We start from the raw sequence: 57,671 nt of genomic DNA on the forward strand, positions 1-57,671 counted from the left end.
TTCCAGAGAATGGCGGCGCATCCTTCCGGTGAAATCACAGAGTAGTAGGCGTGTTCCATAATGAGAATGCGGTTCCCGATGCCGATGCCGAGCGCGCCGCCGGATCCGCCTTCACCGATGATGACGCAGATGATCGGAACTTTGAGGTTAAAGCATTCCCGCAGGTTTACCGCGATGGCTTCGGCAATGTGGCGTTCCTCGGATTCCAGACCGGCGTAGGCGCCTTTGGTATCAATCAGGGTAACGATCGGTATGTTGAATTTGTCGGCAAGTTTCATCAGGCGCAGCGCTTTGCGGTATCCTTCCGGATGAGCGCAACCGAAATTGGTTTCCACGTTGGATTTTGTATCGCGTCCTTTCTGGGAACCGATAATCATGATTTTCTGCCCGTCAAGTTTGGCGAAGCCGCCGACGATGGCTCGGTCGTCGCGGTGAATACGGTCACCATGGATTTCTACGAAGTCGGTGCACATGGCGTTGATATAATCCATGGTATAGGGCCGGTTCGGGTGACGGGCCACCTGGACTTTCTGCCATGCCGTAAGATTGGCGTAGATGTCGGTACGGGTCTGCTCGATCTTTTCCTTCATGTTCTGGATTTCGTGGGAAACATCGATGTCCTGTTCCTGACTGAACGCCTCAAGCTCGGCGAGTTTGGTTTCCAGAACCTGTATCGGGCTCTCAAAGGGCAGACTGAACGGTGCACTCATATTTTCTCCTAAGAAATTAGTCGCTGATTATAACGGTTGTTTTGCGCGGAACAATGTCGAACAGTTCTTCAACATCTTCGTTGAGCATGCGGACACAGCCGGCGCTGGACTGTTTGCCGATGCTGTCGCGCTCCCAGGTTCCGTGGATCCCGAAGCCGGTAATTTCCGGGTGTTCGTCCGATACGATCTTCATCCAGCGGGTACCCAGCACATTCTCGGGATCGCCGTATTCAATCTGCTTGCCGTCTGTAAAGCGGGTCCACGGCGGCTCGGTGATTTTGTCCACAATTTTGAATTCGATGGCCGGTGTTTTTCCGAATTTACCGGTTCCGACGGGATAGCGTTTGAACAGTTTGTCGCCCGCCATGAGATCCAGGGTGTTCCGGCTTTTCGAAACGCGGATGCTGAAGTTTCCGTTATATACCACCAATGCGGCACCGGCCCGGATTGTATCGGTCTTCATGCCGTTCATATCTTTGATGAGAGCTACAGTGATGTTGTATTTCTTGGCGATTTTCTGAAGATAATCACCCGGTTGAATGGAATAGCGCTCTTTCCCGGGCATCGGGATTGATGATTTCAGAAGCCTGATATTCACATCGCCAAGCAACTCTATGGCTTTATCGTTAGGAGAACGGGCAACAATGTCATCGAGCTGGCTTTTGGCTTCCAGCAATTGACCGGCTTCGAGTGCCGCCTCCGCATCGGAAATAGCTGAAAGGATGGCCGGGGATGCTTCAACGGAATGGATCGGTTCCGGAATTCCCGGAACCAGCGGTTCCGGCGTGCTCATCATGGCTGGAACAGCCGGTTCCGGCGTGCCGGCGGTTTCGGGATCATCGGTTTTCTTGTCTTTCTGCCAGATCATGTATGCCGCCACCAGTGCAACCTGGATCAGGATGATGACCACAAAAACGGTCTTCCATCGACCGCCGCCGCGGTTGTTATATGTGCCTGCATAAATAGGTTTTGCCATAGTAGAAGTCCCTCAGATTCGTAAAAGATTCTCATTAATGCATATTCAGCTTTTCCCGTGCAATCATATTACGGATTACAGTTGGAAATACGTACATTGAACCTATATTTTTAAAACCTGCAACCATGAAAATACTGTTGATTACACCGCCGCTGCTTCAGCCCAATACGCCCTATGCCGCCACGCCGTTGCTTACGGCCTGGCTTAAAGCGCAGGGGCACGATGCTTTTCAGTCTGACCTTTCGTTGAAACTTTTGTTGAAATTATTTTCCCGCGAAGGGCTGTCTGCAGTTTTTGAAGCGCTGGAGTTTCTGCCGGAGGCCGCCGAGCCCTATCTGAAAACGGTTGAGCCGGTCATAGCTTATCTGCAGAACCGGAATCCGTGCGCGGCAGAACAGATTCTGAAACGGGGCTGGCTGCCTGAAGGCGCGCATCTGGCCCGGGCCTATGAAATGGAGGAGCAGCTCGGATGGAATTTCCGTGGACTGGATTCCATGGATCGTGCGCGCTATCTGGCCGGTCTGTATCTTGACGATATTGCCGATGCTGCCGCTGGGCTGGATCCGAATTTCGGGTTTTCCCGTTACGGAGAAAAACTGGCCGCCAGTGTTCCGGATTTTGGGAAAATACGGAATGAACTTGAGAGAGGCCGTTCCTTGTTTTTTCAGTGGGTGGAAGAACTGACGGATGAGGAAATGATTCGTCATCGTCCCGGAATGGTTGTGCTGACCGTTCCGTTTCCGGGGTGTCTGCTTGGAGCACTGATTATCGCGCGTCGTATAAAGCATACCTGTGCAGGGGTGCACATTGTGCTGGGCGGAGGGTATGTGAATACTGAACTTCGTCGTCTTGCCGATCCGTCGATTTTCGAGTACGTGGACAGTATTACGCTCGACAGTGGTTTTCTACCGCTTAAACAGCTGGCCGGGGGCGGGGATCCGGTACGGACCTTTAAGCGGGTGGATGGCCGGGTTGTGTTTATGTCTGCGGAAAAGACCGAGGTGCCGCATGGGGATCTTCCACCGCCTGATTTTCGGGGGCTGGAGCTTGATGACTATTTCGGGGTGTTCGAGACACTCAATCCGGTGACCCGGCTCTGGTCGGAAGATCGGTGGAATAAACTGGTGCTGGCGCACGGGTGCTGTTGGAGTCGCTGTGCATTCTGTGATACCTCCATTGATTATATCTGTCGTTATGATCCGGCAGATCCGGGAGTGATCTGCGACTGGATCGTTCATGTGATGAATGAAACCGGTTTCAGCGGTTTTCACTTTGTGGATGAAGCGTTGCCGCCGGATCTGCTCGACGGCCTGTGTGATGAAATTCAGCGGCGCAGACTCGAAATTGAGTGGTGGGGGAATATCCGGTATGAAAAACGATTTTCTACAGCGTTGATTCGTAAAATGGCCGATGCGGGTTGTATTGCGGTTACCGGGGGGCTGGAAACAGCATGTGACCGGACGTTGAAGCTGATGCAGAAAGGCATTGTGATGAAGCATGCTATGCGTGTGCTTACCGATCTGGCTGAGGCCGGGGTTCTGACTCATGCCTACCTGATGTATGGTTTCCCGACGCAGACTGAGGCCGAGATTTTCCAGGCATTGGAAGCTGTGCGCGATCTTTTCGACCGTGGTGTGCTGCATTCGGCGTATTGGCATCGGTTTGCCCTGACGGCCCATAGCCGGATTGCGAAAAATCCGGAGCAATATAATGTCACCGTTCCGGAAATTCCGCCGGCTTTTTTTGCGCAGAACGAGATTCCGTTCTACACGGCATTTGATCATGACCCTGATGTCGTCGGGAAGGTGCTGAAGCGTGCGACATATAATTATATGCTCGGTCTGGGGCTGGATTTGCCGGTAGATGCGTGGCGAAGGGAGAGTGAAAAAATAATATTTTAGAATTCTATTATGATATCTTTTTGTTACTTTCTTTCCGGGTGTTAATATGATATTGAAAAACAAAGGTATATCATGGTTGGTTGCGGTCCTGCTGTTATCGGTTTCAGTGCCGGCGCAGGATGCGGCAAAAGAGGGTGAAGTGTTGGCCGCTTCGGAAAATGGAAAAAAAGTAACGGCGGTTTATGGAGTTACGGCAGATGATTATCTCATCAGACAGAAGGCCGTCCGGGGGAAACTCGTGCAGAATACCGAGGTTACCGCTCCCGGCAGCCGCTGGAGCTTCCCGACGCTTTTTATTTTATAGGCGGTCCCGTTTTATTTCTTATTCTGTTGCGTGTGGTGGTTGCTTTTATCATCTCTTTTGAAGAGATGCGCAGGGAGGAGGAGAATCAGGCGGCCAGTGAACATTTCAATCCTGATTAATCCGGCTTGCGCAAACCCGGTGAAGTTTGGATACTCCGCCGGAATATGCTCAGGACGTTAAAAATTAAAAATCTGGCTCTTGTCGACGATGTACAGGTCGGCTTTTCGGAAGGGCTCAATGTCATTACCGGTGAAACCGGGGCGGGAAAATCGCTTATGATCGGTGCATTGCGCCTCCTACTTGGAGAACGTGCGGATAAATCGATGATCCGGACCGGCGAAACCTCCTGTTCGGTACATGCGGAATTCGGGCTGGAGGACTGCAGAGCTGTTAATACGATCTTAGAGGATATCGGGCTGGAACCTTGTGATGGCGGTCTGTTGATCATCCGCCGGGTCATTACCGGTACATCGAATAAAACAACTGTTAACGACGAATCGGTTACATTGAATGCGTTAAAACGGCTGGGTGAAGTGCTGGTGGATATGCACGGGCCGTATGATCATCAGTCACTGCTGGATCAGCATGTTCAGTTGCAAATTCTTGATGCATTCGGGCAGATCGATCATAGCGAATATCTGGAGCACTATCGGAAATACCGTGAAGTACAGAAGCGGCTCGATGCGCTTAATTCCGATAATGAGGAGGATCTGCAGCGACAGATTGAGTTTCTTGAATACCGGGTGAATGAAATTGAATCCGCCAATCTGAATCCTGAAGAGGAAGCGGAAGTTGAAGAGGAGCACAGTAAAATCGCCAATGCCCAGCATGTGATTGAGCTGGCCAACGGGACCGTTCAGGCGCTGACTGAAGGTGAGGGCTGTGCGTTTGACGGCCTGGTATCCGCGCAGCAGGCGCTGAATCAGCTGGTGAAACTGATGCCTGAGGCGCAGGAGTGGCACGATGAGCTCGAAAGCGCCGTCACTTCAGTTCAGGAGGTGGTGCGTTCTATTGAGCAGTCTGCCGGAGATATTGATGCCGGTGCTGAGCGTATGGAGTGGCTGGATGACCGCCTGACCACTTATCAGACGCTGAAGCGTAAGTACGGAAGCACCGTAGAGGAGGTTCTTGAAAATGGGGCGCAGTGGGCCGAGCAGCTTCGAGAGCTTCGGGGGCGCGATAAAAAACGGGAGGAACTGGAAAATCAGCTGACGCTTATTTTTCAGGATCTGGACCAGGCCGGAGCAAAGCTGAGGGCGGCACGTGAAAATGTGGCCGACCATCTTTCCGAATGTATCACCCGGGAACTGGTTGATATCGGTTTTGAGCATGGCTTTTTTGATGTGCAGATTTCTCCTTGTGAGCCGACCCCGACCGGCATGGACGTTATTGATTTCGGGTTTGCTCCGAATGCCGGCGAAGATATGCGGCCATTGCGTATGATTGCCTCTTCCGGCGAAATTTCCCGGGTCATGCTGGCCACCAAAGCGGTGCTTGCGAAACAGGACCGGATTCCTGTACTGGTTTTTGATGAAATCGATGCGAATATCGGTGGTGAAATCGGTGGAGCGGTAGGTCGTAAATTGGCAGAAGTCGCTCGGCACCATCAGTTGCTTTGCATAACCCATCTGCCGCAGGTTGCCGCCTGTGGAGACCGCCATCTGGCAGTCTCGAAAAAAGTTGAGGACGGACGAACCTTTACTGAAGTGGAGCTGCTCGATGATGAAACCCGTCCCGAAGAGCTTGCCCGCATGCTCGGGGGCAAAGATTCCACGAATGTCACGCTCCAGCATGCCAGAGAAATGCTGGAACAAACCTCTTTTCTCTAAGAAAAGCCGCTTAATATCCTGAAATCCCATGCCGATTACTGTAGTCGTTCCGGATAGGCCGAGCTGAGGCGGCATATTGAGGTCTTTTTCGGCGGTGTTTGTTTTACAAGCCGTTGCGCAGGCGAACTAAAAGACTCGGTTTCCTGCGGTGCATATAATCGAGTTGCAGAGGCAGTGACTGGAAGGGAATGGTTTTAAGACCCTGTTCCGGTTCGCGGCATTTTGGGATCTCTATTTGTCGGAAACTGCGCGAGGTGTGGCGGTCGCCGAAATAAGCTTCCAGGCAGTTGCTGAGTGTGTTGTAAGGCGGATTATGGTGTTTCAATGCTTTCATGGGTTCTCCTTCTTAAATCAGGTGTTGTATTTCCGGACAACAGCTTTGACGATACCGCCGATGGTGAGGGTGCGTTCGGGGCGCATGCGGGAGAAGTCGGGGTTGGCCGGATCGAGATAGACGCCGTGTTCGTCTTTTCCGAAATATTTAAGTGTCCACTCGCCGTCGATCTGGGCGACGACGATATCGTTCTGTTTCGGCACGCCGCCTTTCTCTACCAGCACCAGATCGCCGGGCTGAATGCCGGCATCAATCATGGATTCGCCACTGACGGTGAGCAGGTAGGTGGCCTCGGGGCGGCGGACAAGATACTGATCGAGATTGATGGTGTCGACGAGCTCTTCTTCGGCGGGTGAGGGAAATCCGGCCTGCACGGTGCCAAGCAGTTTGGTGGAGCCGATGATTTTGGTGGTCAGCAAAATGCGGTTATCGCTGCCGCGATCGAGATATCCGAGTTTTAACAGCTTATTAACAGGTCCGTAGACGGCATTTTTGGATTTGTAGCCGAAAAGCTCCGCCATTTCGGCGTAACTTGGCGCCCGGCCCTCGGCATCGTAAAAGGCGCGTAATTGTTCGATTTTTTCGGCTAAATTGATTTTTCTGGGCATGATGTTTACTTCGAGGTTTGTGCAGCTTTTTTTCCGCTTACCGTGATTGTGTATATAACTGAACGATCGTACATAATCAAGGGTGTTAATAACTGAAAATGATAAAATGGCGGGTTTTCTTAGGGCGTGTTAACACAACGGAAGCATGTCCACAGTCAGGGCGAAGTGGATGAACGCACAGAACATTACGTCGAGTTTCTCGAAGCGGGAGAAGATTCGACGGAATCCTTTTAAGCGGCGGAACAGGCGCTCCACTTCATTGCGCCGCTTGTACATTTCCTTGTCGTATTCCCAAGGTTCAAGTCGATTGGCCTTGGGCGGCACAACGGGAGTGAGGTCAAGATCGAACACCAGCTGCCGGGTTTCATCTCCTTCGTAGGCCTTATCCATCAATACATTGCAAATGCCTTCAGGGCGATCCTCGCCCCAGCTGGCCAGTAGTTTACGACCTTCCGGACCATCACCGGCTTGTCCCGGGGAAAGGGAGAAATCCAGTGCGATCCGGGCGTTGGCGGCGATCAAATGGATCTTGGTAGTCCAGCCACCACGGGACTTTCCTATGGATTGTTTGCCGTTTTTTTTAATGCGCCGGTTCCGTCGGGATGCACCTTGATCGAGGTGCTGTCGATGGACACCGCTTCAAGGTTGATCTTCACGAGCTGCTGTTTCTGCAGTTCATCGAACACGTTTGCGAGAACGCCTTTTTTTGCCCAGCGGTTCATGCGGGTGTAAATGGTGTGCCAGTTTCCAAAGCGAGAGGGGAGTCCGCGCCACTTGCAGCCGTGCTCGGCCACATAGAGAATGGCGTTTAAAACCTCGATATTGGAAAGAGTTACGTTGCCTCGCTGCACCGGCAACACATGGGCGATTTTGTCGTACTGGGCTTCGGTTATTTTCATATAAAGATAGTACCAGACTTGTTTTATATTGCAAGCATAAGTGTTAACAGGCCCTAGGAAAAAGACTGCTTTTTTCTGTGAGCAAACAACTTGTTCACAGTTAGCAGAAGATGTGGCTTATTGTTCGGGGTGATGATGCGCACTGATACCGGGCCGTATGATTTCATTTTTTCAGTGCGGGACAAAATGATGCGATGGTGTGGGAGAGGATTGCGGACGGTTTGTGCTGGAGGATGGTCGGTCACGTGGCGCGGAAGGGGGTTCTACTTTTTCTTCCGGGGATTGCGGCGGGCGTTTTTCCGGGGGGCTTGGTCGGCATGCAGCTGTTTCTGCTGACCGGGCGTGAGGCGCCAGGTGGTCTGTTCGCGGATTCTGCTGACATGTTTTTTCTTATCCGGCGTGTGTTTGGATTTTACGTTTCCGGAAAAATTTTTCACCTGTTCGGAATGAAATGGATGATCTTCGACCACCTTGAGTTCTTCGTTCAGGTGAGCCTGGATGTCGCGCAGATATCCTTTTTCGGTCGGGTCGCAGAAGCTGATGGCGTTGCCTGAAGCGCCGGCGCGGGCGGTGCGGCCGATGCGATGGATGAAGGTTTCGGGTTCGTTGGGCAGGTCAAAGTTGATGATGTGGGAGATGTTTTCAATATCGATGCCCCGTGCGGCGAGGTCGGTGGCGATCAGTATGGGTGTTTCGCCGGTTTTGAAGGCCTCGAGCAGCTGCTGCCGGTGGTGCTGCGGTTTGTCGCCGTGGAGGACATCGACAGGAAGATCCTGCTTTCTCATCGATTCGGTCAGGCGGTCGGCCCCGCGTCGGGTGCGGCAGAAGATGAGGATGCGTTCGTATTTCAGTCGGTGGAGCATCCAGCTGAGCAGGATATTTTTGTTGTTTTTTTCTACATAATAGAGTGATTTCTGAATGTTTTCGGCAACGGCGGAAACAGGATCGGCCGAAACATTCATGGGCTTATGCAGGATTCCGGTAGCAAGCGAGAGGGCGTCGGGCGGCATGGTGGCTGAGAAAAAGAGGGCCTGCCGGGTTTGCGGGAGCATAGGGGCGATTTTGCGGATGTCCGGTGCAAAGCCCATATCAAGCATGCGATCGGCTTCATCGACTACAAACACTTCAACCTGGTCAAGTTTGAGGGCTTTCCGTTCAATCAGGTCGAGCATGCGCCCGGGAGTGGCAATGAGGATATCGACGCCTTTACGCAGGGTGAGAATCTGTTCTTCGTATTCGGTTCCGCCATGGATCAGCAATGAGGTAAGTTCGGTATGAGCGGCGAATTTCCGGATATTTTCCAGTAGTTGGATGGCGAGTTCGCGGGTGGGGGATAGAATGAGGGCGCGGACGCGGATTTCGCGGGCGGCAGTCCAGCTGTCTTCCAGCCGCTGAATCAGCGGCAGGGCAAAGGCGGCTGTTTTACCGGTTCCGGTACGGGCGCAGCCGATGATATCTCTGCCGGTTCCTATGGCCGGAATCGCCTGTTGCTGGATGGGGGTCGGTTCTGTGAAGCCGGCGTCCTCGACGGCTTTCAGGATTTTATCATTCTGGATGAGGTCGGAAAATTGCATAGGGGGAAAGTAACGGGCGGCGATGGGATAGGCAAAATGATTTGGAGGCAGAATGATTGGGATGAATGGAAACTTGACGCGAAGCGAGGCTGGAGCATGCGACAGCAATGACCGAAGGGAATGGCAATCCTGAAACTTGAAACTTGAAACCAGGAGGGAAAAGCAGACAAACTCCGGAATTATAAATCAGGAAGCGATTATGAAAATTTTAGTGGCGCGGATTCCGGAAGAGGGATCGAATTATGAAGGCGATGAACCGGGGGCTATTCTGCATGCGGAGGAGGAGCAGTTTCTGCGGAATCCCGGGGATGTGCACTATAAGCTGTATGCCCAGCGGGTGTCGGAAGAACTGGTGATACGCGGTGAGTTAAATGTGGATGTGGAACTGCAGTGTGCAAGATGTGCGGAATTTTTCTCGACAAGAGTGGGGGTTTCCGATTTTCTACGCGCTTGTCCCGCCCCGGAAGGCACCGATTCGGTGGATATTACGGAGGATTTACGGGAGGAAATTCTGTTGCATGTGCCGGGGTTTCCGGTGTGCAGCGAGGCGTGCAAAGGTGTTTGTGCGCAGTGCGGCACTGATTTGAACAAAAGTTCGTGTGCGTGCGAAAAAGATGAAGGTCCGAGTGCCTGGTCGGCACTGGATGAATTGAATTTATAGAGAGTTGCGGAAGTGGCTCGGTTAATGGTGATCGGCCGGGGATTGATGGAGTTTTTTCCGGAGAAACATTCGGGCTGATAACTATAATGATTAACTGATAACGTTGCGCAGAGCGCAGATGTAAGGAGGATTGCGATGGCAGTTCCAAAAAGAAAAACTTCGAAGAGTAAAACAGCAAGCCGCAAGGCGCAGAATATGAAAAAGCCGATTGCACGTGCATCTTCCTGTTCGCAGTGCGGTGCTCCGGCAATGCCGCATCGCGCGTGTCCGAGCTGCGGGTATTATAACGGACGTCAGGTTCTCACGGTCGTTACTGAAGACTAGAGATCATGCGTATCTCCGTAGATGCGATGGGGGGCGATTTTGCACCCCGCGAAATTGTCGCCGGCTCAATCCAGGCTGCTGAAAAACTTCAGGGCCTGGAAAAAATTTATCTGGTAGGCGATCAATCCGCTATCCAGGCCGAGCTGAACAAGCACAAAGGTCCGATTCCCTCCTGCATTGAAATTTTCCATTGCACGGAAGTGGTGGGCATGGGTGAGTCTCCTGCGACGGCGATCCGTCGCAAGAAGGATTCCTCGATTGCGCGTGCGGTGGAACTGGTAAAGGACGGGCGGGCCGATGCTGTTTTTTCGGCCGGAAACACGGGAGCCGCTGTTGCGGCGGCCACGTTGAAGCTCCGTACCCTTAAAGGGGTTTCGCGTCCGGCGATTGCTACCGTGATGCCGACGCCGGATAAGCCGTTTGTGCTGCTTGATGCCGGAGCCAACCCGGACAGTACGCCGGAAATGATTCAGCAGTATGCGGTGATGGGCAGCATTTATTCCCGGGAGATTCTCGGGGTTGAAAATCCGTCCGTGGGTCTGCTGAGTATTGGTGAAGAAGATGCCAAGGGCAACGAGACCACCAAGAAAACATTCCGCCTGTTGCAGGAAACGGATATGAATTTTACCGGTAATGTCGAAAGCCGGGATCTCTACGACGGCAAGGTCAGTGTGGCTGTCTGTGACGGGTTTGTGGGGAATGTGGTACTGAAAACCAGTGAGGCTGTTGCTAAAATGATCGGCAACTGGCTTAAGGAGATGTTCAAGCAGAACATTTTCCGCATTCTGGGCTACATTCTTGCACGCGGCGTCTTTAATGAGATGAAAGCGCATGCGGATCCGGCGAGTTATGGTGGGGCTCCGTTGCTGGGTGCTAACGGGATTGTGATTATCGGCCACGGTTCCTCAAATGCTTTTGCAACATTCAATGGAATTCGGGTGGCCACTGAAGCGGTGGATCATCATGTAAACCATTTGATTGAAGATGAGCTAAAGCGTATAAATCCCGAAACCTAGTATTTTCACGGAACGACTACATGGACGCTAAGCGCAAAGTTTCAATCATCGGGACAGGATCCTATGTGCCCGAAAAGGTGCTGACTAATCGGGATCTCGAACAAATCGTCGAAACTTCCGACGAATGGATCTATTCCCGCACCGGCATGCGCGAGCGCCATATTGCGGCTGACGATCAGGCGGCCTCGGATCTGGGGGCGGCTGCGGCGGAAAGGGCGCTTGCTGATGCCGGGATTTCCGCCGATGAGATTGACCTGATTATTGTTGCTACGCTTTCGCCTGATATGTTTTTTCCGAGCACCGCCTGTTTTGTTCAGGAGAAAATCGGGGCGAAAAATGCATTCTGCTATGACCTCGGTGCGGCCTGTTCCGGGTTTCTTTATGCGCTCGACAGCGCCAAAAATCAGATCGCGGCCGGTTCGGTTGAGACTGCGCTGGTGATCGGTTCAGAAAAAATGAGTACGTTTGTGGACTGGGAGGACCGTTCCACCTGTATTCTTTTCGGCGACGGTGCCGGCGCGGCGGTGTTGCGGGCCGGAGGAGAAGGGCGGGGCGTGATGAATTCGGTGATGGGATCCGATGGATCGCTGGCGGATCTGCTGTGGACGCCGGGCGGCGGGAGCCGTAATCCGATTTCGCATGAAATGATCGATCGGAAGGACCATTATCTGAAGATGCAGGGCCGCGAAGTGTTCAAGCATGCGGTAAAACGCATGAGCGAGACGGTTGTGCAGGTTCTGGAGCGGAACGAAATTTCGATTGATGAAGTGAAATGCATCATTCCGCATCAGGCGAATATCCGTATCATCGATGCCATTTCAAAGCGGCTCGGGGTGGCCGACCGCATGTATGCGAATGTTGAAAAATATGCGAATACCTCCTCTGCCGCATTGGCTATTGCACTGGATGAAGCGGTGAAGGATGGAACAATTTCCAAGGGCGACCTGGTGGTGCTGACGGTATTCGGCGGCGGATTTACCTGGGGCGCGAATGTACTGGAATGGGGGAAATAATGAAGAGAGCTATCGTCTTTCCCGGACAGGGATCGCAGACTGTTGGAATGGGGCAGGATCTGGCGGAGGCTATTCCGGAATGTAAAGCGCTATTTGATCAGGCCGATGAAATTCTCGGATACGATCTGGCAGGAATCTGTTTTAAAGGACCGCAGGAGGAATTGAATAAATCCAACCATGCGCAGCTCGGTATTTTTGTAGCCAGCGCGGCGGCGTTCAAGGCGCTGGAGCTTAAATTTCCGGATTTCGAATACGATGTGCTTGCGGGTCACAGCCTCGGAGAATGGACGGCGCTCTATGTTTCCGGTGCGGTCAGTTTTGAAGATACAATTAAAGTGTTGAAAGCGCGCGGTGAATTTATGCAGGCCGCCTGCGAGGAAAACCCCGGCGCCATGCTGGCGGTGATGAATCTTGATGGGGGTAAGCTGCTCGAAATTGCCGGCGAAGCCGGTTGCCATGTAGCCAATTTTAATTCGCTTTCGCAGACCGTACTTTCCGGTACGGCGGAGTCGATTGATAAAGCGGAGGCCCTCTGCAAGGAAGCCGGCGCGAAACGTGCGGTGCGTCTTCCGGTGGCGGGTGCATTCCATTCTCCGCTGATGCAGCCTGCCGCGGATAAAATGAATGAATTTCTTTCCGGTATTCAGCTGGGAATTCCTGCGAAGCCGGTACTTTCCAATGTGACTGCGGATGTTCATGTTCCGGCGGAGCTTCAGCAGAATATGGTTAAGCAGATCACCTCCTCGGTGCAGTGGGTGGCTTCCGTGCAGAAGTTGGTTGCCGATGGGGTTGAGGAACTTGTTGAAGTCGGTCCGGGTAAGGTTCTTGCCGGTCTTATAAAGCGTATTGACAAGGGTGCGGCAGTTCGTAACATCGGTCGGCTCACTGATTTTGAATAACAGATAGGGGATGCTCATGTTTGATTTGAACGGAAAAGTTGCAGTGGTTACCGGTTCCGCCCGCGGGCTGGGACAGGCGATTGCACTGAAAATGGCGGAGGCCGGTGCCGATGTTGCTGTGTGCGATCTGAATGCGGAATGGTGCGAAGAGACCGTTGAAAAAGTAAAAGCCATGGGGCGTGAAGCCACGGGTTATGGTGTGAATGTGGCGGATGCGGACAGTGTGACGGCCGGCATTAAATCCATTGAAAAAGATTTCGGTAAAATCGATATTCTTGTGAACAACGCCGGAATCACCAAAGACGGTCTGCTGATGCGTATGAGCGAAGAAGACTGGGATGCGGTTCTTGATGTTAACCTCAAGGGCGTGTTCCTCTGCACCAAAGCGGCCATGCGCGGCATGATGAAACAGCGTTCCGGAACGATTGTGAATATTGCGTCGGTAATCGGTCTGATGGGCAATGCCGGTCAGGCAAACTATGCGGCGTCAAAAGGCGGTGTGATTTCCTTCAGTAAAACGGTGGCCAAAGAACTGGCATCCCGCGGCGTGCGCTGCAATGCGATTGCTCCCGGTTTCATCCGTTCTGCAATGACCGATAAACTGGATGAAGAGATTCAGAATAAAATGAAAGAGCTGATTCCGCTGGGCCGTTTCGGTGATCCGGAAGATGTGGCTAATGTGGCCCTGTTTTTGGCAAGCGATGCCTCCGCATATGTTACGGGACAAGTCCTCTCGACATGCGGCGGCATGGTGATGTAACGTTTAAAAGTGTAAACCTAGGAAAAGGAGACAATTAAAATGGCACTTGAAGATAAAGTAAAAGATATCATTGTTGAGCAGCTCGGCGTGAATGCCGATCAGGTTACCGAAGGTGCTTCGTTCATTGAAGATCTCGGCGCAGACTCTCTGGATACGGTTGAGCTGGTTATGGCTTTCGAAGAAGAATTCGGTGCTGAAATTCCGGACGAAGATGCTGAAAAGCTCACTTCCGTCGGCGGCGTAATCAGCTATCTGAAAGAAAAAGGTTTCGAATAAACCGACACATTGATTATTTCAATGGCCGGAACCGCTCTGCGGGGTGTTCCGGCCATTTATCATAACACATTTGAGGTACGGGATATGAGTGGGCGTAAAGTGGTTGTAACTGGACTCGGAGTGGTTTCTCCGGTCGGAAGTGAACTGGGCACGTTCTGGGATAACATCAAAAACGGCAGATCGGGCATAGGCCGGGTGCAGCAGATGGATGATATTGATCAGTATCCCGTACAGATTGCCGGTGAAGTCAAGGATCTGGATATCGAACGGTTTGTGGACCGGAAAGATGCGCGCAAAATGGATCCGTTCTCGATTTACGGTGTTGCTGCCGCCACGCTGGCGATTGAAGATTCCGGGATTGATCCGGATCAGATTGATCAGGAACGTGCGGGGGTTCTGGCCAGTTCCGGTATCGGGGGAATGCAGGTGATGCAGAACGAGTGTCTGAAAGCCTATGAAAAAGGGCCTCGCCGGGTTTCTCCGCAGCTCATTCCGCAGATGATTACTAATATTCTTTCGGGCTATGTTTCCATTAAATATGGATTTAAAGGTCCTAACTTCTGCATTACCAGTGCCTGCGCTTCCGGTACGCATTCGATCGGCGAAGCCATGCGGATGATTCAGTACGGCGATGCCGATATTATGATTGCCGGCGGTTCCGAGGCATCGGTTGCCATGCTCGGCGTTGCCGGTTTTGCGGCATTGCGCGCAACCAGCCGCCGTAATGATGACCCGGAAGCGGCTTCCCGCCCGTTCGACCTTGAACGCGACGGTTTTGTGATGTCTGAAGGGGCCGGTATGATTGTGCTCGAATCTGAAGAGCATGCCCGGGCGCGCGGCGCAAAAATCTACTGCTATGCTTCCGGATACGGGCGCACCGGCGATGCCTACCACGTGACCGCTCCGGATGCCTCGGCAGTGCAGTCGGCCCGCGGGATGGCGCTGGCGATTGCAGATGCCGGCCTGAGTCCCGATGATATTGATTATGTGAATGCACACGGCACCAGTACACCGCTCAATGATAAGGGAGAAACGCTGGCTGTTAAAAAGGCGCTGGGGGAAAAGAAGGCCTATGCAACGGCGGTCAGTTCCACCAAATCCATGACCGGCCATATGCTCGGAGCGGCGGGCGGCGTTGAAGCGGCCATTATGGCTCTGGCGGTTCGCGATAATATTGCGCCGCCGACGATTAACTACAATACGCCTGATCCGGACTGTGATCTGGACTATGTGCCGAACAAAATGCGCGAAATGCAGATCAATGCCGCGCTGAGCAACTCGCTCGGTTTCGGCGGCCACAACGCCACGCTCTGCTTTACCAAGGCATAGGTTTTCTGATAGCAGGAAATGCGAAAGACGGGAAAGGGTCGGATGGCCTTCCCGTCTTTTTTCTGTGGAGGCAGAGAGTTCGCCTGCATTACGACATCTGTTTCGGACGCAGGCCTTTTCTTTTTTCCGGCTTCCAATGTGCGGAATAAAACGGCACCGTTTGCGGCTATGAGAAATTTTATGGATAAAATAAAAAGCCGTTCGGAAATGGTTGCGGAGCGGGCCCGTCTGAAGGCCGAGGGGAAGGTTGTTTCATTCACGAACGGCTGTTTCGACATTCTGCATTCCGGCCATGTGACGTATCTGAATTTTGCGAGGGAGCAGGGCGATGTGCTGGTGCTGGGTATGAATTCGGATGCTTCTGTGAAACGGAATAAGGGGGATGATCGCCCGATTGTCTGCGAGGAGGACCGGGCCAGGGTTATTGCTGCGCTGGAGTGTGTAGACTATGTGGTGCTGTTCGATGAAGATGAGCCGCGGGATCTGATTGCCGAGCTGCTGCCGGATGTGCTGGTGAAGGGCGAGGACTGGGCGCACTATGTTTCCGGCCGCGAAGAGGTCGAGGCCGCCGGCGGCAGAGTGGTGCTTGCGAAAATGGTGGAGGGGCGGTCCACCACGAATGTGATCGGGCGTGTTTTAGAGGTCTACGGGAAGTCGGAGGAAAAGTAATGGGTATTAAATACATTGTAACCGGCGGGGCCGGATTTATCGGCAGCAATATTGTTAAAGAGCTGAATGCACGGGGCGAGGACGATATTCTGATTGTCGATTCGCTGGGCACGGGCGAGAAATGGAAAAATCTGGTGGGGTTGCGCTATGAGGATTATCTCGATAAGGGCGATCTGTTTTCCGTGATCGGCGATGGCCTGCTGAATGATGTTGAGGTGATTTATCATCTGGGAGCCTGCAGTGCGACCACGGAAAAGGATGCTGATTATCTGGCGGAGAATAATTACGGTTATACTCGAGCACTCTGTGAAACCTGTCTGGAAAACGGGGTACGTTTTGTTTATGCCTCAAGTGCGGCGACGTATGGAGACGGAAATCTGGGGTATTCGGATGCTGATGAGGATACGCCGAAGTACAGGCCGCTGAATATGTACGGCTATTCGAAGCACATGTTTGATCTGTGGGCGCTGAAAGAGGGGATTGCGGATCAGATTGCCGGGATGAAGTATTTTAATGTGTATGGTCCCGGTGAGGCGCATAAGGATGATATGCGTTCGGTGGTGCATAAATCCTATTTCCAGATCCTGGAAACGGGCGAGGTGAAACTGTTTAAGTCGCACCGTCCGGATTACGAAGATGGTGAACAGGTCCGTGATTTCGTCTATGTGAAGGACGCAGTTAAGGAGACGCTGTGGTTCGGCGAAAATCGTGAAGTCGGCGGAATTTTCAACTGCGGGACGGGTACTCCGCGTACATGGGTTGATCTGGTTTCTGCTGTATTCAGGGCGATGGGCCGGGAGCCGAACATTTCATTTATTGATATGCCGGAACATTTACAGGGAAAATATCAGTATCATACGCAGGCGGATTTAACCAAGCTGCGTGCTGCAGGGTATGCCGAGGAATTTACTGCGCTGGAGGATGGTGTGGCTGATTATGTGCAGAACTATCTGATGAAGGAGTAAAATGGCGGTAAGCATTGCCGAGATGATTCTGCTGGGGCTGCTGGCGGATTGGATATTCCGAAAGCTTAAAATGCCCGGATTGCTCGGCATGCTGCTTCTGGGTGCGGCCTGCGGACCCTTTGTTTTTGATATACTGGAGCCTGGTTTTTTGGCGGCGTCTTCTGATCTGCGGATGATTGCGTTAATCATCATTCTGTTGCGGGCGGGGTTTGAGCTGAGTCGCGAAACGTTGAACCGTGTCGGGCTTCAGGCGTTGCTGATGTCATTTGTTCCGGGAATCTGCGAGGGAGTAACGATTGCCTGGGTCGGCCCGTATCTGCTTCCGCTTACTCATCTTGAATCGGCTATGCTCGGTTTTATTGTGGCTGCGGTATCGCCGGCGGTTGTGGTTCCGATGATGATCGGTTTCATTGAGCGTAAAATGGGGGCGAAAAAGGGGATTCCTACGCTGATTCTGGCGGCGGCATCGCTGGACGATGTGGTGGCCATTGTTATTTTTTCCGTATTTCTCGGTCTGTATACGGGGACTTCTGAACATCTTTGGGTCAAATTTGCGGGTATTCCGGTTTCGGTTGCGGCAGGAATTACTGTGGGATTGCTGGTCGGATTTCTGCTGCTTAAGCTGTTTGAGCGGTTTAATCCCCGGGCAACAAAACGGACGATGATTCTGATCGGGGTTTCTATTCTTCTGGTGCGTGTTCAGTATATTCTTGATGAGCTGGGCATTGCTTTTGCGGCTTTGTTGGCCGTGATGGCCACCGGATTTATGATTCTTGAAAAACGTGAGCAGATGGCGCACGAAATTTCTTCCAAGCTGGGAAAACTTTGGGTATTTGCCTCCATTATGCTGTTCACGCTGGTCGGTGCTCAGGTGGATATTTCACTGGCTTGGAATACCGGTCTGGCCGGATTGCTGCTGATTCTATGCGGACTGACTTCCCGCAGTTTCGGGGTTTGGCTTTCCTTACTCGGCAGTCCGCTGAATGTTCGGGAGCGTCTTTTCGCTGTGGTTTCCTACTGGCCGAAGGCTACGGTTCAGGCGGCGATGGGGGCGGTTCCTCTCATGGCCATGCGGACTGCCGGGATGGATACCGGTCCCGGAGAGGTGATTCTTGCGGTATCGGTTATGAGCATTGTTTTTACGGCGCCGGTCGGTGCTGTGGTTATCCGGTTGGTCGGAGAAAAGGTGTTGAAACCGGAAAAAGACGGGGTTGAAGCGGCCCGTGGGGCGGCAGAACAGAGTCGCTGATGGAAAAAACAGAGTTTTAGTGTTCGGTATGGGGTGGTATCGCGGGCGGGCTGAGTTTGCAGATTCGATTCTGTTCCTGTTTAACCGTATAAAATCGGTCTTTTTTGGTGCTGTATTCCGATCGTGTTGCACGTCAATGGGATGTGTGTTTGGCTTCGTTTTTTCTGGAGATTCTCAGGGATTGGGCCCGTTTATTGCTGTAGTCTCCGGTTTGCGTTGAAAAGGAGTTGAGGGACGAAAAGGTCCGGCCGCAATGCTTTTTTTGCGGTTATTGACTTGAATTGTTTCTTTGGGGGAATACGCTGTTACGAATCGCATTTATTGTATTTTCGGGCGGTCAGGTTGTCTGTTCCGAATGATAAATCAGAGGCTGAAAGAGCCTCTGTTAAGATTTTGTTACATAAAGTAACGAGGGGTAAGTTTATGAAGTTTTTCTGCCGTTCTTACGGGCACGCCTTGAAAACAGTGCTGTTGGCCGTTGCGTTGTCAGCGGGAACCGTCTTTGCGCAGGATTATACCTCCATGGGGATAACCGACCTTGTCGGAACTGCAGACCGCATGCTGCAGCGCGGGGATTACCGCGCTGCAATTCCTGCGTTGAAAGAGGTGATTAATCGTACTGCACCTTTGACAGATCCTCAGGGGAAAGAGACCTGTCAGACCTGCCGCTTTCAGCTTGCCCGTGCGTATTATCAGGTCGGTGATACTCCGGCCGGTGTGAAAGTGCTGGATGAATATCTGGCAAATGAGCCCCGTAAACGGGAAAGAATGGCTCTGCGTATGATGGCGCAGGGTTTTTTTGATACCGAGGAATGGGATAAAATTGAGGAGATTTCGTCCCGACTGCTGACTTTTCCGGATCTGGAGAAAGAAGATCTCTATAATGCCAACCTGTTGCTTGGGCAGGCCCGGTTCCGGTTGGAAAAATGGGCGGAATCGGTCGAGCCGCTGGCTTATGTCGCCGATCATGCACAGGACCCCCGTATTGAACAGCTCTGTCAGATTATGGTGGTTCGAGCCTTGGTGGAAGCGGAAAACTGGCGTCAGCTTTTCGGTTGGGTTCAGCGGGTATATCGTACTGAAGCAAAATACGATATTACACTTAACCTGACACTGATGAAAGCGGGTAAAGCCCGTTTTGAAGATGAAGATTTTCTGAATGCACTCCTGCTTTATCGCATGGTTCTTCCGCGTGAACAGCTGGTGGATTATGCGGATAAGCGTATTGAGGCTCTGAGCAGCAAGCTTGATGCGGATATCAAGCGGGGTATTCCGGAGGGCGATATTGCAGAGCGGCGCAAGGAAATAGAGAATATCCGCGAATCCAAGAAGGTGCTTGAAGATCTTCCTCCCTATGAAGACGAAGTCACGTTCCGTATCGGTCAGATTTATGCAGAAGTAAAGCGCTATTGGGAAGGATATGTTCTCTTTGACGAACTTTATCAGTCGGGGCAGAGCAGTGAAATCGCCGAAGCATCTATGCTTCAATCCGTACTGATTCTTTATGATATCGGTCAGACAGAGAGGGCTAAGCAGCGTATTTTGTCCTACTTGCAGGAAAAGCCGAACGGACAGTATGTTCGGGCGTTGCTCTCCATGCTGTTGCGTGACAACCTTATTAAACAGAACTTTTCCGACGTAATAGAAATGCAGGAAAATATCGAGGCGTTACCGGAAAGCGATGACCCGGAGGAACGTGAGCTTCAGTCCGATATCTATTACATGCTGGCCTTCGGATATTTCCAGAATCAGAATTATAAAGCGGCAGGTGAACAGTTCGGCATTATTATTGATAATTATCCGCAGAGCTCTCACTTCGGGGATGCCGTATATTACCGCGGTATGACCTATATGATGCAGGCCAACTACGCGATGGCGCTGAAAGATTTTCAGCGGTACCAGAAGGAAAATGAATACGGCGAACATTTGTCCGCTTCACTTTTCCGCGAAGGAGTCTGTCGTTTCGGTCTCGAAGAGATTGCGGAGGCTGAAGCGGTCTTTACGAAATTCATAGAGAAGTTTCCGGAAGATGTGCTGATTTCCGAGGCGTACAGTATGCGCGGTGATATTGAAGCCGCCAAAGAAGCGACGAATGAGGATCCCTACACGCTGGACCGCGCTCTTGCTGATTACCGTAACGGGATTGACAAAGCAACCACTGCCGCGCAGGCGTCTTATGCAGCATTTCAGGCGGCCAAAGTTTATAAGCTCGAGTATAAATGGCAGGAAATCATCGACCTGATGAACTATTATCAGGACCGGTGGGAGGAGCAGGCGGATGTGGCGGAATCAACCTTCTGGAAAGGGCAGGCTCAGATTGAACTCGATCAGGTTGGTGAAGCCGTCGAAGCCTATCTGGATGCGATTGAGCGTTTCGGTAACGAAGCTGAGCAGATCGGAGTGGATAAAATTATTCATGAGCTGGTCAAGATTTCCAACGTCCATCTTTCGGATGAGGATCGCGACAGCCTGGCACTCAAGGTGAAACTGAAACTGACCAATATTGATCCGCGCTATGAAGTGCTTCGTCTGCGGTTGCAGGTTACACAGGCTCTGCTCGAAGGCGATGAAGTTGCTGCAGCGTTCGGTGCAGAGCTGCTGGAAGATGGTGTGCCGCTCAAACTGACGACGCCAGTTTCTCTTGCCCTGATGTGCGACGCGGCGGCTGATACCGGAAACGTGGAACAGATGAGACGTCTGAGTGAATATTTCATCGAAAACTTTGAGGAATCGGATCTGCTTTGGCATGCCTATCGGGCGAAAACGTATATGTATCTTGCAGAAGAGAACTATAAGGATGTTCTGTGGTCGATTGATGAGGCACAGAGCATGTTCGGTGCTGAGCCGCATATGGGGTGGGCGCAGATGATCAAAGCCGATACCGAATTCAAGATGGGTCGACTGGAGGATGCTGAGGCTTCTTATAATATGATTATGGGGGTTCCGGAATGGCGTGGACCATTGTTTGCGGAAGCCATGTTCGGTATGGGCAACTGTGCTGTGGCTGCCGGTGATCTGGAAAAAGCTCATAGCTTCTACCAGCGGGTATACCTGCTTTTCAAAAGCTATGCCGATGGGGACTGGGCGGCTAAAGGGTATATTGCGGCGGCCGATGTTCTTAACAAACTGGGCCGTGAGGAAGAGGCTGTGAAAACGCTCAAAGCGATGCTTGAGGATGTATATACCAACACCAATCCGCTTGCCGAACAGGTTCGTTTGCAGCTTAAGAAATACGAGGGACAATAATGAACAAATCGATATACAGTGTCGCACTCGCCGGTATTTTTCTCCTGGGTGCCGCAACTGAAGCGGCAACGTTGCAGGCTGAACTTATTATGCCGGGCGGGCGCTCATGGAAAGGCTCGGTAGTGGGGCGTGACGGCGACTGGATTGAATTTTCAACCGGTACAGGGGCCCGCCCGATCCGTCTGGGGGCGAATACCATTGAGGAGCTCGTTTTCGATATTAAAATCGATCAGGACAAACTCAATGAGATGAACCGCAACCGGGAATATGAGCGGGTGATCAATGAACTGAATGCAGCTTTGAAACCCTATCAGGAGTACAAGGATATCCCATCCAATCTTTCCCGTTACAACGCGCTGCTGATGGAGCTTTATTACAAAACAAAGGATTATCCTAAAACGATCGATATTGCTGAAACCATTGAGGCTGATAAGCGCGATGCGGAACTGCAGGAAAAGGCCCGTATTTATAAAGTGCTTTCGCTGATTGATTCGGGCGACGCGGGCACTGCCGAGCAGCTTATTGCTGACTATGGCTGGAATGAAGATCTTTCTGCAAAAGCACCAGCGGATAAGCTGTATATTTCTTCAAAACTGCTTGCGCTTAAGAAGCAGTATGCCGAAGCCATGGAACTGGTCGCGAAAGTGATCGCATTCAACAGCCAGGATCCGGAATGGATGCAGCCGGCTGAACTGCTCTGCGCTCAGATTTATACTGAGCTGGGTCGGGAGAATCCTGTTATGCTCGATTCCGCCGAGGAAGTTATCCGGCAGATTTCCCTTTTGTATAAAAACACAAATGAAGATGACCTGGCTCAGCAGCTGAAAGCCGAGATCAATAAGATCCGTGCTGAGCAGGAAGTACAGAAAACAATTGAAGAGTCTGAAGCTTAACCGACAGGAGAAGGAGTAATTAAAATGACTAAGAAAATTATCAAAACGGCTTTTTGCCTGAGTTTGGTGTTGGCCGCGACGGCGTTCGGCCAGGATGACGCGGCTGCCGAAGCGGCTGTCAACGTTCAGAAAACCACACTGTGGCAGATGATCAAACAGGGGGGCTGGGCCATGTGGCCACTGGGCCTGATGTCTATGGCGATGGTCTATTTCATCGTTCAGAATGCACTCGCGCTTCGTGAAAAAGTGCTGTTGCGTCCGGATCTGATTCCTGAATTTATTCAGTTGATGAAAGATAAAAAAATTCTTGAAGCGCACAGTCTGTGTAAGGAAAACGAAACGCTGTTTACCTATGTATTCTCTGCCGGTCTCGAACGGTGCTCCGTAAATCGTGAAATCAATTTTGATAAAGTGAAAACTGCTATTGAAGAAGCTTCTTCTGAAGAAATCACTTCCTACATGAAACCGATCGACTATCTTTCAATTATCGGTGCAACCGCTCCAATGCTCGGACTGCTTGGTACGGTGTCCGGTATGATCAAGGCTTTCCAGACCATCGGTTCGCAGGGCATGGGTAAACCGGAAGTACTCGCCGGAAACATCGGTGAGGCTCTTGTTACCACGGCGACCGGTCTGTTGATCGCAATTCCGTCCATGCTGGCGTACTATTATTTCCGCAACAGCTTTATTAAATCCACAGCAACCCTCGGCCGTAACATTGGTGGTCTGCTCGATACTCTGGAAACCGGAGAACTTCCGCTCGGATTCAAAGGCGGCGAAGAGTAAATCAGGGTGCTATCACCCCAGTGTGGTGTAACCCTCCAAAGCGAGGTGTGTAATGAATATTAAAGGACCATCCAGAGATGACGTGTCAATCGACATGGGGCCGATGATCGACCTTGTGTTCCTGCTGCTCATCTTCTTCATGGTGGCTTCTGTCGTAACGGAACTTGAAAAGGTTGAAGTGGAGATTCCTGAATCTTCACATGCCAAAGTTCCTGAAGACACGAAAGGCCGCATGATGCTGTCCGTTGACGCAAATAATCAGGTATATGTCGGCACCGTTGCGGTGACGATGGAAGAACTGAAAGATCATATTGCAACAGAACTGGATCTTAATCCGGATCTGCGCGTTCTGATTCGCGCTGACCGTCGCGTCGAATATAAGACGTGTAAGGAAATTATGATCGCCTGCGGTGAAGTCGGTGCAACTGACCTCATTTATGCAACCTTCGAGGAATAGTCATGAAACTTATTGAAGAAATGATGAATAAGAAGGCCGAGCTGGAAATAGCTCCGCTGATTGACGTGGTATTCCTGCTGCTCATCTACTTTATGGTTACGGCCTCCTTGGTTAAAAAGGAAGCCGACCTCTCCTTCATGCTTCCTGCGAAGGTGGATGTGGCAGAACCTCTGGATCTTCCGATCGAGGTGCTTATTGAGGTTTCCGAGCTAGGCGATATTGTGATCAACGGAATGGTATTTGCAAAAGATCAGAACAATATGGATGATCTCATCGGCCAGTTGATGTCGCTGAAAGAGGCTGCCGATTCATCCGGCAGTGAGCTGATTGTGAATATCATGCCGGCCGACAAGGCATTGCATGGACGGATTATTCGTGTCATGGATGCCTGTGCGGCTGCCAACGTGAAAAACATGTCATTCAGTATGTCGATGTAGTATGAAAAGAAAAAGGCGATGTGAGAACATTGCCTCGACTGCTGATAAAGCTCCGGCGTAATCGCCGGAGCTTTATTCGTAATAGCGAAACCCCGGTCTGAAACACGGGGTTTCTGCATTTCTGAACAAAGGGAAATGACGTCAACCGGTCAGAGTACTTTGGTTCTGGTTTGCAGTCCGGCTCGTTCGGCGGATTCCGGGGAGCAGAGAACGGATACTGCTGAATCTTCAAATGCCCGGATCAGTACATCTCCAAAGGCATTGAAATGTTCCTGTGTAGTGGATAGTACTTCGTCGCGAAGCTGCTGCCGTTCTTCGTCGGTATAGTTGAGCAGATAGCGCATCGTGCTGGAATAGCCTTTGGCATCGGGAAGCTGATAGGCATCCAGAGCACCGATGGCACCGATCAGTGCGCGGGTGAGTTCGTCCTCGCTGAGCTCCAGATTTTTAAGATATTCACCGGTCTGTTTATAAATTCTGAGTGAGTTTTCCAGATTGGGATCGCGGTAGGAGGCAAAGGTGAATACGCCGGAACGCTGATCGAAGGCGCACATGCCGCCGTAGGCACCGCCCTGAACGCGGATTTTTTCCCAGAGCCAGGCGGTCTGCAGGTAGCGGGTAATGACCATGGCCGAACCGTGCATCTTATAGCCGGCATCAAAAAGATTGGCTGCACATCCCACATAGTTGACCCTGGTCGGAGCCGTGAGGGCTTCCGATTCGGGGAATGAAGTCGGTTTCCAGGTTTTGGAGGAAAAGCTTCCGGTTGCCGGAAGGTTTTCAATAAACTGTTCCAGTGCCAGGACGGTACCGGGCATGGCGTCGGAATCGACCGTTACATTAATGACCATATGATCGCGGCAGACGAGGGTCTGCCTGATTTTTTCCAGTCGCTGGAGGATGGCATCCCAATCCGTGTCGAGTTTGTCTGCAAGTTCACGGATAAAAAAGAGGGCCTCCACGCCGCCCATCATTTCGTTGGCCCAGTGGGCTTCGTGATAGTGCGCTTTCAGGCGGGTCATCACGGCAGAGTGTCCTCGGGAACGACGCCGGTTTCGAGCTCGGATTTATGTTCGAGTACAATCTGTTTGAAACGTTCTTTGTCGTCAAATTTTGCGGTAAGCAGTATGTCGTGCATGATATCAAGCAGTTCTTTGGTCTGGCCTATCATGCATTTTCCGCGCAGAAAAAAGCGGGTGATTCCTGTTTTACTGTCTTTCTGTGCAGAGAGAAACGGGCTGCCGTAGATTCCGCCGGTTCCTTTGGCGATCCGCTGCGAGAGCGTTACATAGCCCTCCGACTGCGTGCCCATTTCCAGCAGAATACTGCCCAGCAGTGATGCGTAGGGGAGATCTTCCTGGTCCAGGCCGTGCAGGTTGAGACCGAGATCCAAATAGAGAATCCCGTTAGTGAACAGGTTGTGTTTTATGACGGTGGTGCCTAGAATTTTCTGCGTTGTGAACGGAACTGTTTTTATTTTTTTATCCAGATCCCCACGTTTAAGCAGGGGTATGGTGGCGAGTGCTTCGTCGGAATCCGGGGTGGACTGCAGTTTAAGAAGCCGTGCTGTATTGGCCACAATATCGTCCAGTTGCTGATCGGTCAGGCGTGCCTTGATGGCGGCAAGCCGGTCTTTTTCTTCTTTGTCGGTGCGGACGGAAAATTCGGGATCGGGAAACAGCACCACGGTTGAGCGGTGCGTGTTATCGATGAAATATCTGCGGATCATATTTTCAAAAAATCCCGGTTCCTGTGCGCGCTTTTTGAGATTCTGCAACGGCTGTTCAAAGGCGATGAGTTCCAGCGGATCTGCATCATAAATCCAGGCATTGAGCGATTTCAGCCAGAGAGAAAGGCCGCGCGGAAATCCACCCGAATTATTTTCGCGCAGTTCAAATTCAAAGGTATTCAGTGCTGCCGCGATGTCGTCGGGATCGATGCCCTGTTTCACAAGATCCTGCAGGATCTGGAAAACGAGTGCTTCGCCTTTTTTCAGATTTTCCTCATCAATCCCTTTCAGGCCGATGGAATACATCATCTGGATCATATGCGTTTCAATACCGCCGCCGGTGATGTCTTCGCCGAGGCCGGATTCAATGAGACCTTTGCGCAGCGGTGATGCCGGGGTTCCCAGCAGAATATGATCGAGCAGGTTGAAAGCAAAAACGGTTTCGGCATCGGTCGGTGAAGGCAGCGACCAGTTTACGGTGAACATCGGTTGCGGATCTTCATCGTCAGCGGAAACCGCATAGGGTTTTTCGAGCCGGACCGGTTCCGGCAGAGCAGGCTGGAGTTCTATGTCGGAATCCGGTTCGCTTTTGGTGTATTGCCCCAGATAGCTTTCCAGGAGCTTAAACCGTTCCTCGACCGGGTCGTCGCCGTAGAAAAAGATACGGGCATTCGACGGATGGTAGAAGGTGTCGTGGAAATTTTTAAACTGCTCATAGGTGAGCTCGGGAATCTTTTCCGGATTTCCGCCGGAATCGAGGCCGTAGGTGGTGTCGGGATAAAGTGACTGCTGTGAGGCTTCCATGAGCAGGGAATCGGGGAGGAGTAAACGCCCTTCATTTCGTTATAAACGACACCTTTGAATGTCAGGTCATCCTCCTTGTTTTCCAGGCTGTAGTGCCAGCCTTCCTGCATAAAGAAATCTTCGGTGATCCGCGGGTTGAATACCGCATCGAGATAGACATCCACCAGATTGTGGAAATCCTTAAGGTTCTGACTGGCAACCGGGTAGCAGGTTTTATCCGGATAGGTGAATGCGTTGAGGAAGGTCTGCAGCGAACCTTTGAGTAACTGCACAAAGGGATCCTTTACCGGATATTTTTCGGATCCGCACAGCACGGTATGCTCCAGAATGTGGGCCACGCCGGTGGAATCCGACGGAGGAGTGCGGAAAGCGATACCGAAACACTTGTTTTCGTCATCATTTTCCATCGAAAGAATCTCCGCCCCGGTGGGAATGTGGCGGTAGATTTTTGCGGTGGTGTTCAGCTCTTTGACTTCTTCAGTGCGTACCAGTTTAAAATTATTCAAAATTAGCCTCCAATGAAATGCAAAGATAATTATCGGAAGTGAGCTCAAAGATCCATCTAATTGACGCTTTTTCGCGGTGTCAACTAACGCTGGATGTTAAGAGATTTGTTTTTATCGGTCAGAGAAACAAATGGATAGAAATCAAATTGGGAGAGCGAAGGAAGGGGGAATTCTTAAAATACGTAAAAATAATACATTTAATAAATATCTAACTGGATCGACGAGTGATTTTGGGGTATCAAATTTGTTCATTTCATACGCGCAAGTTTCAGTATTGTATGGATTCCCGCTGATTTTGCGAGATTGGGGTAGGGAATTTGGGGAGTGTATCGAATAGATATTGGGGGAAAATGCGAAAAATCATTTGTTATTTTTTTGTGTGTTTATTGGTTCCTGTCTTTGCTGAACGATATGCAGTGATTGTTGGAGTTTCTGATTATTTAAATAATGATCTCATAAATGATCTTAACTATTGCGATGATGATGCTCGCGAATTTCGTGATGCTTTGCTTCAGGATGCGGGATGGTCTTCTTCAAATATTTCCTTGTTGATAGATTCGCAAGCCAGTAAGGCGAATATTCAGAGTGCGATTCAGCATATGGCCTCGGTTGCTGAGCCTGATGATTTGTGTCTGATCATCTTTTCCGGGCACGGAGGGCAGGCATCAGATCTGTCACCGATTGATGAAGTTGATGGAAGTGATGAATATCTTGTTCCCTATGATTTTGATGGAACTGCGGCGACAGTGATTTTGGATGATGAATTCCCATTGTGGATTGAGACGATCAATGCGGGGCAAATCGCAATAATTCTTGATACCTGTCACAGTGGAGGACAGGTAAAACAGGTTGGTCAAAACAGAGTTAAGTCCATATATCAAGGAGCTTGGAACGCAAAAATAGGCGATGGTTTTTCCGCTGATTTTGAAGAGCGTTCCCGGGATATGGACGATCTTAGTGGCATTGTTGTTGTGACCGCTGCAGATGACGATGAATTATCTTGGGATGCTGGTCCATTGCAAAATGGGCTGTTTTCGTACTATGCCGTAAGGGCAATGACCGAGGATGCGGGTAATGCGGATGCAAATGGAAATGGGCAGCTTTCATGTGAGGAATTATTTACATATGCTTCTCCTCTTGTGGTGAGTTATAGCAGTAGTAATCTTTCTGCTATACAGCATCCTCAAATATATGATGGAAATGGGACCCCGGAGCTTGAAATTATATCCGTATCGGGGGCATCCACTGATGATGTATATGAACCCAATGATTCTCTTACCGAGGCTTATATCGGGTTGGGAGAAAGAGTCTGGCTTTCAACTCTTTCCGGTTCCGGCATTCAGGCGGATGAGGATTGGTATGAAATTACTGTGTCTCCATCCGGTTATGAACGGGTTCAGGTGGAGTGTGTATTTACGCATGCAGATGGAGATATTGATCTTGCATTGTATGATTCAGGAGGAACCCAGCTTGCCCGCTCGGAAACTATTACAGACAATGAGTCGATCGATTACACGGTTGCTGCGCCGGGAACCTATTATATTCGAGTTTACTATGGTAATACCGGAAATACTTATGATCTGTGGTGGGATAATGTTCTGGTGCCGACAGGACTGCCGGACTTAGCTCCCGCACAGTTTACCGGGTGGGATGATTATATTGTTGTTTCGACAGAGACCGGAACCAGCAGCAGCGTCTCTACCTTTACAACTGATGACATTCTGTATGTTGATTTCGGCTCCGGTAATTTTGGAGATGGAGATGCCGGAGAGCATCATTATGGGTTGTATGTGGATGGGGTTCTCGAGCATTACTCTGTAGTTTCGTCTTGCTCTCCTGGATATGGAGGGCGGATTCAGGATGCGGAGATTGGTCCTCTTCCCGCCGGAGAACATACGCTGGAAGTAAAGTGCGACTATTTGGATGAAGTGGCAGAGCAGGATGAGACAAACAATGACTATTCCCGAATCATCTCGGTTGTTGAGTCTGGGGCTGAAGAGGATACGCTTCATGTTTCTTTTGATGCATCGGGAGGGACCAATACATCGATCTCATTTACGAATGATGGATCGCTATGGGCATTTGATACTTCTCAGCTAGAAGGTTGGGCCACAGCGGCTTTGACGGGGAGGAACACGATCGGGTTAGGTGGCGGAACTGATCATGTTGGATGGTATGGGGAGTCTTCGTTGCGTATTTCTGTTTCTGAGAATTTCGGGGATGCCCGTTCGTGTTCTATGGAGGTTAATTCTCCCAAGGAGACTTATATCATCGTCATCAGCCAGGAAGCTTCTCCTGCTACAGGAAATTATAGCGGAGGGTCCGGAACTGAAGCTGATCCGTATCAGATTGCTGATAAACAAGACTTGCTGGACTTGGGTATGAATACCGGCGATTACGATAAGTATTTTGTCATGACAGCCGATATTGATCTTTCCGGTGAAAGTTTTGCATCTGCAATTATTGCTCCTGATGAGGATTCGACCACGAACTTGTTTGTAGGAACAAAGTTCAGTGGAAGTTTTGATGGAGCAGGTTATACTGTTTCGAATCTGATGATTGATGCATCAACTGTTGGCGGACACTACCTGGGTCTGTTCGGTTATGTAAGCGGAAGTTCTTCATCGATTGAAAATTTAAGGCTCGAAGGGGTTCGCATAACCGGTGGTGGAGTGACTTCAGATTACTTGGGTGGACTTTGTGGAAGGATTGATTCGGGGGAAGTCAGAGAATGCAGCGTTTCGGGCTCGATCGGCGGGGGATATAATTATGTTGGAGGGCTGGTTGGATTAAGCTATTCGGCAGCTATTAGTTCATGTTGTTCTGAATCTGAGGTCTTGAATTTTGATGACTGTTGGTATGTTGGCGGGTTTATTGGAGTCAGCGCTGAAAGTAGCATACATACCTGCTATGCCTTGGGTGAAGTTCGCGGGGCTTCGCATGTAGGAGGGTTGATTGGTCTGATAGATGGAGGTCTGATTGATACATGTTATTCTGCTTGTAAGGTAATCGGCACATCCGAAACCGGCGGATTAATAGGACATGATTATCAAGGGGATACCTCCGTAGAATGCTGTTTTTGGGATACGCAGATTTCTGGTGTTTTAGTCAGCTCCGGCGGGGTTGGGATAACAACATCTGAAATGCAGACTCAAAGTATGTTTGCTGCCGCGGGCTGGGATTTTTCTGAAGTCTGGTACATGGATGGTTATCCCGGGTTGCAGTGCTTTAGTGGAGTTGCTCCACTTCAGGTTGCCGCACTTGTTATTAATGGTCCGGAAATCGTTACTGAGGAAAGTTCCACTAATTATAATTGTTTGGCGTATTTCGAAGATGAGTCCTTTGCTGATGTTACTTTATTGGCGAATTGGTCGACAGATACGCCGGATATGACCTCCATCAGTAACGGGATCTTGTCGGTCACTGAAGTGGGTTCGGATGAAAGTTGTACCATTACGGCTTCCTATGGTGAAAAAACCGCCACCAAAGTCATAACGGTGAAAGATGTGCCGCTGAATGTGGTGGCATTGGTTGTCAGCGGTCCGGATTCTGTTGTGGAAAAAACGACAACAAACTATATCTGTACGGCTTATTTTGCAGATGAAAGCTCTGCGGATGTAACTGCGGAGGCTTCGTGGTTAATTGATAACACCAATATTGCGACCATCTGCGGCGGGGTATTGAGTGCGCAGAATGTATCAGGTGATCAGACCTGTACTGTTACCGCTGTTTACCAGGGAGAATCGCAGAGCCGATCGGTAACCATAATGGATACTCCGGCCCAGGGGCTGCCATACAATGATAGTTTTGAGACAGGGATGGGGCTGTGGGTTTCATCCGGTTCTGATTTTGACTGGAGTTTGGGTAGCGGTTCAACGCCGTCGCCGATCACCGGCCCATCTGGTGCATCGGATGGCAGTCAGTATTTGTTCATAGAAGCAACAGGCAATACGCAGAAAACCGCTGGAGTCGAAGGTTCATTCAGTTTCAGTGGTATGACCAATGTGATGCTGACCTTTGACTATCATATGTATGGCCAGGATATGGGAATACTGCATGTGGATGTTTACGATGGAGTGTGGCGCAACGCGGTATGGAGCCGTTCCGGCCAGCAGCATGCCGGTGAAATGGAGCCATGGTGTCAGGCGATGGTGGATCTTACAGCCTTTGATGGAAAAGATGAGGTGATAATCCGTTTCCGCGGTGTTGTCGGTACCAGTTATTTAAGCGACATGGCTATTGATAATGTGTCGATAACCGGAAGCATGATTGCAACTTATCAAAGCTGGGTCGATGGATATTCAGTTCCTGTTAATCAGCAGGGGTATTTTGATGCACCTGCGGGGGATGGAATCGAAAATATCTGGAAATACGCCGTTGGTCTTTCTCCTTTATCGGCCAGCTCCAAGGAGGATCTTTATACGTGCAGTATCGTTAGTAACCGGTTCTGTGTCACCTATCTGAAATCCAAAGATGCGCCGCAGGCGGATATTCTGCCTTCGTGGTATTCTGTTCTTGGCGGTGTTTGGGAAACAAACGGATTGACCATTAGCGAGATCGGGGAAAATTCAACGCAGGAAATCTGGCAGGTGAGTGCACCAATCAGTAGCAATGGATTTATTCGCTTAGAGGTTGAGCTGGAGACGCCCTGACCTTAACCATTAATATCATTGAGGTTGAAGGGGTTGAAATGAGCTAATCGGGTTTGATGTCGGTCCAGAGCTCGCAGTCGGGATGGGAGGAGAGGGCGATTCCGGCGGCGATCGATTGGGGATCGTGCAGCAGCGTGTTGATGATGCTGCGTTTGGATTCGCCGGTGACGAGCAGAATAATTTTTTCGATCCGCTGGAAAAAGGCGGGGGTGACGCTGACGCCCTGCATGCCGTCCGGTCGGTCGGTGTGGAGCGTGAGCCGGTCCTGAATCCGGGCCTGTTCGGGCGTGAAGAAGCCGGCGGTGTGTCCATCGGCCCCCATTCCGAGAAAGCCGAGGTCGACGAGGTTCATCGGTTCGAGATTTTCAGCAAATTTTTCGGCGGCGGCAGCCGGGGAAAGGGAGGTGTCCACCTGCAGGAAATTGTCGGTACAGTCCAGGGCCTGCAGCATGGGCTGCAGGTTGTGGGCATTGTTTTTATCGGAGTCGAACGGCTGCATGCGTTCGTCGCTGAGGAAAAGGCGGCGGTTTTTATGCACGGGGCAGGGGTCGGCCGCGAGGCGGTTATAAATGACATAGGGTGTGGAACCGCCACTGAGCATGATATTTCCAGGAGTCGGAAAGGTTCCGCGCAAAACGTTCAGGGTCTCGCGGATCAGGTCTTCGGTTGTGTTAAAAGATTGTATTTTCATAACCGCGGAGCATAGCGGTTCCGGAGTTTGGAAACGATCATTTTACGCAAAGATCATTGCCCCGAATTGCGGATTCCTGCACCTTTTGACCCTATGGTTAAAGCATTGCTCACATTTCTGCTCTGGTTGGTCGGGATCTTGCCGCTGTTTATGGTCCGCGGGCTCGGCGTGTTTATCGGTTTTATTTTCGGAAGCGTGATCCGGCATCATCGGGCTGATGCGTTTCAGGCGTTGGAATTGTCGATTCCGGAGCTATCGGCCGCGGAGCGCAGAAAAACGGTCAATACAATGTACCGTTTGCAGGGGATCCATTTTGTGGAGTTCATCTGGTATTCAATGAAGGGTCTTGATGAGGTGAACCGGGCGGTGGAGATCGAGGGGCGTGAGCACGCGGATGAAGCGTTTAAGCGGGGAAAAGGGGTGATTGCGCTTACGGCGCATATCGGCTGTTTTGAGCTCATGCCGATGGCTACGGCGGCGCAGGGATATAAACTCAGCACGATTGTGAAGAAGATCAAGAATGAGGCGGTGAACGAGGTGATCGAAAAGCTTCGTTCCCATAAAGGCCTGACGTTTCTTGCGAGCAGAAACGCATACCGTGACTGCCTGAAGGCGCTGCGCCGGAATGAGGCTGTCGGTATGATCATCGATCAGAATATGACGCGCCAGCAGGGCATTTTTTCCGATTTTTTCGGCCGGCCGGCCTGCACATCGCCGGGACTGGCCTATATGGCGGCGCAGTCGCAGGCGCCGGTTGTTCCTGTTTTCATTTACCGTAAGCCGGACGGTACATTCAGGCTTAAAATTCAGCCGATGCTGGAGCCGCCGGCGGATCGTTCGGATGAGGCGGTTTTTGCGGCCACGCAGCAGTATAATGATATTATTGAAGCGGCGGTGCGCGAAGCACCGGAGCAGTGGATCTGGATGCACCGCCGCTGGAATACGAAACCGCTGGAGGGGCTGGAAATTAAACGGCGGCAGAAAAAGCGGGTTCGTTAATTTCGACGTCTTGGAGGTGGGAAGATGGGTGTTGAATGCGGACTGGTTTTTATTTGTATTTTTCTGATCGCTCTGTGTGCCATTACCCACTATTCCCGGAAGTCACCGCTACCGGCGGTCTGCTGGGTGGTTCTTTTCGGCGGACTTTACGGGTTTCTGCAGGCGCATCTGATTCTGCAGTTACCTCGTATTGTTTTGAATCCGGATGTGATTCTTTATCTGATTCTTCCGGTGCTGGTTTTTGATTCAACACGGAAGCTGCGCCTGAAAGCGGCTGAGGCGGTTGCGTGGCCGGCGACGGTATTGGCCACGCTGGGGATTCTGGTCAGTATGTTTGTTATGGCTTTTCCGCTACAGGTGTTTACGAAAATTCCACGGATGGATCTGCTGCTCTTCTGCGGTATTATGTCGGCCACGGATCCGGTGGCGGTTTCAGCAATTTTCAGGGTGTTCCCGGTTCCTGAAAAACTTAAAATGCTGGTGGAAGAGGAATCGCTCCTTAATGACGGGACGGCTGTAATTCTTTTTTCGCTGCTCTACGCAAGGGTGATTGAAGGTCATGATCTGATTTTCTCGAACGGGATACTCCGGTTTATTCTGTCCGTTGCGGGGGCGTTGCTGCTGGGTGTGGCGGCGGGAGCGGGCTGTATTTTTCTGATGCGCAGCTGGCAGGCACTGAAGGATCATTTTATTGCACCGCTGTTACCGTTGATTGCGGTCTATCTGGTGTTCTGTGCGGCGCAGGGCGGTTTTGATATTTCCGGTGTCATTGCTGTGATGGCGGCTACGCTGACGATGGGGCGTTTGGTGAGGATGATCCCGCGAGAGGAGCTGCCAAACCATATGGATACCCGGTTTTATCAAGGGCTCTGGGATTTTCTCAGCGACCTGGCCAATGCCGTTCTGTTTTTTATTCTGGGGGCGGAGATCGGCAGTCATACGGCGGCGTTTCAGTGGCATACCGTATGGATTTCGCTGGTGGCATTGCTCCTTTCCCGCAGTGTGGTGGTTTACGGGTTCGGGATGCTGTTTAATCTTTTTCGCTGTCGTCTCCCTTTTGCGTGGATGCATGTGCTGAATCTCGGGGGGCTGAAGGGCGCGCTTTCTGTGGCCCTGATTCTGATGCTTCCGGAGGACTATCAGTACCGGAATCTTTTTCTGCATGCGGCACTGGGGATGTGTGTTTTCACGCTGGTGGTCAACACGCTGGGTGTTCGCGGATATCTGGAAAAAGTGGATTTCGGTGAAGCCGGTTGAATGCATCTGTCCGGGCCGGGGTAAGGTTGCGCCTGTAATTTTCCGGGTGAAGAATCGAACGCAGGATCAGGGGCTGAAACGCTATATTTCAATCGATATTACAGAGGCTATTACAGGGCTTTATTGATATCCATTCTAAATTGACCTGTCCGGGGTTAATGAGGTTGCCGAAGCAGGTCTGCTGCGTATCATAGCTTACTTTTCGCGTTCTTAGAACAGGGGTATATAGCATGATGAATGAATTTCTCGTGATCACCATCGGCGCGATTCTCGTGAACAACTTCGTATTGTCGAAGTTTCTGGGAGTCTGTCCGTTTCTGGGGGTATCAAAGAAACTGGACACGGCATTGGGGATGTCGGGTGCGGTTATTTTTGTAATGACATTGGCGTCGCTGGTGAGTTCGATCATTAACCAGTTACTGCTGGTTCCCATGAAGCTGCAGTATCTGCAGACGCTCGTTTTTATTGTGGTGATTGCTTCGCTGGTGCAGCTGGTGGAAATTATGCTGCAGAAACTCAGTGCAAAACTCTACGAGAGTCTGGGCATTTTTCTTCCGCTCATCACGACTAACTGTGCGGTACTCGGTGCGGTGGTGCTGAATGCCAAATCGGCCCCGGAGTCGGTGCAGTCGACCTGGTACGGCGCCACGATCTACGGGTTCTGTTCGGCACTCGGTTTTGCGCTGGCGCTGATTCTTTTCTCGAGTCTGCGCGAAAAACTGGATCTCGCCAAGGTGCCCGAAGCCTTTGAAGGCACTGCAATTTCACTGGTCACCGCCGGCATTCTGGCGATGGCGTTTCTCGGCTTCTCCGGCCTGGTGTAAGGACGTATCTATGGATATTCTGTTTCCTATTCTGACGGTCGGTATTCTCGGCATTTTTCTTGGTGTGATTATCGGGATTGTGGCTAAGGTTTTTGCGGTGGATATTGATGAACGTATCGAGCAGGTTGAAGAAATGCTGCCCGGTGCCAACTGCGGCGGCTGCGGTTTTGCCGGCTGTGCTGATTTTGCTAAAGGCGTTGTGGCCGGAAAAGCGACCCCGGCCGGTTGTCCGGTCTGCTCGCCGGAAGATGTGGTGGCGATTTCCGAATATCTCGGCATTGCAGCCGAGGAAAAGGAAAAAATGGTGGCGCTGGTGCGTTGTTCCGGAGACATTCCGAACACGGTGCGGTCTCTTTATAACGGGGTGCGCGACTGCCGGTCGGCGGTGCTGGTTGCCGGCGGAGCCAAGGGCTGTGACTACGGCTGCCTCGGTTTCGGTTCCTGTGCGGAAGCCTGCCCGTTCGGGGCCATCGAAATTCGCAATGGCCTGGCCGTTGTGCACAAAGAGCTCTGTGTCGGCTGCGAAAACTGCGTGGCGGCCTGTCCGAAAAACCTCATTACGATGGTGCCGGCTTCGGCCGCCACGCACGTCTATTGTAATTCACCGGAAAAAGGGGCTGTGAAGCGGAAGGTCTGCAAAACCGCCTGTATTGCCTGTCGTAAGTGTGTGAAAGCTTCCGGTGAGGAAGACTATATGGAAATCGATGGCTTCCTGGTTCGCAGCAACTATGAAAATCCGCCGCCGGCATCGCTGGTCGAAGCCGCCGGATGTCCGACCAGTGCGTTGCGTGTGGATACCGAGCATATAAAAGGAGCTTATGGAGGTGCATCGAAATGAGTGAAAAACCGCGTAAGTTTAAGGGCGGGGTTCACCCGAACGATTCCAAAGCGCTTTCCGCCCATAAGGCGATTCAGGAAGCTCCGCTTTACGGAACCTATAAAGTAATCATGCATCAGAATATCGGTGCGCCGCCGGAGCTGCTGGTGAAAAAGGGCGATGCCGTGAAAAAAGGTTCGCTGCTCTGCAAAGCCTCCGGTTTTGTTTCTGTTCCTCTGCATGCACCGACGTCCGGAACAGTGAAAATGATTGATAAGGTGCCGGGACCTACGGGCATCAGCGTTCCGTGTATTGTGATTGAAGCCGACGGCGAAGACGAATGGGGCTGCCCGTTTGAGCCGATTGCCGACTGGCAGAAAACCGATCCGGCCGAGTTGAAACAGCGGGTCTGGGATGCCGGTATTGTCGGTATGGGCGGAGCGGGCTTCCCGGCGCACGTCAAACTGTCGCCGCCGGAAGATAAACCGGTTGATAAACTGATTCTTAACGGGGCCGAGTGTGAACCCTATTTGACGGCCGATCACCGGCTCATGCTTGAGCAGGCTGAAGAGGTGGTGCTCGGTGCGGCGATTCTGGCGCGTATCCTCGGTCTGGAAACAGCGGTTATCGGGGTGGAGGATAACAAGCCTGATGCCATCCAGGCTCTGGAGAAAGTGGCCGGAAAATACAATATCGAAGTGGTGTCGCTGCCGGTGAATTATCCGCAAGGTGCGGAAAAACAGCTGATTTATGCCATTACCGGCCGTGAGGTTCCGGTGGGTAAACTGCCGAGCGATGTCGGTTGTGTGGTACAGAATGTGGCATCGGCGGTGGCGGTGGCGGAAGCCGTGGTGAAGGGGATTCCCTCTATTGAACGCATCACCACCGTAACCGGAAAACCGCTGAATGATCCCGGAAACTGGAAGTTGCGTATTGGAACACCGATTGATGAAGTGCTCAAACTGACGGGCGGCATTAAGGAACAGCCGGCCAAACTGCTGCTTGGTGGACCGATGATGGGTATTGCACAGAGTTCGCTTGATGTAACGGTGATGAAAAACACCTCCGGCGTACTGCTGATTGCAAAGGATGAGGTTTCGCTCTATACCTCTGAACCCTGTATCCGCTGCGGCCGCTGCGTCGACTGCTGTCCGATGCAGATCCTGCCGGCGACCATCAGCCAGGCGGTAGAGAACAACCGGTTTGACTGGGCGGAAAGGCTCAATGTCATGGCCTGTATTGAATGCGGATCGTGCTCCTATTCCTGCCCGTCGCACCGTCCGCTTAACCAGCAGTTTAAACGTGCCAAGGTCGAGATTCGCGCCGGCCTGAGGAAATAAGGGAAAATTTATGTCAGAAGAAACACCAGACATCCGGATGCCCGATCCATCGAAACTGATGGTCAGTAATTCACCGCATATGCGTGATAAGCCGACGATTGATAAAATCATGCTGACCGTGGTGGTCGCTATGATGCCGGCCTGTATTGCCGCTGTGCTGTTTTTCGGGCTGGCCGCCATCAAGGTGCTCATCATCAGCACCGTATCCTGCATTCTCGTGGAAGAGGGCTGGAATAAACTGACGAAACGTCCGTCGACCTGGCGCGACGGATCGGCTGTTCTCTCCGGTATTCTGCTGGGGATGAATCTCAATGCCGGAGCACCGTGGTGGATTTGTGTGCTTGGCGGTCTGCTGGCGATGCTTCTCGGCAAGCAGCTGTACGGCGGACTGGGCTATAATCCGTTCAATCCTGTATTGGTCGCCCGTGTCGGTCTGCTGATCGGTTTTCCCGGCATTATGACCACCTGGGATAAACCGGATCTGGGGCGTATGATGATTGACGGTGTTACTGCGGCGACCCCGCTGGGGCTGGCACCGGGAGAAACGGTTCTGCGGGATTTGATTTTTGGAAATGTCGGCGGCTGTCTGGGTGAAACCTCGGCTCTGGCATTGCTGATCGGAGGAGGAATTCTGATCTGGAAGAAGCTGATCAAGTGGGAAGTGCCGCTGGCTTTTATCGGCACTGTTTTTATCCTTACCGGCATCATGCATCTGGTGAATCCGGAACAGTATCATTCGCCCGTTGCGCATGTGCTGAGCGGCGGTCTGATGCTGGGTGCATTTTTTATGGCCACGGATATGGTGACTTCTCCGATGACGCATAAAGGCGCATGGATTTTTGGATTCGGCTGCGGCCTGATCACCAGTCTGATCCGTCTCTGGGGAAGCTATCCGGAGGGCGTCAGTTTCGCGATTCTCTTTATGAATGCGCTCGTGCCGCTGATTGACCGCGGAACGATCCGCAAACCGTTCGGTTATGTGGCACCGGCGAAAGGGGAGGCGTAATCATGAGTGAGCAGAAAATCAATATTCCAATGCTTGGAACTTTTCTCGGTATTGTGGCGGCGCTTGCGGCCGGACTGCTCTCCGGCGTGCAGGCGATGACGGCCCCGCAGATTGAGGCGAATAAAAAAGCGGCGATCAGCCAGGCGATGGATCAGGTATTGCCGACATACGATAATGATCCCGCTTCCGAAACCAACACGTTTATCTGCGGGCGTGGCTGGGAGGTCACTTTTTATACCGCCCGTAAAGGGGGGAGATTGTTGGGTATGCAGGGAAAGTGGATAACACCGATGACGGTTTTTCCGGAACGGTTTCGCTCATGGTGGGAATTCGTCCGGACGGATCCATTGCTGAAATCGATGGAGGGGATGCCGTTAACAGTGCTGTGATTGTGACCGCGCAGACGGAAACCCCCGGACTGGGAACCGCCGTTACAGATCGTAAGGTACAGAAAACCATTGTGGATCTGATTCGGGGGACTGAAGAAATCAGGGGACTGGTTCCCAACCGCTATCTGGACTGGTATGCCGGGAAAAAGGCCGGTGACGAAGTCTGGGGCATTGTAAAGGATGGAGAAGCGGTTAACGGAAAAACGGGGGCCACCATTACCAGTCGTGCGGTCTGCGAAGCGGTATATGCGGTAAGTCGAACCGCGATTGATCATCTGGAAGAGCTTTCAACGGAGGCGGGTAAAAATGATTAAGGAATTTACAAAAGGGCTCTGGAAAGAGAATCCGGTACTGGTACTGCTTCTGGGGATGTGTCCGACGCTGGGGGTAACCTCGAGTGCGACCAACGGGCTGGGCATGGGAGTGGCGACGATGTTTGTGCTGCTGGGCAGCAATGCTGTGGTTTCGCTTATCCGGAATATTGTGCCGAAGAAAATCCGTATTCCGGTTTACATTGTCATCATTGCCACGTTTGTGACGATGATCGATCTTTCGATGCAGGCGTATGCGCCGAAAGAACTCTATGACGCGCTGGGTCTGTTTATTCCGCTGATTGTGGTCAACTGCGTGGTGCTGGGCCGTGCCGAGGCGTTTGCCTCCAAAAACGGCGTGGCTAAATCTGTTATGGACGGCCTCGGTATGGGGCTCGGTTTTACAATGGCGCTTGTGGCGCTCGGCGGCGTCCGCGAATTTCTTGCCGGAGGATCGCTGTTTCAGATTAAGCTGATTCCCGGATGGACGACCGACTTCATGCTTTGGACCTCCGCACCGGGAGCTTTCATCATTCTCGGCCTTTTTCTGGCCGGAATGAATGCTCTGAACATTAAAAAGGCAAAAAAAGAAGGTCGGGGCTATAAGCCCGCTTCGATGGACTGTTCTACCTGCAATATCTGTGACATGGAGGAGGGGAAGTAGTTGGTATTCTGCAGGTTGAGGATTGAATAAAACGCCTGACAACAGGGGCGTTGATGGCCGGATTTCAAACTCCAGACCGGACTTCTGAGCTCATGATGAAGAGAGATTAAAAAAAGTCATTTTAGGGCGTTGACTCGCATGAAAATGATGCGTATAAATTCGCCCTTCATCGCACCCGTGGTGAAATTGGTAGACACGCAAGATTCAGGTTCTTGTGCCAGCAATGGCGTGATGGTTCGACTCCATTCGGGTGCACCACTCTTTAAGGGTGTTGATAGCTTCTAAAACGTTGCTATCAGCACCCTTAATTTTTTCCTGTACTGCATGCATAGTATTATTCTCCGTTTTCAGTTCCTGTTTTGTTCCCTGTTTCAGAGATGGAATTGCATCAATTGCAGCGGAGACATTTAAAAGCCCCCGGTCTACATAAATATCGTTTGTAAGTTCCGGCGATGAATGCCGCATTGCTTCCTGGGCTAAACGGTGCGGCACATTGGCCTGATGCATGAGCATGCAAAAGGTTTTCCGCAATGAATGGAAACTCGCTTTTTCGTTCCGCTCGTTATTCGTGACAATTCCGGCGGCTTCAAAATCCCGCTTTACTGTTCGGTTATCCGGCATCTTTGGAAATACACATTCGGACAACTTCGATTCCCGTTTTTTTGTCCGCAGCATTTCCAGCAAATCAGAATGAATTTTAATTGCGGATTCCTTGCCGTTTTTCGTTTTCGCTCCGGATAAAAGGATATGCGGATATTCACTATTCAGATTTACATCGGCCCAGGTGACAGCCGCGCATTCTGCATAACGAAGACCAGTAAGAAGCGCGAAGTGATAAAGCTCCGAACGTTTACCTTTCAAAAGTGAATTAATTTCCCGATCGTTTAGAGCGCGATACTTGAAAGAAACTTTGCCCCTGATCCGAAACGGCGGAATCATGGCTATAGGGTCGTCTATTGCGTAACCGTGAAGCACAAGCCATTTTGTGAAGCTTTTGAGGGTACTTAGATAATGGTTCAGCGTTTTCGGAACGTACTTTGTTTTCGACATCCGCCAACGCAAAAAATCTTCAGCGTTAATATCCCGGATCAAATACCAGGACAAATCCGAAAAAAGAACATGCAGACGGCTTTCTGTTGCGTTGATATAGCGCATTCCGGCTTCCATGGTTCGAAGATAGTTTTTAGCCAGATCACGCAAAGGCATGGATGCAGCGTTAATCAGTTTTTGCGGACTGATAATCCCGGCGGCTTCTCGCTCCATACGCTGGAATAATTCGTCAATGCGTTTTTGAGCTATGAGCTTATCTTTCGTTCGCATTGATTTGTATGTAATCCGGTCACTGGGATTAATGCGGATTCGCGCATGCCATACGCCAGTTTCTTTTTTAACGAGTGTTTTCATTTCGGTTTTTCTGCAAAAACTTAGTTATAAGCGAATAACTGATTTCGATATTATGATTAATTTTAAGCCACTCCGAAATTTTGCGAGAACTCATATAATCAGAAGCTTCAAGGATGCTTTCGCGCATATTCTCCAAAATCTGACGCTTACTGCATCCTTCAGATTTAGCATGCGAAACAAGATCGTTACCTATTTTTTCATAATCTAATTTAGGTGTTTTCATAGTCCTGTCTTTGATATGGCCAATATATTTTTAATAGTTACTTTAACTCTTCACGCCTGCTTCAGAGGTTCGGGAACCGGTAAAGGTAGTATTTAATTTTTTTTTTAAAATCGGACGGGTAAACCCTGCTAACGCCAGATTTTAAAAAAAAATAAAATCTCCACCTTGACCGAACCCCGAACCGCTGATTAATGGCTTTTATCTTCCTTTTCCAAAGGAATGACTTATTCAACTTCCTTTCGGTGCCGGTGATTCTTCCTCTGATTTCGTTAAAGAATCTTCAACGTTAAAAAGGTTGCTGTAATCGGGATAGATGAACGTTGTATTACCAAGCTCATCCATAATGTGAACCTGATCACGTTTGACGGATAGAACAGTGCCGGCGGTCGTCTGCTGGCCGGTCTGATAGGGGATCCCGTCGACAAATAGCCTCTTAATTTGGCCGTTGGACTCGTGATAACGGAATTTTCCGTAAAGGACATTTACACGAGGTCTTTCAGGCTCTGCGGAAACTGTTGCTTCTGACGGTACAGATTCACTTGATTCGGACTGTACCGCTTCGATTTTCGGAGACCTGAAAACACCGATTATTCCGAGAAGAAGACAAGCGTACAATGCGGCTTTCTCAAATTTATTCATTGCTTTTTTTCCTTTTACGATTTTTCCGGAATCCCCGAAATCCGTTTTCATGTCATCCGCCATCTTTATGCCGTGATTGTGCATGCTGACTGATTGATAACACTGAAAAATAAGAGTATCTCTATAGACCCATGTGTTCTTATTGATCGTTTCGGCCTTCATTTTTCCGAAATGGGATTTATGGAATTTTTCACAAATAATGTAATCACGCCAAGGCGGAGGAAGTGGACGATTGAAGATAGGAACTGGCCAATTATACATGTCGCGGAACTTCCAAACAAAATGTGTCAAAACACGTATTTTGGGATCGAGTGACCCGAAGTCCTGAGCGATGAAAATTAAATTAATTCCGAGCTTCCGAATATGACGGAGGAAGCTTCTAAATTCGGCATTAGCATTACGCGAACTGGCCCCGGCTTCGAAATGATCTAATGCTTCATCAAGAATAACAAGTACGGGCCTTGTCTGGGAACCTTGCGGAAGTCTGGACGGAAGATCAGCGTTTACATGATCATCGGGCAAATAATTGTATTGGCCATTCTGAAGGAGCCATTTGTGCTGTAATTCGAGATACTTCCGAAAACCTCTGGAATTGTATTCAAACTCAGGTTGTCCGGTCTTTTCATTACGGCGCATGACCGGAAGAACAATACCGCCCTTATGCATTTCCATTCGGCAGCCGTCATAACATTCGGGCAACCAGAATGATTTCAATTTATGCGCGTATGCTTCATTGAACCAGGGATCAAGTTTGAAATCAATATTCGTAAAGACAATGCCGCCCCCGGCGATATGTTCGGCAGCTCGTTTAACAGAAAAGAATGATTTTCCGCCGCCCATCAAACCACTGAAACACTCAACAAACATCGATACCTCAAATAATCAAAACAATAATTTCCGGGCGGTAAGTATTGCGCGGACAGTCGCACAAATTCCGTAAAGGACAATCCAGGCATTGCACCAGAGAAAGAGCTCCTGTATCGGAAGAAACGTGTTGCAGAAGGCTACCACATCAAGAGCACTGGAAATTGTTCCGTCTGCACTATCGCGTAAAGCCTGCAAATCAATCGTATCAAGCTTCGTCATTATCCGATCAGCAAGCGTTACGATAAAATCCCATGCCGATTTCATCGAAGCAATGACCAGGGGAATAAGCGTCCAGACATTATTCAGCATGTATTCCCAGATCTTCTTACGCGCATCATTGGCCCATTTCAGCGCATTGAATATCTGCTGGAACCAGCCTTTAACATCGATGATCCATTGCGGAATTAGGCTCATTATACAAAGGTCTCCTTGATAATGTGCGCACAGACAAATAGACCGAATACATGCAAAGCAAACTCTTCGATTTGCCTTACTATGGGAATTCCGTCAAATTGGTCTAAGTCAATCTGCAACTGATTCGGCCAGATTTTAATACCGCCCGGACCACCTTCCGGCATTAAGAATGTCATTGTTGTTTGCTGGCCTATGCTATCCGGCAGGTTCAAAGTGAAAAATGATCCGAACCAATCATCTACGAATTCAAGCAGCGCATTGCTTTTTTCAATTCGGGAATCCACATCGACAAAAGCGTTTGTGTTTTCCCCCTCTGAAAAAACATATTCTGCATATCCTGTTTCGCTTAAAGAACCTTGAGATTCGTAAACCTGATTACCTACAATACTCTGCAAATTGGAGTTGATTTCAGATAATATCTGTTCGTTTGATTCATTCGTAACCGTGACCGTAAAAAGATTAGTTCCGCCTGTGCCGCCGACAGAATCAAGTGAAAGAACTGCCGTTTCTATGTCTGAAAGCAATTCCGTGTGCTCTTCGCTACTGTCCTGCTGATGCTCTAAAAGATCATCGAGCGTTACCCCAATATCATTAAGATAAGTAACGGCCTGATCAGCCGTTATGCCCTGTTCCTGGAGTTCATCTAATATGTCATCTGATATCTGTTCTATGCTCGTGATCGGTTGATGCAGGTCGGATAAGTTCTTATCCAGGCGAACGGATAAACCTTCCCGGATACCCGAAACCTCATTTTCGAGTTCGCCCAGATTCGTTACATAAACATTACCCTGAACTGTATCGGTAATATTGCTTGACGGATATTCATTGATCGGCGGTAAAGGTTCATCGGGATTGGTTATCGTATCCGGATCGCTTTCGTCCGTTCCACTGGTAAAGGGGTCGTCTTCCGGGTAGGAATTGGGGTCTGTTGGGTCTGAACCATAAAGCACCTCTACGCCGTCTTCATAGCCGTCACCGTCACCATCTCGATTTTGCGGATAAGGATCTTCATCATCCGGAAGACCGTCCCCGTCATCATCTGTATCTTCATCGTCAGGAATGCCGTCGCCGTCTGTATCATCAACTATATCACTTCCATCTGAATTTACTAAACCATCTTCGTACTTAACACCTATTTCAATTGTAGGACCAGTTGAATACGTATCATAATCAGAGGGCAAAGATATCTTAATCTGAGGTACCCAACCATTCCAACCGCCAAGCTGTGCGTATACTGTACGCTTACCGTCTATAAAACTTCCGGTTATTGCAGATGACCCGGTAAATACATCATATCCTAAATAATCACCTGAAGGACTATACTTATGTACCTTCAATTGTTGATTATACTCCAACACCGAAGAAAATATAAGATGATATGTGTCTGCATATACAATCAAATTTATAAAAAAAATAAGTGTTATTAATTTCTTCATATCGGAAACCGCAGCGAAACAAAACGAAAGATGCCCAGGCCAATAAGGATGCACAGGCATCGACAAATCCAGACCCCCACAACCGTGAGGGTCTGGAGCTGGGTAAGAATATCTTGAAGTAATTCGACCTCAGTCATTGGTTATTAGTTGGCGCGAATTGCGCTCTTGATCTTGCGATAAACCCAGCTTGCAGCAACGATCGTAAGACCGGCACCGAGAACGCCCAGGAAGGACGTTACGCCGTACGCGATCCATGTTCCGGCGTCGGTGACAACACCATCGATCGACGTAGTATCGACTTCAGCCCGCGCACTGCCTGCTACGAACAAACAGGCCATAAAAGCCGTCATTGCAGCATTCAGCTTGTTGCGGAAAAATTTCTTTTTCCCCAGTTCGAGCGACTTAAAAGCCGCAGCTTTAATCATTTTTTTCATATGTATTCTCCTTATGGTTTGTTGTTCGGCTGTGCCGAATTACTTCAAATATTTAAGATTGTTTAATTGCTTTGATTATGGTCATGCCTACGGCCATTGGAATGAAGAAACCGGCCCCGAAAGATATGCCGAGCGTGATAAAACCGAAAAATTCAGTCATGGTGAATCCATCTGTCATGCCTGCCCCGCCAGTTCAAACGCTTCATCGTGTGAGAAATCATGAACATACAAAAGGTGATTATAAAGCGCTGACCTTGCCTCACTGGCTGAACCGTCTTTGTACGTGTCAAAAAGGAAATTATGACCGCATTCCGGACATACAAGCTCACCACAGTGATTATAAGTAATGAAATCGTAATCACTCATTAGCCACGTCTCCAGGCATCCCGAAGTTTAAGAAAAAGATTGCCACCCACGACGAGCAGCGCGAACAGCCACAACGGCCAGAAGGTGACAATCTGGAAGAACAGCTGTTTAAGGCCTGATAATGCTGATTCCAAAAATGCCATTTAGAGTTCTTCCCAGTGTTCTAAATCTTTAATTTGATCCATAACGCTAGGACCATCGTCCACCCATACACGTGCATTACCAAAGGCTGTAAATGCTTCTTCGTGACTATAGCCGTCTTGGTACCTCAAATCGCGGTACATTGCCCGTGCACTATCCTGTGTTGCTGGCCAAAGCTCGCACGTCTCTGGATGTTCTAACGCCCAATGGCCCCTTTCCATGATCAACCTTTCAACGGTTTAATTTCACCGAGAGCAAATTTAATTTTTTCATGACCGCTCTTCTTGATCTCGTATTCCAGAGAGCCGGACAGCGAGACCATCTTTCCTTTGTGCGGAACAATTTTTGAAAGGTCGTCCGGAGTGATTTTCAGTGATGCCATACCGCCGAAGTAAGCCATTTTCGCCCAGGCGATAAGCTCGCCGGCTTCTTCATTCTGCATACTTCCGCAGTCTGCAATCTGAGACTCTCCGATATGCCATTGAATCCCCATAAACGAATCTTCTTTTTTTAATGGCGACTTAATTTCACCGAGAGCGAATTTGATTTTTTCATGTCCGGATTTTTTAATTTCGTATTCGAGCGTACCGGATACAGAAACCATCTTTCCTTTATGAGGAGCGATTTTTGCCAGATCATCGGGCGTGATCTTGAGCGATGCCATGCCGCCGAAATAGGCCATTTTCGCCCAGGCGATAGGCTCGCCGGTTTCTTCATTCTGCATACTGCCGCAGTCTGCAATCTGAGCCTCGGCGATAGACCATTGCATTCCTTTATCCATTTTTATTTCTCCTTTGTTTTAAGCAACCAAAAAAGGCCAAGGCGTTAAGCCTAGGCCGCGATATGTTTAAAGTGTGAAAGCTCAAAAAGACGGATATCAATATCGAGTGATATGTCCGCGCATTTGCGCATACATGCCGCCCCTTCATGATGACCCTTTTCATCCAAATATTCGGCATGTGCCAACGAATCAAAAAAACGTTTACGAGCTTCTATCAGTTCTTTCGGCATCAGCTTCTCCGGGTTGCAAAGTGTTGCAATCTGTAACTGATGGAAATTTGTATACATACAGATGCAGAATGCAACTATAAAATGTATTTTTGTTGCAACATGCATCTGTGATGATCTGTTATATGAAAGACAAAAAGACAGGCAGAATAATGGCCAACGTTTCAGACTCTGATAAATCAGAATTTGAACGTATCGCAAGTGAACTAAGACTATCCTCTGCAGGACTTGCAGGAATTTTGATAGAATCCTTTTTAGAATCTAAAAGGAAATACGGAAACCAACTATTCTACCCGCCTAAATTTCACACATTCGAATCTATAAAAATTCAAGAAGAAATAGACCATGAAGATTCCGAAAACTCCGTTTCACAACAGAAGGCCGGATAATCAAGCCACTTTTTAAACATTGGAAATCATGAAGTATTTTTTTGTACACAGAATTGCAAGACTTTTTCAGTGCGCGACTGTTTTAGTTTTGTTTTCCGAAATAAACACATTCGGAAAAGTAGGAGAGCATAAAACCGTTTCAATTGCCCACTATGGTGAACCGGTAGGTGAATCAGATAACACACTGATTTTCAGCACTGAAAAAGGATTTATCACTGAATCATACGATGATAACGGCATATGCATTGAATCCAGATTAACGGAAAAAGAAAGCAGCAAAACCCATGCACGCCCTAAACGTAAAACATCGAAAAAAGAAGAAATTGCAAAATTCGATTCAGTAGTAACTAAACCTTTGATCGATCAAACATACGGATTAGAAACACCAAAAAATATAAAACAAAATCTTCCTAATATACGCCATAAACATACGGCCAATGATCTTTCAAAAATACTGAACGAAACAGCAGTTGCCATTGAAAAATCAAAAGTACAGCACGAAAAAGATATGGATGAATTCGAAAAAGGTGCTGAAGCCGCAGCAACCGTATTCACCATAGGATTCCTTATCGGCTTACTACTATGTGTAACAACCATCGTTTGCATGATCATAGGAACAATATACCTATGCAGATACCTAAACAAAAAAACCGTATCTCCGAAAAAGACTGCAAAAAATCCAGGAGCCGAAAAAGAAACGACGAGACAGAAAACTATAAACTGCATCTGTTGCAAACGTGAATTATACGGTATTCCCGGACAAGATGTTCAATGCCCGCAATGCGGAAGATACAACACCATCTAAAACGGCGCAGGCTCTCCGTTAACGGCCCAATACCAAGCTATTTCGGATTCCTGCTTAGGCTTTAATTCAACGTCCTGCATTAGCTCGAAGAGCCATTGATAATAAACATCGTCCCCTATGGCCGTACGTATCTTTTCCAATGACGGAGTAACGGACCGCTCAACCCAATCCATTGATTTTTCTATTGAGCCTTCATCTTGCGGAGAATGAAATACTGCCGCTCCCAGGTGATGCAAAATTTGCTCCCAGAATGCAAGCCGGTCAACTTTATTGAACTTTCCGGAATTACCACGCTCAGCGAAATCAATCGCCCCGCCGATAAACAAAGCGATTTTCGTTGCCAAATCTTCCAAAGATAACGACATAGCCAGATCAAAATATACGGAATTTGCTTTTTTCTTCGTGAACTCTACTTCCCAACGGAATGCATTAATTTCGCCTTTTGATTCAATATCTTTCCGGTAAAATCGAAGAAACTTTCCGCCGCCGTCTTTTCCACGGGTTCCGAAATAAACGCCGGAATCCGTCAATTCGCCGTTTCGTTTCGTCCCGCCAATATATTTATGTTTGCGGAAGCCTTTATAAAATCCCTGTTCTGCATATTCGTTGACTTCTTCGGGCGTAATAATCTTTTCAAAGTCATCGAATGCCAAATCTATACGGGAACACTTAAACCAGAACTTCACCGACAAATCACGGAGGAATCTGCGTAGCGTTACGGGAAGGAAACAGTGCAGCGCATGGCCAGGCAATTGAACTACGATTCTGTTTGAATGAATCATCCGGTTTCTTTTATCGACATCCCAGGCAAGCTTTATTCCGAAAGGATGCCATTCGCAAGAGACCTGAAAACCCATGAATCCGTGATCATACGTTTCACACTCAAGGCCGCATAATTCATTCATGTAATACTGAAATTCTTCCAGGCGATCAAAGGGAATTGTACCTTGCAGCCAATCGACAGATATAGAACTCTGTCTTTCCCCGGCATCCATGCGGCCCAGATGTCTTTGACTGGGTATAATGGAAACCAATTTTTCGAATTTTGACTGATCGTCAATATTTTTTCCATTTACCCCCCCTAATAGAGTAGGGGGGCGGCTTCGCCGCTCTTCTTCTGCGACTCGGGGCTCGCTGCAGAAGAAGAGCGGACGGCCGCCTGCTGAATTACTCTATATTGATTGGCATGAAGAATACGTCTGCCGTTCGGGTCAAGATTGCGGAAAGTTTGGCGGCTCATTATTTAACCCTCCAACAATTTAAAGGCTGATTACGGTAATTATATGCCTGTTTTGTTAGACGGTTTATACGATCTTCCCGCCATTGAGGAAGAGTATCATAATCTCTGTACGCATAATAAAGCTGTACTAATACCTTCACATGGAGCGTTCCAATATCTAAACAATGATCACAATTACAGAAATCGAAATTCAAACAGTCCGGGCAATAATCAAACATATCTGTAACAGCACTTCCGCAGCGCGTACAACGTCCCAAGATTTTAGCACTAGAAGGAATTAAACGACCCCGATTGACATCATGAATGAGAACATTTTCACATGGTTCGGCATGATTTTCATATTCATCTAAATCAATACTGAAAAGTTCCATCATTTTGCCCCCTGAATGTCATTCGAAAGAAAGAAGGCTTTAGCGAATCCCTTGGGAGTGTTTGAACGTGCAGCGCGTCTATTTTCACCACCACCCCTTAAGCATTCTACATAACTTTCTTGCCTTCCTGATGATGTGAAAAATATATCCGGCTTAACAATCATATCACAGCCAACAAAAAGAGGTAGTGGCGGAACGAAATCACCCACAAGGCCGGTTTTCTTGGTATAATGTTCGCCATAATCGCAAGGATTAAAATACCAAGGCCGACCCAATTCAGGACGGAGTTTCCAAAGACGGCCGACCGGATTTTCCAAGGCCCAGATTTTAGGTTTAAGAGCACGAACCAAGGAAATACAGGCATCGACTATTTCAAGGCTCTTTTGCGTTCGCCCGTCTTTATCTTTTTCAACCCAGAGACGATTACAGGCTATCAAAAAATCCGTGCAAGGCGGAGCCATTAGAAGAACGTCGCAATGTGCAGGAACACCATCTCCCAAGCGAGAAAGCAACATTTCAGCCGTCCAGGGGAAAAGGCCGTCAGTTAACCGCCGAGGCAATTTAGGATCAAACCTGTAGACATCATATCCAGCCTGTTTATACGGTTCGGACCAGTTGCCGGAAAAATCAGAGACAGAATAAACTATCATGATTCAGCCTCCCTTTCCCATGAAAGTGAAAGAGGCTCACGTGATTTGAATATTAATTCTATTCTTTTCACATGACGCCTTGCCAATTGTGCCCGTCTTGATGCCCAATCATGTACATTTAATGGTTTACCGGCCATTTCCGGTTGGTTCGACTCCATTCGGGTGCACCATTCTTGAAGCCCGCTCAGCTGAGCGGGCTTTTTTATTTCCTCCTGTGCTTTGGAAAAACATCGAAAACGGTTTCCAGCGGCTGGAAAAACCGCTAGGTTTCTTCGCTAATTTTTCAGGAGGCATGTGTAATGGATTTGGATGCGATTAACGAAGAGTGGATTGCCGGGCTGGCTGACGGTGAAATAAACCGGGATGAACTGCATGGTGTGCTGAGTGCACTGGTGGAGGCAGGACGCAGAAGCGAGGCGGTGAACGGGGCTCAGACGCTCTATACCCGATTAGTTGACGCTGAAAAAGTGGATGACGCGCTGGTGGTGCTGGCGTGGCTCGGTGCCTTGGGGACGGTCGAGGATCTGACGGGTACCCTCAAAAAACTTTTCGGGAAAAACCGGAATGTATTGAAAATGCTGGAGCCGGCCGGGTTCGGAAACCGTAAAGTGCCGGTGCTTGAAGCGTTTAAACGCCTGGATTTCCTGCGGTCATTGAAAACCGGGATGCTCTGCTATAATGAAACGTGGGGCTTCGGTATTATTGAGGATATTGATTATTTTTACGGGGAGCTCGAAATTGATTTCGAGAAGAAAGGTGAGCATGAAATGGCCTTCAATTATGCCGCCGAAGCGCTGGAGCTGATTAGTGATGATCACATCCTGGCGATCAAACACAATAATCCCGCTGAACTCGAGCGGATGATTAAAGAGGAACCGGGCGAAGTGGTGAAAACCGCATTGCACAGCTATGGCAGCATGTCGGTGACCCGCCTGATGGAGAAAATGATTCCTTCCGTTCTTCCTGAGGCTGCTTGGAAAAAGTTCTGGGAAGGTGCCCGTAAGGCGCTGAAAGAGGATGCATCGGTTGAGATTCCAAAGAAGCGTTCGGATAATATTGTTTTCCATAAAGGTGGATTGAGTTACGACGATGAGTGGTTCGGGCTTATTGCCGACGAGCGGGATATTGAAAGTCTGTTTGAACGCTTTAATGAGATTATCGACAAAAAACTCGATTATTCATCGGAATTTGCGAAGGAAACGCTGTCGAACCGTTTGGCCTTTATTATTAAAGGAGCTCCTTCAGCGCGACCGGAATGGAAAGCGCAGGGCTTTATCTTTGCGCGGCAGTTCGGTATTGAGCCGACAGGGCTTGATACGGAGAAACTGATTCGCGATCTTATTAAAGACGATCTGGTTGCCACGCTGGACCGCCTGCCTTCGCGCTCCCTGCAGACTCTGCTGTCGATCCTTATTGAAAATGACAAAGATGCGGTTGTGGCGACATTAAGTCAGGTGATTCCGGTAGTGAGCCATCCTGTGCTGAATGAGATTATGGCTGCCCTGATTGCCAACGGGGTTGAAGAGGATGTTCGCCAGATTATGACCAGTGCGGTTTCTCGTCGTACGGCCAGTGCCCCGATGCTGCTTTGGTGTCAGCGGTCGACCGACAAAATTACCGAATGGGATCTGATCTCCAAGGGCGATCTGGCCTTCCGGATTCAGGAGGTACTGGAAGTAAACTGTGCCGGGGCCATGCTCCGGGCGCAGAACCAGCTGCGTGAGCGATTTCAGACCGAGGAATGGCTGCACGATGTCATGGATGATATGTCGGAACAGCAGCGTCGCGACTTTATGCGCCGTATTCATGAGGGCCATGGCTGGGATGCCCTGGACCGAAAATCAGTTGAAGCCAAAGTGCTTCGGAAGTATCCGGAACTGCAGGATATCATTCTTCCGACCGCTTCTCAGACGGCTCAGAAGAAAGAAGTGCCGTTTACCTCAATCAGCAGTTATGAAAAACGTCAGAAACAGCTTGAGCGTATTATGACGGTTGAGATTCCGGAAAACTCGAAAGAGATAGAAGTGGCTCGCAGTCATGGCGACCTTCGGGAGAACGCGGAGTTCAAATATGCTAAGGAGCGTCAGGGGCTGTTGATGGCACAGGGTGCACAGCTGGCGGAAGATCTTGAAAAGGTCAAACCGACTGATTTCTCTGATGCTCAGACGGATGTTGTCGGAGCGGGTGTCGGGGTTGAATTGAGTTATACGGAGACCGGTGCTGTTGAGACCTATTACATTCTCGGGGTATGGGATCAGGATGAGGCACTGAATATTATCTCAAGTGAAACCCGTCTGGCCAAGGCACTGGAAGGCCATGCCGAAGGGGATACTGTTGAGGTTCCGGCCGGAAAATGCATCATTAAATCCATCACGGAACTCCCGGAAAATATTCGTTCCTGGATTACAGGCTGATTTTCCGCAGGCTGAATAAACCCGGTTTTCCAGCAATTGGAAACCGGGTTTTTTTTGGTTTCGGGCTGTTTATGTGAGGGGGGATTTGAATAAGGTTCCCGCTTTGGAGGATTACCATGGATCAACCTGAAGATCGTAAGCAGAAAGCCGGGGAAAAGGGTGAAGAGACTCAAGGCGTTTCGTCTTCGCTCGAGCTGAAAAATGTAAAGCGCGTGCTGTCGGTCAAGATGGTGGCTCCGGAGTCGCACTATACCTCAATCACCCCGCTGGGAAAGGGATCGTTCGGTCAGGTGCACTGTGCGCATGACACTCTGCTGGGGCGTGAAGTGGCCATTAAATCGCTCAAACCGGAGTTCCGGGACGAAGAGGAGATTGTTGACCGTTTTCTGAAAGAGGCGCGCGGTAATGCTCAGCTGGAGCATCCGAATATCATGCCGGTCCATGAAATGGGGGTGACGGACGAATTCGGAATTTATTTTACCATGAAAAAAATCGAGGGCGAAAACCTCAAGGAGATTCTTGACCGTCTGGAGGCCAATACCTCGTACTATTTAAAAAAATATCCGCTGAGTCGCCTTCTTGAAATTTTTCTGGCTGTTTGCAACGGCGTGGCGTTTGCGCACAGTAAAGGGGTGATTCATCGTGATCTTAAGCCGGCGAATATCATGATCGGGGAATTCGGCGAGGTGCTGATTCTCGACTGGGGGCTGGTGAAGAGACTGGATACCGGCGAGGGTACAGATGGCGGTGTCCAGCTGCGTATGGAAGAGTTTGATGAGTCCGGAAACAATACGATGGACGGTGCGATTTCCGGTACCCCGAATTATATGTCGCCGGAACAGGCTGAAGGTAAAGTGGACGATGTCGATTTTCAGAGTGATGTGTACAGTCTTGGTGCGATTCTTTATCATATTCTCACGTATCTTCCGCCCTTTGAAAAAACGCAGTTGAATAAGCTGCTCGACAACGTAAAAGCCGGCCGGTTCGTTCGGCCGCGGGAGCGCCGGCCGGAGCTGAAAATTCCGCGCGAGCTGGATGCGATCTGTATGAAGGCGATGTCGCGTTTTCAGGTGACCCGCTACCGCTCTGTGGAGGACCTTGCAGAAGATGTGCGGAACTATCTGGCGCATAAAGAGGTCAGTGCCTACAAGGCCCCGTTTCATGTGCGTTGCTGGAACACCTGTCGGCGGTATCCGATCCGAACCAGTGTGGCGGTGGCGGCGCTGATTGCTTTCAGTCTGACCAAGACGGTTCAGTTTTCTCAGTTGCGTGGTGAATATGTCGGTAAGCTGGCTCTGGCCGAAGAAAAAGCGGCTACGGCAGAGGACCTGATGGTGCAGGCGCGGGAAAAGTTTGATGAAATCAAGACATTGTGCAGGACCATCCGGCAGAAAGAACCGACCCGTAAAGAGCGGGCGCTGAAACAGGAACTGGAGGCGCTGGAGGAGGAGATCAACAGCAACTATATCCAGGCGGTTAATCTGTATAAAAGTATTCCTGAACGGTACCGTCACATGCCGAATGTGGTGGACGGCTATAAACAGACCGTCTGGCGGCAGGTCGAATTTGCCCTCTATTGTGAAAACTATGCCTCGGCCCGGATGTGGCTGGGGGCTACGATGGAGGAACAGATGGATATGGGACGTATGCTTTCCGAAGAGGCGAAAGTGTATACCAATGATGTTCATCGTCGTATTGAGGGGTGGGGCAGTCTGACGATTAATCCGGCTTCGAATATCGATCAGGTAACGATCTGGCCGGTGGTGGATGCCGGACCGAAACTTAAGCTGGCCGACATGCAGGATCGGGCGGACCGTTTCCCGAAAAAAATTCCATTTCTGGAAAAGGGGTCGTACATCCTTCAGTTTACAACTACGGAGGGCAGGCTGGTTCCTTATCCCGTGTATATCGGGCATAGTGAAAATGTGGAGCTGACTCCGGTCATTCCCGATGAGGTGCCTGAAGGACTGGTATTTATTCCGGAAGGGCGTTTTATCTGCGGTGGTCCGTATTCGCGCTTTTACCGTCGGTACAAAATTTCGCTTCCCTCGTTTTTTATCAAACGAACAGAGGTAACGATTGCGGAATATCTGGAATTCTGGAAACAGCTGAAAACGCCGGAGCAGAAAGCGGCCTGTATGAGCCGGATACGTTTTGACGTGGATCAGCGCAGGTTTGTCGATGCATGGAACGCGGATGGAAAACCGAACGATCCTCGGGTGAAATTGGCGTATCCGGTGGTCGGCCTCACGCATGCCGCAGTGGTTGAATTCTGCAAATGGAAAAGTGAGCAGCTGGGAAAGACGGTTCGGCTTCCAACGGTTGAGGAATGGGAGAAAGCGGCGCGTGGTGTGGATGGGCGGGTCTATCCATGGGGCAACGGTTTTGAACGCGGCCTGAATCTGACTCACACCAAATACAATCCGATCGGTTTCGAAACCTACCCACTGTGGGCGGAACCGGGAAAATTTTTAAATGATGCATCGCCTTACGGTGTGCGCGATATGGGCGGAAATGTGCGGGAAATGACATCCACACTGCTGCCAGGAAGTCTGGATATGTACCAGTTAAAAGGCGGCAGTTTTGCCACTCCCGACAATTTCCTTCCCTGCAGTAATTCTTCCGATACTGCAGTGGTGCCGAGCGATGTCGGTTTTCGTTATGTTGTAGAATATGAAAAGCAGTAAGACGTATGAAAAGAATACCCGCAAATTCTCCGCAGGCCGCACGTGCACTGCACCTTGTTGAATCGCTGCAGACCCGGTTTGTTCAGGGTCTGGAAAAACTCGGAGGAGATCATTTTCAGGAACGGGAATGGTTCCGTGATGAGGGACGGCACGGCGGAGGACGTCGGTTCGGCGTGGAGGATACCGCCTGGCTGGGGCGTGCCTCGGTGAATGTTTCGCAGGTGCATTATGACGATGAGCCGGAACGGAAACTCGGGGCTGCCACGGCGATCTCCACCATAGTGCATCCGGTAAATCCCTTTCATCCGTCGGTTCATATTCACATCAGCTGGACTGAGATGAAATCGGGGCGGGGGTATTGGCGGATGATGGCAGATCTGAATCCCTCGATTGAGGATGAGGCTGATAAACAGCAATTTGCTGAAGCGCTTCAGGCTGCCGCTCCGGAGCAGTATGATGAGGCGAAGGAGCAGGGTGACCGTTATTTCTTTATTCCGGCCCTTAACCGGCACAGAGGGATAACGCATTTTTATCTCGAACATTGGAACTGCGGTGATTTTGATACGGATCTTGCACTGGCCCGACGGGTGGGTGTTGCGGCCATCGACACCTATCTCCGGATTCTGGAAAAAAAAGCTGCGCAGAATATGCAACCTTCGGAGGCGGATCGTGCCGCTCAGTTGGCGTATCATACGCTTTACTTTTTTCAGGTGCTGACCCTGGACCGCGGAACAACCACCGGTTTGATGGTGCATGATCAGAATGATGTGGGTATTCTTGGGTCTCTGCCGCCGAAGATTAATAAAAACCTGCTGCAGTCGTGGCAGTCACGTATGCCGGAGCCGCAGGACCGGCTGATTGAGCGTATGCTGAACGCGCTTCCTGCTGAAGGTGTTTGTACGGTGGATGAAACAACCAAGAAAAAGCTGTGCGATGCGGTGCGCGAACACTATCGCCGCTTCCCGGAAGCACTTGCTCTTCAGGCTTCGGGTAACAGCACCCCTCCCACGGTGGATAATCATCGGTAACGTGGGCGTTTTTTTTCGCCGTTGGAACTTGGCATTCCGGTTGAGCCTTCTATTTTCAGCGTCATAATTGAATGGAGATGGTGTTCATGATGAAAGAAATTGCTTTTGGTGATGTGACCTGGGGACAGATCCTGTTCCTGATGGGCTGGATTTTGGGGGCGATGCTGTTCGGGAAAATGCTGCAGCTGTTTCTGAACAGACTGGGAAAAGCAGGACGCTTTGAATCGCGCCCGTGGGTACAGGTGGCGTTCAGATCATTTTCCCGTCCGATTCCTTTTCTTTTTCTGACGATTGGTCTGCGCTACGGACTGGGAACGCTGCATTTCAGCGAGAATGTTTCAGGTATTGTTTCTGACAGCTTCAGTGTGCTGTTTACCGTGGCTGTTGCCTTCTTTGTTTATTCGATGGTGGATGTTATCGACCACGCCATTACGCATGTTACCCAAAAGACTCAAACGACGATGGATGATATGATGGCTCCGATGGTCCGCAAAAGCCTGCGGGTGGTGGTCGTGGTTCTGGGACTGGTTCAGGTGGCGCAGATTCTGAGCGATAAACCGATCACCTCAATTATTGCCGGCCTCGGAGTCGGTGGTCTGGCTGTTGCGCTGGCTGCGCAGGAAACGATTAAAAACTTTTTCGGATCGCTGGTGATTTTTGCCGATAAACCTTTCGAACTGGGGGAGCGCATTAAAGTCGGCGGGCATGACGGTACGATTGAGGAAGTCGGATTCCGTTCGACGCGTCTGCGTACGTTGGACGGCCATCTGGTCACAATGCCCAACGGCGAGCTGGCCAATCAGATGATTCAGAACATCGGCAAGCGGCCTTATATCAAGCGGGTGATGAATGTGACCATCACCTATGATACCCCGCCGGAGAAAGTGCAGGAGGCTCTGGATATTCTGCGTGATATTCTGAAAGACCACGAAGGAATGAAAGAGGATTTCCCGCCGCGTGTTTATTTCAACGATTATAATCCATCGTCACTGAATATTCTGGCCATCTACTGGTACCATCCGCCGGCCTACTGGGATTTCCTTGCCCACGC

The 57,671-nt window shown here is 50.0% G+C and carries 56 protein-coding genes, 1 tRNA gene and 1 pseudogene (2 of these 58 running past the window's edge); 36 read left to right on the plus strand and 22 right to left on the minus strand.

The genetic code is table 11. The features are described from left to right. A protein-coding gene (locus EGM51_03485; protein QBG46502.1) for an acetyl-CoA carboxylase carboxyltransferase subunit alpha crosses the window boundary here: on the minus strand, positions 1 to 710 show its 5' portion. The gene continues 259 nt to the left of window position 1, outside the view; the window shows 710 of its 969 coding nt (coding positions 1-710); it begins with the start codon at positions 708 to 710; the stop codon falls past the left edge of the window. Between the two features lie 16 nt (positions 711 to 726). After that, positions 727 to 1,686: a LysM peptidoglycan-binding domain-containing protein gene (locus EGM51_03490; protein ID QBG46503.1), complete on the minus strand. Its 960-nt coding sequence runs from the start codon at positions 1,684 to 1,686 to the stop codon at positions 727 to 729. Between the two features lie 125 nt (positions 1,687 to 1,811). Here EGM51_03490 and EGM51_03495 point away from each other — a divergent pair, with 125 nt between their 5' ends. From EGM51_03495 to recN, 3 genes are all read left to right on the plus strand, one after another. Continuing rightward, a complete protein-coding gene (locus EGM51_03495) occupies positions 1,812 to 3,587 on the plus strand; it encodes a radical SAM protein (protein ID QBG46504.1) in 1,776 nt (591 codons plus the stop codon). 46 nt (positions 3,588 to 3,633) lie between these two features. Then, on the plus strand, positions 3,634 to 3,891 hold the full coding sequence (locus EGM51_03500; GenBank protein QBG46505.1) for a hypothetical protein: 258 nt from the start codon (positions 3,634 to 3,636) through the stop codon (positions 3,889 to 3,891). A 164-nt stretch (positions 3,892 to 4,055) separates the two neighbouring features. Further along, positions 4,056 to 5,720 (plus strand): DNA repair protein RecN, encoded by a 1,665-nt coding sequence (gene recN / locus EGM51_03505; GenBank protein QBG46506.1) that lies wholly within the window; start codon positions 4,056 to 4,058, stop codon positions 5,718 to 5,720. A 103-nt stretch (positions 5,721 to 5,823) separates the two neighbouring features. Here the strand turns inward: recN and EGM51_03510 are convergent, their stop codons facing one another. From EGM51_03510 to EGM51_03525, 4 genes are all read right to left on the minus strand, one after another. Further along, entirely contained in the window at positions 5,824 to 6,054 is a 231-nt protein-coding gene (locus EGM51_03510) for a hypothetical protein (protein ID QBG46507.1), read from the minus strand. Positions 6,055 to 6,071: 17 nt separating this feature from the next. Continuing rightward, a complete protein-coding gene (gene lexA / locus EGM51_03515; GenBank protein QBG46508.1) occupies positions 6,072 to 6,662 on the minus strand; it encodes a repressor LexA in 591 nt (196 codons plus the stop codon). A 129-nt stretch (positions 6,663 to 6,791) separates the two neighbouring features. Continuing rightward, positions 6,792 to 7,561, minus strand: a protein-coding gene (locus tag EGM51_03520; protein QBG46509.1) for an IS5 family transposase whose coding sequence is annotated in 2 segments (ribosomal slippage) — positions 6,792 to 7,246 and positions 7,246 to 7,561 — 771 coding nt in all. Because the reading frame shifts where the segments join, the coding sequence is not laid out codon by codon here. Between the two features lie 263 nt (positions 7,562 to 7,824). After that, positions 7,825 to 9,135: a DEAD/DEAH box helicase gene (locus tag EGM51_03525; GenBank protein QBG46510.1), complete on the minus strand. Its 1,311-nt coding sequence runs from the start codon at positions 9,133 to 9,135 to the stop codon at positions 7,825 to 7,827. A gap of 199 nt (positions 9,136 to 9,334) precedes the next feature. Between EGM51_03525 and EGM51_03530 the strand changes: the two genes are divergently transcribed. From EGM51_03530 to EGM51_03605, 16 genes are all read left to right on the plus strand, one after another. Further along, positions 9,335 to 9,796, plus strand: a complete 462-nt coding sequence (locus EGM51_03530; protein QBG46511.1) for a DUF177 domain-containing protein — start codon at positions 9,335 to 9,337, stop codon at positions 9,794 to 9,796. Between the two features lie 135 nt (positions 9,797 to 9,931). Beyond that, complete coding sequence (locus EGM51_03535) at positions 9,932 to 10,120, plus strand: 50S ribosomal protein L32 (GenBank protein ID QBG46512.1); 189 nt, start codon at positions 9,932 to 9,934, stop codon at positions 10,118 to 10,120. A gap of 5 nt (positions 10,121 to 10,125) precedes the next feature. Beyond that, positions 10,126 to 11,136: a phosphate acyltransferase PlsX gene (gene plsX, locus EGM51_03540; protein QBG46513.1), complete on the plus strand. Its 1,011-nt coding sequence runs from the start codon at positions 10,126 to 10,128 to the stop codon at positions 11,134 to 11,136. A gap of 20 nt (positions 11,137 to 11,156) precedes the next feature. Next, positions 11,157 to 12,149 (plus strand): ketoacyl-ACP synthase III, encoded by a 993-nt coding sequence (locus EGM51_03545; GenBank protein ID QBG46514.1) that lies wholly within the window; start codon positions 11,157 to 11,159, stop codon positions 12,147 to 12,149. Next, complete coding sequence (gene fabD, locus EGM51_03550; GenBank protein QBG46515.1) at positions 12,137 to 13,048, plus strand: [acyl-carrier-protein] S-malonyltransferase; 912 nt, start codon at positions 12,137 to 12,139, stop codon at positions 13,046 to 13,048. Before EGM51_03545 ends, fabD begins: the two co-directional genes overlap by 13 nt. A 16-nt stretch (positions 13,049 to 13,064) precedes the next feature. After that, complete coding sequence (gene fabG, locus EGM51_03555; GenBank protein ID QBG46516.1) at positions 13,065 to 13,808, plus strand: 3-oxoacyl-[acyl-carrier-protein] reductase; 744 nt, start codon at positions 13,065 to 13,067, stop codon at positions 13,806 to 13,808. 39 nt (positions 13,809 to 13,847) lie between these two features. Next, positions 13,848 to 14,084: an acyl carrier protein gene (locus tag EGM51_03560; GenBank protein ID QBG46517.1), complete on the plus strand. Its 237-nt coding sequence runs from the start codon at positions 13,848 to 13,850 to the stop codon at positions 14,082 to 14,084. 84 nt (positions 14,085 to 14,168) lie between these two features. After that, a complete protein-coding gene (gene fabF, locus EGM51_03565) occupies positions 14,169 to 15,413 on the plus strand; it encodes a beta-ketoacyl-[acyl-carrier-protein] synthase II (GenBank protein ID QBG46518.1) in 1,245 nt (414 codons plus the stop codon). A gap of 168 nt (positions 15,414 to 15,581) precedes the next feature. Beyond that, the gene (rfaE2, locus tag EGM51_03570) at positions 15,582 to 16,082 is read left to right on the plus strand and encodes a D-glycero-beta-D-manno-heptose 1-phosphate adenylyltransferase (GenBank protein ID QBG46519.1); all 501 of its coding nucleotides are present in this window, start codon (positions 15,582 to 15,584) and stop codon (positions 16,080 to 16,082) included. Then, positions 16,082 to 17,047, plus strand: a complete 966-nt coding sequence (gene rfaD / locus EGM51_03575) for an ADP-glyceromanno-heptose 6-epimerase (GenBank protein ID QBG46520.1) — start codon at positions 16,082 to 16,084, stop codon at positions 17,045 to 17,047. Before rfaE2 ends, rfaD begins: the two co-directional genes overlap by 1 nt. Before the next feature lies 1 nt (position 17,048). Beyond that, on the plus strand, positions 17,049 to 18,296 hold the full coding sequence (locus EGM51_03580; GenBank protein ID QBG46521.1) for a sodium:proton antiporter: 1,248 nt from the start codon (positions 17,049 to 17,051) through the stop codon (positions 18,294 to 18,296). A 423-nt stretch (positions 18,297 to 18,719) separates the two neighbouring features. Next, positions 18,720 to 21,542, plus strand: coding sequence for a tetratricopeptide repeat protein (locus EGM51_03585; protein ID QBG46522.1), 2,823 nt, complete (start codon positions 18,720 to 18,722; stop codon positions 21,540 to 21,542). Continuing rightward, positions 21,542 to 22,435 carry a hypothetical protein gene (locus EGM51_03590; protein QBG46523.1) on the plus strand — a complete coding sequence of 298 codons (894 nt, stop codon included), beginning with the start codon at positions 21,542 to 21,544 and terminating at the stop codon, positions 22,433 to 22,435. The genes EGM51_03585 and EGM51_03590 overlap by 1 nt, the downstream gene beginning before the upstream one ends. A 24-nt stretch (positions 22,436 to 22,459) precedes the next feature. Continuing rightward, positions 22,460 to 23,221 carry a MotA/TolQ/ExbB proton channel family protein gene (locus EGM51_03595; GenBank protein ID QBG46524.1) on the plus strand — a complete coding sequence of 254 codons (762 nt, stop codon included), beginning with the start codon at positions 22,460 to 22,462 and terminating at the stop codon, positions 23,219 to 23,221. 52 nt (positions 23,222 to 23,273) lie between these two features. Continuing rightward, positions 23,274 to 23,678, plus strand: coding sequence for a biopolymer transporter ExbD (locus EGM51_03600; protein QBG46525.1), 405 nt, complete (start codon positions 23,274 to 23,276; stop codon positions 23,676 to 23,678). A 2-nt stretch (positions 23,679 to 23,680) separates the two neighbouring features. Next, positions 23,681 to 24,115 (plus strand): biopolymer transporter ExbD, encoded by a 435-nt coding sequence (locus EGM51_03605; protein QBG46526.1) that lies wholly within the window; start codon positions 23,681 to 23,683, stop codon positions 24,113 to 24,115. Between the two features lie 149 nt (positions 24,116 to 24,264). On the opposite strand, the gene EGM51_03610 is transcribed toward EGM51_03605, so the two are convergent. The 3 genes from EGM51_03610 to EGM51_03620 are packed head-to-tail and all read right to left on the minus strand — an operon-like array spanning position 24,265 to position 27,154. Continuing rightward, the gene (locus tag EGM51_03610; protein ID QBG46527.1) at positions 24,265 to 25,140 is read right to left on the minus strand and encodes a hypothetical protein; all 876 of its coding nucleotides are present in this window, start codon (positions 25,138 to 25,140) and stop codon (positions 24,265 to 24,267) included. Then, positions 25,137 to 26,648: a hypothetical protein gene (locus EGM51_03615; protein ID QBG46528.1), complete on the minus strand. Its 1,512-nt coding sequence runs from the start codon at positions 26,646 to 26,648 to the stop codon at positions 25,137 to 25,139. The genes EGM51_03610 and EGM51_03615 overlap by 4 nt, the downstream gene beginning before the upstream one ends. Next, on the minus strand, positions 26,411 to 27,154 hold the full coding sequence (locus EGM51_03620; GenBank protein QBG46529.1) for a hypothetical protein: 744 nt from the start codon (positions 27,152 to 27,154) through the stop codon (positions 26,411 to 26,413). The genes EGM51_03615 and EGM51_03620 overlap by 238 nt, the downstream gene beginning before the upstream one ends. A 350-nt stretch (positions 27,155 to 27,504) precedes the next feature. Here EGM51_03620 and EGM51_03625 point away from each other — a divergent pair, with 350 nt between their 5' ends. Beyond that, positions 27,505 to 31,806, plus strand: a complete 4,302-nt coding sequence (locus EGM51_03625; GenBank protein ID QBG46530.1) for a hypothetical protein — start codon at positions 27,505 to 27,507, stop codon at positions 31,804 to 31,806. Between the two features lie 43 nt (positions 31,807 to 31,849). On the opposite strand, the gene EGM51_03630 is transcribed toward EGM51_03625, so the two are convergent. After that, the gene (locus tag EGM51_03630; protein QBG46531.1) at positions 31,850 to 32,497 is read right to left on the minus strand and encodes a hypothetical protein; all 648 of its coding nucleotides are present in this window, start codon (positions 32,495 to 32,497) and stop codon (positions 31,850 to 31,852) included. Positions 32,498 to 32,524: 27 nt separating this feature from the next. Between EGM51_03630 and EGM51_03635 the strand changes: the two genes are divergently transcribed. From EGM51_03635 to EGM51_03680, 10 genes are all read left to right on the plus strand, one after another. After that, positions 32,525 to 33,496 (plus strand): hypothetical protein, encoded by a 972-nt coding sequence (locus EGM51_03635; protein ID QBG46532.1) that lies wholly within the window; start codon positions 32,525 to 32,527, stop codon positions 33,494 to 33,496. Positions 33,497 to 33,520: 24 nt separating this feature from the next. Then, positions 33,521 to 34,753 (plus strand): hypothetical protein, encoded by a 1,233-nt coding sequence (locus EGM51_03640; GenBank protein QBG46533.1) that lies wholly within the window; start codon positions 33,521 to 33,523, stop codon positions 34,751 to 34,753. A 233-nt stretch (positions 34,754 to 34,986) separates the two neighbouring features. Then, on the plus strand, positions 34,987 to 35,577 hold the full coding sequence (gene rsxA / locus EGM51_03645) for an electron transport complex subunit RsxA (protein ID QBG49235.1): 591 nt from the start codon (positions 34,987 to 34,989) through the stop codon (positions 35,575 to 35,577). A gap of 10 nt (positions 35,578 to 35,587) precedes the next feature. Then, complete coding sequence (locus tag EGM51_03650; protein QBG46534.1) at positions 35,588 to 36,415, plus strand: ferredoxin; 828 nt, start codon at positions 35,588 to 35,590, stop codon at positions 36,413 to 36,415. Next, positions 36,412 to 37,734: an electron transport complex subunit RsxC gene (gene rsxC / locus EGM51_03655; protein ID QBG46535.1), complete on the plus strand. Its 1,323-nt coding sequence runs from the start codon at positions 36,412 to 36,414 to the stop codon at positions 37,732 to 37,734. The genes EGM51_03650 and rsxC overlap by 4 nt, the downstream gene beginning before the upstream one ends. A 37-nt stretch (positions 37,735 to 37,771) precedes the next feature. Continuing rightward, positions 37,772 to 38,740: an RnfABCDGE type electron transport complex subunit D gene (locus EGM51_03660; GenBank protein QBG49236.1), complete on the plus strand. Its 969-nt coding sequence runs from the start codon at positions 37,772 to 37,774 to the stop codon at positions 38,738 to 38,740. A gap of 2 nt (positions 38,741 to 38,742) precedes the next feature. Further along, positions 38,743 to 39,129, plus strand: coding sequence for a hypothetical protein (locus EGM51_03665; GenBank protein QBG46536.1), 387 nt, complete (start codon positions 38,743 to 38,745; stop codon positions 39,127 to 39,129). Next, positions 39,018 to 39,443 (plus strand): FMN-binding protein, encoded by a 426-nt coding sequence (locus EGM51_03670; GenBank protein QBG46537.1) that lies wholly within the window; start codon positions 39,018 to 39,020, stop codon positions 39,441 to 39,443. Before EGM51_03665 ends, EGM51_03670 begins: the two co-directional genes overlap by 112 nt. After that, the gene (locus tag EGM51_03675; GenBank protein ID QBG46538.1) at positions 39,436 to 40,104 is read left to right on the plus strand and encodes an electron transport complex subunit E; all 669 of its coding nucleotides are present in this window, start codon (positions 39,436 to 39,438) and stop codon (positions 40,102 to 40,104) included. Before EGM51_03670 ends, EGM51_03675 begins: the two co-directional genes overlap by 8 nt. A 171-nt stretch (positions 40,105 to 40,275) precedes the next feature. Further along, positions 40,276 to 40,362, plus strand: a tRNA-Leu gene (locus tag EGM51_03680). A 162-nt stretch (positions 40,363 to 40,524) separates the two neighbouring features. Here the strand turns inward: EGM51_03680 and EGM51_03685 are convergent. The 9 genes and pseudogenes from EGM51_03685 to EGM51_03725 form a co-directional block, all read right to left on the minus strand. Further along, positions 40,525 to 41,508, minus strand: a pseudogene (locus tag EGM51_03685) (hypothetical protein). After that, complete coding sequence (locus EGM51_03690; protein ID QBG46539.1) at positions 41,492 to 41,731, minus strand: hypothetical protein; 240 nt, start codon at positions 41,729 to 41,731, stop codon at positions 41,492 to 41,494. The pseudogene EGM51_03685 and the gene EGM51_03690 overlap by 17 nt, the downstream one beginning before the upstream one ends. 228 nt (positions 41,732 to 41,959) lie before the next feature. Beyond that, entirely contained in the window at positions 41,960 to 43,237 is a 1,278-nt protein-coding gene (locus tag EGM51_03695) for a hypothetical protein (protein ID QBG46540.1), read from the minus strand. Positions 43,238 to 43,252: 15 nt separating this feature from the next. Then, complete coding sequence (locus EGM51_03700) at positions 43,253 to 43,651, minus strand: hypothetical protein (protein QBG46541.1); 399 nt, start codon at positions 43,649 to 43,651, stop codon at positions 43,253 to 43,255. Then, entirely contained in the window at positions 43,651 to 45,087 is a 1,437-nt protein-coding gene (locus EGM51_03705; protein QBG46542.1) for a hypothetical protein, read from the minus strand. The genes EGM51_03700 and EGM51_03705 overlap by 1 nt, the downstream gene beginning before the upstream one ends. A 143-nt stretch (positions 45,088 to 45,230) precedes the next feature. Then, positions 45,231 to 45,521 carry a hypothetical protein gene (locus EGM51_03710; GenBank protein QBG46543.1) on the minus strand — a complete coding sequence of 97 codons (291 nt, stop codon included), beginning with the start codon at positions 45,519 to 45,521 and terminating at the stop codon, positions 45,231 to 45,233. Positions 45,522 to 45,695: 174 nt separating this feature from the next. Beyond that, positions 45,696 to 45,887 carry a hypothetical protein gene (locus EGM51_03715; protein ID QBG46544.1) on the minus strand — a complete coding sequence of 64 codons (192 nt, stop codon included), beginning with the start codon at positions 45,885 to 45,887 and terminating at the stop codon, positions 45,696 to 45,698. 364 nt (positions 45,888 to 46,251) lie between these two features. Next, the gene (locus EGM51_03720) at positions 46,252 to 46,809 is read right to left on the minus strand and encodes a hypothetical protein (GenBank protein ID QBG46545.1); all 558 of its coding nucleotides are present in this window, start codon (positions 46,807 to 46,809) and stop codon (positions 46,252 to 46,254) included. Positions 46,810 to 46,859: 50 nt separating this feature from the next. After that, on the minus strand, positions 46,860 to 47,039 hold the full coding sequence (locus EGM51_03725) for a hypothetical protein (GenBank protein QBG46546.1): 180 nt from the start codon (positions 47,037 to 47,039) through the stop codon (positions 46,860 to 46,862). Between the two features lie 122 nt (positions 47,040 to 47,161). Between EGM51_03725 and EGM51_03730 the strand changes: the two genes are divergently transcribed. Both EGM51_03730 and EGM51_03735 read left to right on the plus strand, forming a co-directional pair. Further along, the gene (locus tag EGM51_03730; protein QBG46547.1) at positions 47,162 to 47,425 is read left to right on the plus strand and encodes a hypothetical protein; all 264 of its coding nucleotides are present in this window, start codon (positions 47,162 to 47,164) and stop codon (positions 47,423 to 47,425) included. A gap of 28 nt (positions 47,426 to 47,453) precedes the next feature. Next, the gene (locus EGM51_03735; protein QBG46548.1) at positions 47,454 to 48,230 is read left to right on the plus strand and encodes a hypothetical protein; all 777 of its coding nucleotides are present in this window, start codon (positions 47,454 to 47,456) and stop codon (positions 48,228 to 48,230) included. On the opposite strand, the gene EGM51_03740 is transcribed toward EGM51_03735, so the two are convergent. The 3 genes from EGM51_03740 to EGM51_03750 form a co-directional block, all read right to left on the minus strand. Further along, complete coding sequence (locus EGM51_03740) at positions 48,227 to 49,225, minus strand: hypothetical protein (protein QBG46549.1); 999 nt, start codon at positions 49,223 to 49,225, stop codon at positions 48,227 to 48,229. The genes EGM51_03735 and EGM51_03740 overlap by 4 nt on opposite strands. Before the next feature lie 244 nt (positions 49,226 to 49,469). Beyond that, positions 49,470 to 49,844, minus strand: coding sequence for a hypothetical protein (locus EGM51_03745; protein QBG46550.1), 375 nt, complete (start codon positions 49,842 to 49,844; stop codon positions 49,470 to 49,472). Then, entirely contained in the window at positions 49,841 to 50,491 is a 651-nt protein-coding gene (locus tag EGM51_03750; protein QBG46551.1) for a DNA cytosine methyltransferase, read from the minus strand. Before EGM51_03750 ends, EGM51_03745 begins: the two co-directional genes overlap by 4 nt. 299 nt (positions 50,492 to 50,790) lie before the next feature. Between EGM51_03750 and EGM51_03755 the strand changes: the two genes are divergently transcribed. From EGM51_03755 to EGM51_03770, 4 genes are all read left to right on the plus strand, one after another. After that, complete coding sequence (locus tag EGM51_03755; GenBank protein ID QBG46552.1) at positions 50,791 to 52,905, plus strand: hypothetical protein; 2,115 nt, start codon at positions 50,791 to 50,793, stop codon at positions 52,903 to 52,905. Positions 52,906 to 53,021: 116 nt separating this feature from the next. After that, complete coding sequence (locus EGM51_03760) at positions 53,022 to 55,592, plus strand: hypothetical protein (protein QBG46553.1); 2,571 nt, start codon at positions 53,022 to 53,024, stop codon at positions 55,590 to 55,592. 5 nt (positions 55,593 to 55,597) lie between these two features. Further along, positions 55,598 to 56,620 (plus strand): coproporphyrinogen III oxidase, encoded by a 1,023-nt coding sequence (locus EGM51_03765; GenBank protein ID QBG46554.1) that lies wholly within the window; start codon positions 55,598 to 55,600, stop codon positions 56,618 to 56,620. A 71-nt stretch (positions 56,621 to 56,691) separates the two neighbouring features. Then, on the plus strand, positions 56,692 to 57,671 hold the 5' portion of the coding sequence (locus EGM51_03770; protein QBG46555.1) for a mechanosensitive ion channel family protein. 121 nt of this gene lie beyond the right edge of the window; only the first 980 of its 1,101 coding nucleotides appear in the window; it begins with the start codon at positions 56,692 to 56,694; its stop codon lies off the right edge, out of view.

Source organism: Verrucomicrobia bacterium S94 (genome assembly GCA_004299845.1).
GTDB lineage: Bacteria > Verrucomicrobiota > Kiritimatiellia > Kiritimatiellales > Pontiellaceae > Pontiella.

Excerpts from the sequence above, each read along its gene's own strand:
- lexA (QBG46508.1), bottom strand. The coding sequence starts at position 6,662 with ATGCCCAGAAAAATCAATTTAGCCGAAAAAATCGAACAATTACGCGCC.
- EGM51_03730 (QBG46547.1), top strand. The coding sequence starts at position 47,162 with ATGAAAGACAAAAAGACAGGCAGAATAATGGCCAACGTTTCAGACTCT.
- EGM51_03510 (QBG46507.1), bottom strand. The coding sequence starts at position 6,054 with ATGAAAGCATTGAAACACCATAATCCGCCTTACAACACACTCAGCAAC.
- fabF (QBG46518.1), top strand. The coding sequence starts at position 14,169 with ATGAGTGGGCGTAAAGTGGTTGTAACTGGACTCGGAGTGGTTTCTCCG.
- rsxA (QBG49235.1), top strand. The coding sequence starts at position 34,987 with ATGAATGAATTTCTCGTGATCACCATCGGCGCGATTCTCGTGAACAAC.
- recN (QBG46506.1), top strand. The coding sequence starts at position 4,056 with ATGCTCAGGACGTTAAAAATTAAAAATCTGGCTCTTGTCGACGATGTA.
- EGM51_03745 (QBG46550.1), bottom strand. The coding sequence starts at position 49,844 with ATGATGGAACTTTTCAGTATTGATTTAGATGAATATGAAAATCATGCC.
- EGM51_03735 (QBG46548.1), top strand. The coding sequence starts at position 47,454 with ATGAAGTATTTTTTTGTACACAGAATTGCAAGACTTTTTCAGTGCGCG.
- EGM51_03560 (QBG46517.1), top strand. The coding sequence starts at position 13,848 with ATGGCACTTGAAGATAAAGTAAAAGATATCATTGTTGAGCAGCTCGGC.
- EGM51_03740 (QBG46549.1), bottom strand. The coding sequence starts at position 49,225 with ATGGATGCCGGGGAAAGACAGAGTTCTATATCTGTCGATTGGCTGCAA.
- EGM51_03650 (QBG46534.1), top strand. The coding sequence starts at position 35,588 with ATGGATATTCTGTTTCCTATTCTGACGGTCGGTATTCTCGGCATTTTT.
- plsX (QBG46513.1), top strand. The coding sequence starts at position 10,126 with ATGCGTATCTCCGTAGATGCGATGGGGGGCGATTTTGCACCCCGCGAA.
- EGM51_03530 (QBG46511.1), top strand. The coding sequence starts at position 9,335 with ATGAAAATTTTAGTGGCGCGGATTCCGGAAGAGGGATCGAATTATGAA.
- EGM51_03720 (QBG46545.1), bottom strand. The coding sequence starts at position 46,809 with ATGGATAAAGGAATGCAATGGTCTATCGCCGAGGCTCAGATTGCAGAC.
- EGM51_03765 (QBG46554.1), top strand. The coding sequence starts at position 55,598 with ATGAAAAGAATACCCGCAAATTCTCCGCAGGCCGCACGTGCACTGCAC.
- EGM51_03600 (QBG46525.1), top strand. The coding sequence starts at position 23,274 with ATGAATATTAAAGGACCATCCAGAGATGACGTGTCAATCGACATGGGG.
- EGM51_03660 (QBG49236.1), top strand. The coding sequence starts at position 37,772 with ATGCCCGATCCATCGAAACTGATGGTCAGTAATTCACCGCATATGCGT.
- EGM51_03545 (QBG46514.1), top strand. The coding sequence starts at position 11,157 with ATGGACGCTAAGCGCAAAGTTTCAATCATCGGGACAGGATCCTATGTG.
- EGM51_03605 (QBG46526.1), top strand. The coding sequence starts at position 23,681 with ATGAAACTTATTGAAGAAATGATGAATAAGAAGGCCGAGCTGGAAATA.
- rsxC (QBG46535.1), top strand. The coding sequence starts at position 36,412 with ATGAGTGAAAAACCGCGTAAGTTTAAGGGCGGGGTTCACCCGAACGAT.
- EGM51_03760 (QBG46553.1), top strand. The coding sequence starts at position 53,022 with ATGGATCAACCTGAAGATCGTAAGCAGAAAGCCGGGGAAAAGGGTGAA.
- EGM51_03640 (QBG46533.1), top strand. The coding sequence starts at position 33,521 with ATGGGTGTTGAATGCGGACTGGTTTTTATTTGTATTTTTCTGATCGCT.
- EGM51_03700 (QBG46541.1), bottom strand. The coding sequence starts at position 43,651 with ATGAGCCTAATTCCGCAATGGATCATCGATGTTAAAGGCTGGTTCCAG.
- EGM51_03710 (QBG46543.1), bottom strand. The coding sequence starts at position 45,521 with ATGAAAAAAATGATTAAAGCTGCGGCTTTTAAGTCGCTCGAACTGGGG.
- rfaD (QBG46520.1), top strand. The coding sequence starts at position 16,082 with ATGGGTATTAAATACATTGTAACCGGCGGGGCCGGATTTATCGGCAGC.
- EGM51_03625 (QBG46530.1), top strand. The coding sequence starts at position 27,505 with ATGCGAAAAATCATTTGTTATTTTTTTGTGTGTTTATTGGTTCCTGTC.
- EGM51_03675 (QBG46538.1), top strand. The coding sequence starts at position 39,436 with ATGATTAAGGAATTTACAAAAGGGCTCTGGAAAGAGAATCCGGTACTG.
- EGM51_03525 (QBG46510.1), bottom strand. The coding sequence starts at position 9,135 with ATGCAATTTTCCGACCTCATCCAGAATGATAAAATCCTGAAAGCCGTC.
- EGM51_03495 (QBG46504.1), top strand. The coding sequence starts at position 1,812 with ATGAAAATACTGTTGATTACACCGCCGCTGCTTCAGCCCAATACGCCC.
- EGM51_03535 (QBG46512.1), top strand. The coding sequence starts at position 9,932 with ATGGCAGTTCCAAAAAGAAAAACTTCGAAGAGTAAAACAGCAAGCCGC.
- EGM51_03630 (QBG46531.1), bottom strand. The coding sequence starts at position 32,497 with ATGAAAATACAATCTTTTAACACAACCGAAGACCTGATCCGCGAGACC.
- EGM51_03725 (QBG46546.1), bottom strand. The coding sequence starts at position 47,039 with ATGCCGAAAGAACTGATAGAAGCTCGTAAACGTTTTTTTGATTCGTTG.
- EGM51_03595 (QBG46524.1), top strand. The coding sequence starts at position 22,460 with ATGACTAAGAAAATTATCAAAACGGCTTTTTGCCTGAGTTTGGTGTTG.
- rfaE2 (QBG46519.1), top strand. The coding sequence starts at position 15,582 with ATGAGAAATTTTATGGATAAAATAAAAAGCCGTTCGGAAATGGTTGCG.
- EGM51_03665 (QBG46536.1), top strand. The coding sequence starts at position 38,743 with ATGAGTGAGCAGAAAATCAATATTCCAATGCTTGGAACTTTTCTCGGT.
- EGM51_03580 (QBG46521.1), top strand. The coding sequence starts at position 17,049 with ATGGCGGTAAGCATTGCCGAGATGATTCTGCTGGGGCTGCTGGCGGAT.
- EGM51_03750 (QBG46551.1), bottom strand. The coding sequence starts at position 50,491 with ATGATAGTTTATTCTGTCTCTGATTTTTCCGGCAACTGGTCCGAACCG.
- fabG (QBG46516.1), top strand. The coding sequence starts at position 13,065 with ATGTTTGATTTGAACGGAAAAGTTGCAGTGGTTACCGGTTCCGCCCGC.
- EGM51_03590 (QBG46523.1), top strand. The coding sequence starts at position 21,542 with ATGAACAAATCGATATACAGTGTCGCACTCGCCGGTATTTTTCTCCTG.
- EGM51_03755 (QBG46552.1), top strand. The coding sequence starts at position 50,791 with ATGGATTTGGATGCGATTAACGAAGAGTGGATTGCCGGGCTGGCTGAC.
- fabD (QBG46515.1), top strand. The coding sequence starts at position 12,137 with ATGGGGGAAATAATGAAGAGAGCTATCGTCTTTCCCGGACAGGGATCG.
- EGM51_03615 (QBG46528.1), bottom strand. The coding sequence starts at position 26,648 with ATGGAAGCCTCACAGCAGTCACTTTATCCCGACACCACCTACGGCCTC.
- EGM51_03690 (QBG46539.1), bottom strand. The coding sequence starts at position 41,731 with ATGAAAACACCTAAATTAGATTATGAAAAAATAGGTAACGATCTTGTT.
- EGM51_03715 (QBG46544.1), bottom strand. The coding sequence starts at position 45,887 with ATGAGTGATTACGATTTCATTACTTATAATCACTGTGGTGAGCTTGTA.
- EGM51_03500 (QBG46505.1), top strand. The coding sequence starts at position 3,634 with ATGATATTGAAAAACAAAGGTATATCATGGTTGGTTGCGGTCCTGCTG.
- EGM51_03705 (QBG46542.1), bottom strand. The coding sequence starts at position 45,087 with ATGAAGAAATTAATAACACTTATTTTTTTTATAAATTTGATTGTATAT.
- EGM51_03585 (QBG46522.1), top strand. The coding sequence starts at position 18,720 with ATGAAGTTTTTCTGCCGTTCTTACGGGCACGCCTTGAAAACAGTGCTG.
- EGM51_03490 (QBG46503.1), bottom strand. The coding sequence starts at position 1,686 with ATGGCAAAACCTATTTATGCAGGCACATATAACAACCGCGGCGGCGGT.
- EGM51_03695 (QBG46540.1), bottom strand. The coding sequence starts at position 43,237 with ATGTTTGTTGAGTGTTTCAGTGGTTTGATGGGCGGCGGAAAATCATTC.